Annotated in this window: 56 protein-coding genes (2 of these 56 cut by a window edge); 45 read left to right on the plus strand and 11 right to left on the minus strand. The window is 30.0% G+C overall.

What is annotated here, in order from left to right; all coding sequences use genetic code 11:
• The 27 genes from RT714_RS10225 to RT714_RS10355 all read left to right on the plus strand — a co-directional run.
• A protein-coding gene (locus tag RT714_RS10225; protein WP_313757469.1) for an HD domain-containing phosphohydrolase crosses the window boundary here: on the plus strand, positions 1-137 show its 3' end. Its footprint begins 1,417 nt before the window's first position; the window shows 137 of its 1,554 coding nt (coding positions 1,418-1,554); its start codon lies off the left edge, out of view; the stop codon is at positions 135-137.
• A gap of 112 nt (positions 138-249) precedes the next feature.
• Positions 250-1,071: a flagellin gene (locus RT714_RS10230; protein WP_313757470.1), complete on the plus strand. Its 822-nt coding sequence runs from the start codon at positions 250-252 to the stop codon at positions 1,069-1,071.
• A 162-nt stretch (positions 1,072-1,233) separates the two neighbouring features.
• A complete protein-coding gene (locus RT714_RS10235; protein WP_313757471.1) occupies positions 1,234-1,860 on the plus strand; it encodes a hypothetical protein in 627 nt (208 codons plus the stop codon).
• The gene (locus RT714_RS10240; RefSeq protein ID WP_313757472.1) at positions 1,847-3,718 is read left to right on the plus strand and encodes a 6-hydroxymethylpterin diphosphokinase MptE-like protein; all 1,872 of its coding nucleotides are present in this window, start codon (positions 1,847-1,849) and stop codon (positions 3,716-3,718) included. The genes RT714_RS10235 and RT714_RS10240 overlap by 14 nt, the downstream gene beginning before the upstream one ends.
• Before the next feature lies 1 nt (position 3,719).
• Positions 3,720-4,700 carry an NAD-dependent 4,6-dehydratase LegB gene (locus tag RT714_RS10245; protein ID WP_313757473.1) on the plus strand — a complete coding sequence of 327 codons (981 nt, stop codon included), beginning with the start codon at positions 3,720-3,722 and terminating at the stop codon, positions 4,698-4,700.
• 11 nt (positions 4,701-4,711) lie between these two features.
• Positions 4,712-5,875, plus strand: coding sequence for a LegC family aminotransferase (locus RT714_RS10250; protein ID WP_313757474.1), 1,164 nt, complete (start codon positions 4,712-4,714; stop codon positions 5,873-5,875).
• Positions 5,876-5,892: 17 nt separating this feature from the next.
• Positions 5,893-6,942 (plus strand): nucleotidyltransferase family protein, encoded by a 1,050-nt coding sequence (locus RT714_RS10255; protein WP_313757475.1) that lies wholly within the window; start codon positions 5,893-5,895, stop codon positions 6,940-6,942.
• A complete protein-coding gene (locus tag RT714_RS10260) occupies positions 6,942-7,580 on the plus strand; it encodes an acetyltransferase (RefSeq protein ID WP_313757476.1) in 639 nt (212 codons plus the stop codon). The genes RT714_RS10255 and RT714_RS10260 overlap by 1 nt, the downstream gene beginning before the upstream one ends.
• Positions 7,577-8,575, plus strand: coding sequence for an N-acetylneuraminate synthase (gene neuB / locus RT714_RS10265; protein ID WP_313757477.1), 999 nt, complete (start codon positions 7,577-7,579; stop codon positions 8,573-8,575). Before RT714_RS10260 ends, neuB begins: the two co-directional genes overlap by 4 nt.
• Positions 8,572-9,747: a UDP-N-acetylglucosamine 2-epimerase gene (gene neuC / locus RT714_RS10270; protein ID WP_313757478.1), complete on the plus strand. Its 1,176-nt coding sequence runs from the start codon at positions 8,572-8,574 to the stop codon at positions 9,745-9,747. Before neuB ends, neuC begins: the two co-directional genes overlap by 4 nt.
• Positions 9,744-10,628 (plus strand): formyltransferase family protein, encoded by an 885-nt coding sequence (locus RT714_RS10275; RefSeq protein WP_313757479.1) that lies wholly within the window; start codon positions 9,744-9,746, stop codon positions 10,626-10,628. Before neuC ends, RT714_RS10275 begins: the two co-directional genes overlap by 4 nt.
• The gene (locus tag RT714_RS10280; RefSeq protein WP_313757480.1) at positions 10,625-11,287 is read left to right on the plus strand and encodes a PIG-L family deacetylase; all 663 of its coding nucleotides are present in this window, start codon (positions 10,625-10,627) and stop codon (positions 11,285-11,287) included. Before RT714_RS10275 ends, RT714_RS10280 begins: the two co-directional genes overlap by 4 nt.
• Positions 11,288-11,307: 20 nt before the next feature.
• Positions 11,308-12,024: a class I SAM-dependent methyltransferase gene (locus tag RT714_RS10285; RefSeq protein ID WP_313757481.1), complete on the plus strand. Its 717-nt coding sequence runs from the start codon at positions 11,308-11,310 to the stop codon at positions 12,022-12,024.
• Positions 12,025-12,048: 24 nt separating this feature from the next.
• A complete protein-coding gene (locus RT714_RS10290; RefSeq protein WP_313757482.1) occupies positions 12,049-12,726 on the plus strand; it encodes a class I SAM-dependent methyltransferase in 678 nt (225 codons plus the stop codon).
• 30 nt (positions 12,727-12,756) lie between these two features.
• On the plus strand, positions 12,757-13,455 hold the full coding sequence (locus RT714_RS10295) for an acylneuraminate cytidylyltransferase family protein (RefSeq protein WP_313757483.1): 699 nt from the start codon (positions 12,757-12,759) through the stop codon (positions 13,453-13,455).
• A 28-nt stretch (positions 13,456-13,483) separates the two neighbouring features.
• Positions 13,484-14,602: an N-acetyl sugar amidotransferase gene (locus RT714_RS10300; RefSeq protein ID WP_313757484.1), complete on the plus strand. Its 1,119-nt coding sequence runs from the start codon at positions 13,484-13,486 to the stop codon at positions 14,600-14,602.
• A gap of 52 nt (positions 14,603-14,654) precedes the next feature.
• The gene (locus RT714_RS10305; protein WP_313757485.1) at positions 14,655-16,679 is read left to right on the plus strand and encodes a sulfatase-like hydrolase/transferase; all 2,025 of its coding nucleotides are present in this window, start codon (positions 14,655-14,657) and stop codon (positions 16,677-16,679) included.
• Positions 16,680-16,701: 22 nt separating this feature from the next.
• Positions 16,702-17,223: an adenylyl-sulfate kinase gene (gene cysC, locus RT714_RS10310; protein ID WP_072976167.1), complete on the plus strand. Its 522-nt coding sequence runs from the start codon at positions 16,702-16,704 to the stop codon at positions 17,221-17,223.
• Positions 17,224-17,248: 25 nt separating this feature from the next.
• Positions 17,249-18,847 (plus strand): class I SAM-dependent methyltransferase, encoded by a 1,599-nt coding sequence (locus tag RT714_RS10315; protein WP_313757486.1) that lies wholly within the window; start codon positions 17,249-17,251, stop codon positions 18,845-18,847.
• Positions 18,848-19,004: 157 nt separating this feature from the next.
• The gene (locus RT714_RS10320) at positions 19,005-19,202 is read left to right on the plus strand and encodes a YjfB family protein (protein ID WP_313757487.1); all 198 of its coding nucleotides are present in this window, start codon (positions 19,005-19,007) and stop codon (positions 19,200-19,202) included.
• An 89-nt stretch (positions 19,203-19,291) separates the two neighbouring features.
• Positions 19,292-19,582, plus strand: coding sequence for a hypothetical protein (locus tag RT714_RS10325; RefSeq protein ID WP_313757488.1), 291 nt, complete (start codon positions 19,292-19,294; stop codon positions 19,580-19,582).
• Between the two features lie 139 nt (positions 19,583-19,721).
• Positions 19,722-19,886 (plus strand): SAM hydroxide adenosyltransferase, encoded by a 165-nt coding sequence (locus tag RT714_RS10330; RefSeq protein WP_313757489.1) that lies wholly within the window; start codon positions 19,722-19,724, stop codon positions 19,884-19,886.
• Positions 19,887-20,192: 306 nt separating this feature from the next.
• On the plus strand, positions 20,193-20,492 hold the full coding sequence (locus RT714_RS10335) for a hypothetical protein (protein WP_313757490.1): 300 nt from the start codon (positions 20,193-20,195) through the stop codon (positions 20,490-20,492).
• Between the two features lie 221 nt (positions 20,493-20,713).
• Positions 20,714-21,418, plus strand: coding sequence for a CDP-alcohol phosphatidyltransferase family protein (locus RT714_RS10340; RefSeq protein WP_313757491.1), 705 nt, complete (start codon positions 20,714-20,716; stop codon positions 21,416-21,418).
• A gap of 11 nt (positions 21,419-21,429) precedes the next feature.
• Positions 21,430-22,335 (plus strand): phosphatidylserine decarboxylase, encoded by a 906-nt coding sequence (locus tag RT714_RS10345; RefSeq protein WP_313757492.1) that lies wholly within the window; start codon positions 21,430-21,432, stop codon positions 22,333-22,335.
• 208 nt (positions 22,336-22,543) lie between these two features.
• On the plus strand, positions 22,544-22,864 hold the full coding sequence (locus tag RT714_RS10350) for a hypothetical protein (protein WP_313757493.1): 321 nt from the start codon (positions 22,544-22,546) through the stop codon (positions 22,862-22,864).
• A gap of 70 nt (positions 22,865-22,934) precedes the next feature.
• A complete protein-coding gene (locus RT714_RS10355; protein ID WP_313757494.1) occupies positions 22,935-24,362 on the plus strand; it encodes an aminopeptidase in 1,428 nt (475 codons plus the stop codon).
• A gap of 64 nt (positions 24,363-24,426) precedes the next feature.
• Here the strand turns inward: RT714_RS10355 and RT714_RS10360 are convergent, their stop codons facing one another.
• On the minus strand, positions 24,427-24,966 hold the full coding sequence (locus tag RT714_RS10360; protein ID WP_313757495.1) for a hypothetical protein: 540 nt from the start codon (positions 24,964-24,966) through the stop codon (positions 24,427-24,429).
• Between the two features lie 182 nt (positions 24,967-25,148).
• Here RT714_RS10360 and RT714_RS10365 point away from each other — a divergent pair, with 182 nt between their 5' ends.
• Positions 25,149-25,529: a CBS domain-containing protein gene (locus RT714_RS10365; RefSeq protein WP_313757496.1), complete on the plus strand. Its 381-nt coding sequence runs from the start codon at positions 25,149-25,151 to the stop codon at positions 25,527-25,529.
• A 96-nt stretch (positions 25,530-25,625) separates the two neighbouring features.
• On the opposite strand, the gene RT714_RS10370 is transcribed toward RT714_RS10365, so the two are convergent.
• The 3 genes from RT714_RS10370 to RT714_RS10380 form a co-directional block, all read right to left on the minus strand.
• Positions 25,626-26,084 carry a chemotaxis protein CheX gene (locus RT714_RS10370; RefSeq protein WP_313757497.1) on the minus strand — a complete coding sequence of 153 codons (459 nt, stop codon included), beginning with the start codon at positions 26,082-26,084 and terminating at the stop codon, positions 25,626-25,628.
• Positions 26,075-26,941, minus strand: coding sequence for a response regulator (locus RT714_RS10375; RefSeq protein ID WP_313757498.1), 867 nt, complete (start codon positions 26,939-26,941; stop codon positions 26,075-26,077). Before RT714_RS10375 ends, RT714_RS10370 begins: the two co-directional genes overlap by 10 nt.
• 97 nt (positions 26,942-27,038) lie before the next feature.
• Positions 27,039-27,890, minus strand: a complete 852-nt coding sequence (locus tag RT714_RS10380; RefSeq protein ID WP_313757499.1) for a YihY/virulence factor BrkB family protein — start codon at positions 27,888-27,890, stop codon at positions 27,039-27,041.
• A gap of 245 nt (positions 27,891-28,135) precedes the next feature.
• Between RT714_RS10380 and RT714_RS10385 the strand changes: the two genes are divergently transcribed.
• The gene (locus tag RT714_RS10385) at positions 28,136-30,142 is read left to right on the plus strand and encodes a methyl-accepting chemotaxis protein (RefSeq protein ID WP_313757500.1); all 2,007 of its coding nucleotides are present in this window, start codon (positions 28,136-28,138) and stop codon (positions 30,140-30,142) included.
• A gap of 59 nt (positions 30,143-30,201) precedes the next feature.
• Here the strand turns inward: RT714_RS10385 and RT714_RS10390 are convergent, their stop codons facing one another.
• A complete protein-coding gene (locus tag RT714_RS10390) occupies positions 30,202-32,205 on the minus strand; it encodes a S9 family peptidase (RefSeq protein ID WP_313757501.1) in 2,004 nt (667 codons plus the stop codon).
• 110 nt (positions 32,206-32,315) lie between these two features.
• Between RT714_RS10390 and RT714_RS10395 the strand changes: the two genes are divergently transcribed.
• The 4 genes from RT714_RS10395 to RT714_RS10410 all read left to right on the plus strand — a co-directional run bounded on the left by RT714_RS10395 (position 32,316) and on the right by RT714_RS10410 (position 36,305).
• Positions 32,316-32,858 (plus strand): sigma-70 family RNA polymerase sigma factor, encoded by a 543-nt coding sequence (locus RT714_RS10395; protein ID WP_313757502.1) that lies wholly within the window; start codon positions 32,316-32,318, stop codon positions 32,856-32,858.
• Positions 32,851-33,171 carry a hypothetical protein gene (locus tag RT714_RS10400; RefSeq protein WP_313757503.1) on the plus strand — a complete coding sequence of 107 codons (321 nt, stop codon included), beginning with the start codon at positions 32,851-32,853 and terminating at the stop codon, positions 33,169-33,171. Before RT714_RS10395 ends, RT714_RS10400 begins: the two co-directional genes overlap by 8 nt.
• On the plus strand, positions 33,161-35,299 hold the full coding sequence (locus tag RT714_RS10405; protein ID WP_313757504.1) for a carboxypeptidase-like regulatory domain-containing protein: 2,139 nt from the start codon (positions 33,161-33,163) through the stop codon (positions 35,297-35,299). The genes RT714_RS10400 and RT714_RS10405 overlap by 11 nt, the downstream gene beginning before the upstream one ends.
• 154 nt (positions 35,300-35,453) lie before the next feature.
• The gene (locus tag RT714_RS10410; protein WP_313757505.1) at positions 35,454-36,305 is read left to right on the plus strand and encodes an HDOD domain-containing protein; all 852 of its coding nucleotides are present in this window, start codon (positions 35,454-35,456) and stop codon (positions 36,303-36,305) included.
• Positions 36,306-36,322: 17 nt separating this feature from the next.
• On the opposite strand, the gene RT714_RS10415 is transcribed toward RT714_RS10410, so the two are convergent.
• The 5 genes from RT714_RS10415 to RT714_RS10435 form a co-directional block, all read right to left on the minus strand.
• Positions 36,323-38,038 (minus strand): hypothetical protein, encoded by a 1,716-nt coding sequence (locus RT714_RS10415; protein WP_313757506.1) that lies wholly within the window; start codon positions 38,036-38,038, stop codon positions 36,323-36,325.
• Positions 38,039-38,247: 209 nt separating this feature from the next.
• Complete coding sequence (locus tag RT714_RS10420) at positions 38,248-39,276, minus strand: ABC transporter permease subunit (RefSeq protein ID WP_313757507.1); 1,029 nt, start codon at positions 39,274-39,276, stop codon at positions 38,248-38,250.
• A complete protein-coding gene (locus RT714_RS10425) occupies positions 39,276-40,322 on the minus strand; it encodes an ABC transporter permease subunit (protein ID WP_313757508.1) in 1,047 nt (348 codons plus the stop codon). Before RT714_RS10425 ends, RT714_RS10420 begins: the two co-directional genes overlap by 1 nt.
• Complete coding sequence (locus RT714_RS10430; protein WP_313757509.1) at positions 40,323-41,891, minus strand: sugar ABC transporter ATP-binding protein; 1,569 nt, start codon at positions 41,889-41,891, stop codon at positions 40,323-40,325.
• 78 nt (positions 41,892-41,969) lie between these two features.
• Positions 41,970-43,130, minus strand: a complete 1,161-nt coding sequence (locus RT714_RS10435) for a DUF3798 domain-containing protein (protein WP_313757510.1) — start codon at positions 43,128-43,130, stop codon at positions 41,970-41,972.
• A 401-nt stretch (positions 43,131-43,531) separates the two neighbouring features.
• Here RT714_RS10435 and RT714_RS10440 point away from each other — a divergent pair, with 401 nt between their 5' ends.
• From RT714_RS10440 to RT714_RS10455, 4 genes are all read left to right on the plus strand, one after another.
• Entirely contained in the window at positions 43,532-45,229 is a 1,698-nt protein-coding gene (locus tag RT714_RS10440; RefSeq protein ID WP_313757511.1) for a M3 family oligoendopeptidase, read from the plus strand.
• A 507-nt stretch (positions 45,230-45,736) separates the two neighbouring features.
• Positions 45,737-46,579 (plus strand): 3-methyl-2-oxobutanoate hydroxymethyltransferase, encoded by an 843-nt coding sequence (panB, locus tag RT714_RS10445; RefSeq protein WP_313757512.1) that lies wholly within the window; start codon positions 45,737-45,739, stop codon positions 46,577-46,579.
• Between the two features lie 17 nt (positions 46,580-46,596).
• Complete coding sequence (locus RT714_RS10450) at positions 46,597-47,523, plus strand: 2-dehydropantoate 2-reductase (RefSeq protein WP_313757513.1); 927 nt, start codon at positions 46,597-46,599, stop codon at positions 47,521-47,523.
• Between the two features lie 153 nt (positions 47,524-47,676).
• Entirely contained in the window at positions 47,677-48,639 is a 963-nt protein-coding gene (locus tag RT714_RS10455) for a bile acid:sodium symporter family protein (RefSeq protein ID WP_313757514.1), read from the plus strand.
• 172 nt (positions 48,640-48,811) lie between these two features.
• Here RT714_RS10455 and RT714_RS10460 read toward each other — a convergent pair whose 3' ends face one another.
• On the minus strand, positions 48,812-49,567 hold the full coding sequence (locus RT714_RS10460) for an IclR family transcriptional regulator C-terminal domain-containing protein (RefSeq protein ID WP_313757515.1): 756 nt from the start codon (positions 49,565-49,567) through the stop codon (positions 48,812-48,814).
• Between the two features lie 195 nt (positions 49,568-49,762).
• Between RT714_RS10460 and RT714_RS10465 the strand changes: the two genes are divergently transcribed.
• The 8 genes from RT714_RS10465 to RT714_RS10500 form a co-directional block, all read left to right on the plus strand.
• Positions 49,763-50,146 carry a flagellar protein FlaG gene (locus tag RT714_RS10465; protein ID WP_313757532.1) on the plus strand — a complete coding sequence of 128 codons (384 nt, stop codon included), beginning with the start codon at positions 49,763-49,765 and terminating at the stop codon, positions 50,144-50,146.
• 11 nt (positions 50,147-50,157) lie between these two features.
• A complete protein-coding gene (gene fliD, locus RT714_RS10470) occupies positions 50,158-51,771 on the plus strand; it encodes a flagellar filament capping protein FliD (protein WP_313757516.1) in 1,614 nt (537 codons plus the stop codon).
• A gap of 16 nt (positions 51,772-51,787) precedes the next feature.
• Positions 51,788-52,177: a flagellar export chaperone FliS gene (gene fliS / locus RT714_RS10475; protein ID WP_072976208.1), complete on the plus strand. Its 390-nt coding sequence runs from the start codon at positions 51,788-51,790 to the stop codon at positions 52,175-52,177.
• Positions 52,178-52,185: 8 nt separating this feature from the next.
• Positions 52,186-52,656, plus strand: a complete 471-nt coding sequence (locus RT714_RS10480) for a flagellar protein FlgN (RefSeq protein ID WP_313757517.1) — start codon at positions 52,186-52,188, stop codon at positions 52,654-52,656.
• Between the two features lie 278 nt (positions 52,657-52,934).
• Positions 52,935-53,468, plus strand: a complete 534-nt coding sequence (gene hpf, locus RT714_RS10485) for a ribosome hibernation-promoting factor, HPF/YfiA family (RefSeq protein ID WP_313757518.1) — start codon at positions 52,935-52,937, stop codon at positions 53,466-53,468.
• 129 nt (positions 53,469-53,597) lie between these two features.
• Positions 53,598-56,333 carry a preprotein translocase subunit SecA gene (secA, locus tag RT714_RS10490; protein WP_313757519.1) on the plus strand — a complete coding sequence of 912 codons (2,736 nt, stop codon included), beginning with the start codon at positions 53,598-53,600 and terminating at the stop codon, positions 56,331-56,333.
• Between the two features lie 95 nt (positions 56,334-56,428).
• A protein-coding gene (prfB, locus tag RT714_RS10495) for a peptide chain release factor 2 (protein ID WP_313757520.1) occupies positions 56,429-57,536 on the plus strand; the annotation gives its coding sequence in 2 pieces (ribosomal slippage) (positions 56,429-56,503 and positions 56,505-57,536; 1,107 coding nt in all).
• Between the two features lie 101 nt (positions 57,537-57,637).
• Positions 57,638-57,671: the start of a Tex family protein gene (locus RT714_RS10500; protein ID WP_313757521.1), read on the plus strand. Its footprint extends 2,066 nt past the window's final position; 34 of the gene's 2,100 nt are visible here — the first part of the coding sequence; its start codon is at positions 57,638-57,640; the stop codon falls past the right edge of the window.

The raw sequence follows: 57,671 nt of genomic DNA on the forward strand, positions 1-57,671 counted from the left end.
AATATTTCAAAGAAGAAAGGGGTAAACATTTTGATCCAAAGTTAGTGGACATACTATTTGATAATTTAGATGAGTTTTTGGAAATAAAAGAAAAATATTCTGATGAAAAAACAAAAATAATTTCCAAAAAACACTAAAGTAATATAAATACCATCCGATAATAATAATGAAAGTTAAAAAACCTTTTGGCCAAAGGTACTAAAATATTTTGGCAAGGATGCCAACAACAAAAATCAAGGAGGAATAAAAATGAGAATTAATAACAACATGATGGCAATAAATACTCACAGACAATTAGGCATATCAACTAATGCTGGTGCAAAATCAATGGAAAAGTTATCATCAGGATTTAGAATTAATAGGGCTGCTGATGATGCTGCAGGACTATCAATCTCAGAAAAGATGAGGGGACAAATCAGAGGTCTTAATATGGCTTCTAAAAACTCCCAAGATGGTATTTCATTAATTCAAACAGCAGAAGGAAACTTAAATGAAGTAAGTGCTATGCTTGTAAGAGTTAGAGAATTGGCAACACAAGCTGCTAATGGAACTTATGATGCAACGAATGACTTAGAAAGAATTCAAGAAGAAGTTACTGAGTTATCAAAGCAAATTAATGACATTAAAGATAACTCTAAGTTTAATGGAATAGCTCTATTAGATGGTACACAAAGTGGAATAACTCTACAAATTGGAGCTGCTAAAGGTCAAGAGCTTACATTAGATACTGCTAAATTTAGTTTAAGTGGCGTAGCTAAAGCTGTTTCAGGATATAAATTATCTACTCAATCAGGTGCACAACAAGTATTATCAGGTATTGAAGATCAAATTAATGCTGTAAGTAAGGCTAGATCCTACCTAGGAGCTAATCAAAATAGATTAGAGCATACAATCAAGAACCTTGATGTTTATGCTGAAAACTTACAAGCGGCAGAATCAAGAATCAGAGACGTAGACATGGCAAAAGAGATGATGGAACAAACAAGACAAAACATACTGCAACAAGCTTCAACTGCTATGTTAGCTCAAGCAAATCAAGCACCTCAAACTGTATTACAATTATTAAGGTAATTAAATTAGTTTCTATAGACAAGTTAGAACCAGAGGAAATTTCCTCTGGTTTTTTAATACGTATAAATCTTATTCTACATTACATACTAAAATATTATATTATATAAATATATATCATATTTTGTCGATAATATTATATATAGGAAAAATGGGGGGATTATGTTGAAAATTTATATTGAAGATCAAATATTAGAATATGAAAATAGCAAAGATGAAATTGATAAAATATTAAATGAAATAGATACTATAATTATTAAATCATCAAAGACATTAAGCTATATGGTCATAGATGACTATGAAATATATGAAAACTTTTATGATTATTTTTTGGATAATATTAGGGTAATAGAAAAGGTAGATGTAATTGCGTTAACTTATAAGGAATTGGTTGATGATATATTGATTTCTACTTTAACCTATCTTAAGAGAACTCCAGATACAATAGAAAAGCTAGCAGATAAATTCTATAAAAATCCAGATGGAGATGCGTGGAGTGATTTAAATAATCTACTTGGTGGAATCAGTTGGATAATAAATACCTTTTCTTCTATAGAGCAAGACGGGCAACTAAAGGATATAGTATTAAGCTATGAAGATTGGAATCTTTATGCAAAAGAGTTGTTTTCATTACAAGGAATACTACCAGATCTTGAAGGAGCATTATCTAGTGGTGATAATGTTACAATAGCTGATATATTATTTTATGAAATTATATCAATATTTAAAGAAATGGCAGGAAGATTGTCAAGTTTAGTAAGTATGGAGGCAAGTTTATATGATCTTAACTGATAATATAAATATATTAAAAGAATTAATTCCAGAGCTCTGGGATGGATTAAAGCAATATGAAGATGAAAAAAATAGGATCTTGTTTCAAATAAAAGAAACAAGGCGAGGGGATAAAACTCTATCTATAAACAAAGATAATAAAGAAAACTATCTTCATAGTAAGTATGACCCCATAAGAGAAGCCAATACAATATTAGAGTCTTATGAAGATATGGATGATGATTTTGGTATTATATTCTATGGGACGGGTTTAGGATATCATATAAAACTAGTTTTGGAGAAATATCGAAATATAAGGTATTATATATATGAGCCTATACCAGAATTAATGTATAACTTTCTTTCAAATATTAATCTTAGAGATTTATCTAAAAGTAAATTAATGGGGATTAGTATTGGGAGAGATAATAATATTGAGGGTCTAAGTAGATTTGTTGATTTAAATAAGGACAAGCTTAAAATAATAGAACTTCCTTCACATAAACAAAATTTTCCTGACGAATTTAATAAGTTTAATGAAATATTCTTAGAACTCATTAGGAGTAAGAGAACTCAATTGGTTACAAATTATTCATTTCAAAAAAGATGGATAATAAATAGTATGAAAAACTTTAATGAAGTCTTATCTACACCTAATATCCTGATAGAAAAAAAAGGTGAATTCAAAGGGAAAACAGCTATATTAGTAGCAGCGGGACCATCATTAAACGAAGAAATAGAAAACATTAGATATATAAAAGAAAATGGATTAGCCCATATATTTAGCGTAGGTTCGGCTATAAATACTCTTATATATCATAATATTTATCCAGATGCTGCATGTACCTATGACCCTGCATTTGAAAATCAAATGGTATTTGAAATAATAAAAGAAAAGTGTATAAAAGAAATACCTATGATATTTGGTTCATCTGTAGGATATGAAACTAGAGAAAACTATCCAGGAGACAAATATCATATGATAACTAGTCAAGACACAGTATCTAGTTATTATTTAAAAAATGAAGATGATAGAGTTATAAATATAGTACAAGATGCACCCTCTATAGCAGTAGTTACTATTCAGATATTATATGAGTTAGGATTTAGCCGTATATTATTAGTAGGGCAAAACTTAGGATATAGGGGCAAAGAGCAATATTCAAAGGGGATCTCCTATGGTAGTGATCTTACTGAAGAGGAACTAGAAAAAGGGATAAAAGTGAAAGATGTATATGGAAATGAAATATTAACAAATGAAGGATTTAACTTCATGAGACAGCAAATAGAACATTATATAAAACAACTTCCAAATATAAAAGTAATAAATACTACTAAAGGTGGAGCTCATGTAGAAGGAGCAGATTTTATAGAGCTTAAAGAGGTAATAGATAATTGTTTAAAAGAAAAAATAGTAGAAGATAATTGGTTAGATGGAAATAAAACTATATACGATAAAGAATACTTAGATTTTAAGTCCAAAAATATGGATAAGGCTTATAGCAGGGTTTCAAAAATAAATAAAGAATATAAAGACATATTAAATAAGATAGAGAGGGCAATAAACAATAGAAATTTTTCTCAAGCAGAAAAGTTATATATAAAGCTTGATAAAGAGTTAATAAAGATAGAAAACAATGATTACTATAAGACATTTATATTACCTATGAATAGAGTTCAGTATAAAATATTGGTAGATAGTATAGACATCCTAAATTATATAAGAGACCCTTATGAAAAAGGTAGAAAAATAGTAGAAAGCTTTAGAAACTTTATAGATATATGTACTGAAGATATGCAAATGATAGAGCCTATTTATAAGGAAATGAAAGAAGTTATATCAAATTATACTAAATCTTCTTTAGAGAAAGGAGAATAATATGAAAAAGGTTTTAGTTACAGGATCAGATGGCTTTATTGGTAGCCATTTAGTAGAAGATTTACTTAAACAAGGGCATAAAGTAAGAGCTTTTGTGTATTACAACTCTTTCAACTCATGGGGATGGCTTGACACATTACCTAAAAAAATTATAAATGAAATAGAAATATTCACAGGTGACATTAGAGATCCCAATGGAGTAAGAGAATCCATGAAGGGAATAGAAGAGGTATATCATCTAGCAGCTTTAATAGCTATACCCTTTAGTTATCATTCACCAGATTCCTATGTAGATACAAATATAAAGGGGACATTAAATGTATTACAAGCTGCAAGAGATTTAGGGACAAGTAGAATACTTGTAACATCGACATCAGAAGTATATGGTACAGCTCAATATGTACCCATAGATGAAAAACATCCTTATCAGGGGCAGTCACCATATTCTGCAACAAAGATTGGTGCAGATAGAATAGCAGAGTCTTTTTATAGAAGTTTTGATATGCCTATTACAATAGTGAGACCCTTCAATACATATGGTCCAAGGCAATCAGCTAGAGCAGTTATACCTACAATAATTACACAATTATTAGCAGGGAAAGAAGAGATTAAACTAGGCTCATTAACTCCAACAAGAGATTTTAATTATGTAAAAGATACTGTACAAGGATTTATTGAAATAGCAAAGTCTACTAATACAATAGGAGAAGAAATCAACATTGCAACACAGCAAGAAATATCTATTGGTGAACTTGCACAAGAATTAATTAATCAAATTAATCCTAATGTTAAGATAATATGTGAAGAAGAAAGATTAAGGCCAGAAAAGTCAGAAGTAAATAGATTACTTGGTTCTAACGAAAAGATAAAAAGAATAACAAATTGGAAACCAAATTATACTTTAGAGCAAGGATTATCTGAAACCATAGAATGGATAGAAAACAATTTGGATAAATATAAAATGGATATATATAATATTTAGGGGCGATAAAAATGAGTAGATTTATTCCATTATCAGTACCAAATTTAAAGGGAAAAGAATTAGAATATGTAACAAAGGCAGTAGAAACAGAGTGGGTGTCTACAGGTGGAGAATATATTAATGAATTTGAGAGAAATATTGCAGGATACCTCAAGGTTGAAAGAGCTGTTGCATGCCAATCTGGCACAGCTGGGATTCATTTAGCATTAAAGATTTTAGGAGTGGAAGGCGGTGATGAAGTAATAGTGCCTACTCTTACCTTTATTGCAGCAGTTAATCCAGTTAGATACCTAGGAGCAGAACCAATATTTATGGATTGTGATGATACTCTAAATATGGATTTGGATAAGCTTGAAGAGTTCTGTGGAAAAGAATGCAGTATGACAGATGATGGGCTAATTAACAAGAAAACAGGAAAAGCAATTAAAGCTTTAGTTATAGTCCATATATTTGGCAATATGGTAAATATGGAAAGACTTATAGATATAGCTGAAAAATACAAGCTGAAGGTAGTAGAAGATTCAACAGAAGCTTTAGGAACATATTCAACAGAAGGTAGATATAAAGGTAAGTTTGCAGGAACTATAGGTGATTTTGGAGTGTATTCCTTTAACGGAAATAAAATAATAACTACTGGTGGAGGAGGAATGTTAGTAGCTAAAGATAAAAATCTAATTGATAAAGCGAAATATCTCTCCACCCAGGCAAAAGATGATGAATTATACTATATTCACCATGAGGTTGGATTTAACTATAGAATGACAAATTTACAAGCTGCACTGGGAATTGCACAATTAGAGCAGTTAGAAGGTTTTATTAAAATTAAGATGGAAAATTATAATCTGTATAAACAAGAAATTGATAAAATGAAAGGAGCGTCAATTCTTGACTTTAATAAAAATACAAGATCAAATCATTGGTTTTATTCATTATTGATAGACAAAGAAAAATATGGACTTAGTAGAGATGAACTATTAAATAAGTTAAATGAAAGTAAAATCCAAACAAGACCAATATGGGGATTAATTCATGAGCAAAAACCATATAGAAACAATCAATCATACCGAATAGAAAAAGCCAATTACTATATAGATAGAATATTAAATATTCCTTGTAGCACAAGTCTTACAGAAGAAGATGTAAAATATGTTTGTGATATTTTGAGAGAATTATAAAGATAGGGGGAAGCCCTTTGAGCATACGGGATTTATTTATAAATAAGGATTTATCAATTAAAGAAGCTATTAAAAAGCTAGATGAAACAGCAAAAAAAATATTATTAGTAGTTGAAGATAATAAGCTAATAGGTGTACTTACTGATGGAGATATTAGAAGATGGATATTAAAAAGTGGAAATTTAAGTGATCCTGTTAGTCTAATTATGATAAAAGAACCAAAATGTATATTTGAAGATGAAATAAAAAACGCAAAGAAGATTCTTAAAAAACACAGCATAGAAGCTATACCCATTCTAAACAAGGAAAGGGAAGTAATAGATGTTATTTTTTGGAATGATAATTTTAATAAAAAATTTAAATTTAACAAACTAAGTAATCCAGTAGTAATAATGGCTGGTGGGAAAGGAACTAGATTAGATCCTTATACAAAGATATTACCAAAGCCTTTGATACCTATTGGAGATATTCCAATAGTAGAGAGGATTATAAATAGATTTAATGAATATGGATGCAATAAATTTTATATGACAGTTAATTATAAAAAGAATATGATAAAGGCATACTTTAATGAAATAGAAAATACATATTCAATAGAATATATAGATGAAGAGAAACCTTTAGGTACAGCAGGAAGTTTATACTTATTAAAAGATAAGATAAGGGATTCTTTCTTTCTTAGTAATTGTGATATTTTAATAGAGGGAAACTATTCAGATATGTTAAAATATCACAAAGAACATAGAGCAAAGATTACTTTAATTACTTCACTTAAGCATTATACAATCCCTTATGGAGTTATTCAAATAAATGGAAATAGTGATGTAAAAAAAATGATAGAAAAACCGGAATATGATTTCTTAGTGAATACTGGAATGTATATATTAGAACCAGAAGTAATTGATGATATTCCGAAAAATGAGCTTTTTCATATAACAGAATTAATAAATGATTATATCAATAAGGGTGAAAAGATAGGAGTATATCCTGTAAGTGAAGGGGCTTGGCTAGATATGGGACAGTTTAAAGAAATGGAAACTATGCTTGAAAGGTTAGGGATAGAGTGATGGAAGGTATTATCCTAATTGGTGGTGGTGGGCATTGTAAATCTGTTATCGACTCTATTATTAAATCCAAAGGATATAATATAGTGGGAATATTAGATTTACGTGATAAAGTTGGAGATAAAATATTTGGTGTAAAAGTAATCGGAACAGACGATAAATTAGAATATTATTATAAAAATGGAATTAGAAATGCTTTTTTAACTATGGGAAGTGTTGGAGATACAAGATTAAGAAGAAGGTTATGTTCTATTGCTTTGAATATTGGATATTCTTTTCCAAATATAATTGATAGTACTGCAATAGTATCAGATAAGATTGAAATTGGATATGGTAATTTTATTGGAAAAGGAACAATAATCAATTCAGGTACAAAAATAGAGAATAATTGTATAATTAATACAGGAGCAATAATTGAACATGATTGTCATCTAAAGGACTTTTGTCATATAGCACCAGGAGTTACTATAAGTGGTAATGTAGTTATAGGAGAGAATACGCATATAGGAACTAATTCAACTATAATTCAAAATATAGTAATTGGTAATAATTCAATAATTGGTGCTGGATCTGTAGTTGTAAAAGATATTAAAAGTAATATTAAGGCTTATGGAAATCCTTGTAAAGAGGTGAAAAGATGAAAAAGGTATTTATCATAGCTGAAGCAGGAGTTAATCACAATGGAAGTATTGAATTGGCTAAGGAGTTAATTGATAAAGCAAGTGAATCAGGAGCAGATGCTGTTAAGTTTCAAAGCTTTAAAGCTGAAAGATTAGTAACTAAAAGTGCCCAGAAAGCTGAATATCAAGAAGAGACAACAGGTAAAGAGGAAAATCAATTTGAAATGATAAAAAGATTGGAATTGGATTATGAAAAGCATGAAGAATTAATTGGTTACTGTAAATCCAAAGACATAATGTTCTTATCATCACCCTTTGATTTAGAGAGTATAGATTTGCTTAACAATCTAGGACTTGAGATATTTAAAATACCTTCAGGAGAAATAACTAATTTACCCTATTTACGAAAAATAGGTTTGTTAAAGAAGAAGGTAATACTTTCTACTGGAATGTCTACTCTTGGAGATATAGAGAAAGCTTTAGAAATACTAAGGAAAGGTGGAACTATGGATGTTACTGTATTGCACTGCAATACAGAATATCCTACACCAATGAAAGATGTTAATTTAAATGCAATGAATACAATAAAAGAGGCTTTTAAGGTGGAAGTAGGATATTCAGATCATACATTAGGCATAGAAGTACCAATAGCAGCAGTAGCATTAGGTGCTACAGTAATTGAAAAGCATTTTACTTTAGATAAGAATATGGAAGGACCAGATCATAGAGCAAGCTTAGAGCCAAATGAACTTAAAGAGTTGGTTAAGTGTATAAGAAATATTGAAATGGCTCTAGGAGATGGATTAAAGAAATTAACTGAATCTGAAGCAAAAAATATAACTATTGTTAGAAAAAGCATAGTAGCGGGAAGAAATATTAAAAAGGGTGAAGCCTTTACAATAGAAAATTTAGAAATTAAAAGACCAGGGAATGGGATATCTCCCATGAAATTGGATGAAGTTATAGGTAAATTAGCAATTAGAGATTATGAAGAAGATGAGTTGATAGAGATATGAAGAAAATATGCGTAGTTACAGGTACAAGGGCTGAATATGGACTCTTTAGACCGCTTATAAAGAGGATAAAAGAAGATGATGAATTGCAACTCCAATTAATTGTAACTGGAATGCATCTATCACCAGAATTTGGGCTTACCTATAAAGAAATAGAAGAAGATGGTTTTATCATTGATGAAAAGGTAGAAATGTTGCTTAGTTCTGATACACCAGTAGGTATATCCAAATCTATTGGGTTAGCTATGATTGGATTTACAGACGCCTTTGAAAGATTAAAGCCAGATATGGTAGTTGTGTTAGGAGATAGGTATGAAATATTTGCAGCAGCAAGTACTGCTATGATATCTCGCATACCAATAGCGCATATACATGGAGGAGAGACCACTGAAGGATTAATAGATGAAGCTATAAGGCATTCGATTACTAAGATGAGCTATTTACATTTTACAAGTACAGAAGAATATAGACAAAGAGTAATACAATTAGGAGAAGAACCAAATAGAATATTTAATGTGGGGGCAATTGGTATTGAAAGTATAAAAAAATTAAAGCTGTTAAAGAAAGATGCGTTGGAAAATAGCATTAATTTTAAGTTTGGACTTAAAAATGCCTTGGTTACCTTTCACCCAGTAACTCTTGAAGATGGTACTTCTAAGGAACAGTTTCAAGAGTTATTAAATGCTTTAGATAGATTTAGCGACTTAAAAATAATATTTACAAAGTCAAATTCAGATACAAATGGAAGAATTATAAATTCTATGATAGATGAGTATGTAGAAAAAAACAAACAAAAAGCAATAGCATTTACTTCGATGGGACAACTGAGATATTTATCAGCAATGAAATATGTAGATTTAGTTATCGGAAACTCTTCTAGTGGAATTATAGAAGCCCCCTCATTTAACGTTCCAACAATAAATATCGGAGATAGGCAAAAAGGACGAATACAAGGAGAAACAATAATAGATTGCACGACAGTGGAAAATGAGATATATAAAGCTATCAAGCTAGGATTATCAGATGATTTTAAAGAAACGATTAAAAGTGCAATAAATCCTTATGGAGAAGGTAATACAAGTTATCTAATAGTTCAAAGAATAAAACAATCATTTTTTTTAGATTTAATAAATATAAAAAAGAAATTTTTTGATTTGGAGGATATAAATAGATGAGAATACTACTTATAGGATCTGTAAAATCATCTGAAGTTTTGCTTCAAAAATTAATAGATATGAAAGAGAACATAGTAGGAGTAGTTACAAATATAACTCCTAACTTAAATTCTGATTATGTAGACTTATCTGAGTTATGTATCTACAATAATATTGAGCTTATGAAAGCAGATAATATTAATGATGTTAATTCTATTGAATTTATTAGAGATAAAAATCCTGATATAATATATTGTTTTGGTTTTTCACAACTACTGAGTAAAGAAATAATTAACATCCCCAAAAAAGGCGTTATTGGTTTTCATCCTACTAAGTTACCTTTAAATAGAGGAAGACATCCTTTGATTTGGACAATGGCTTTAGGATTAAAAGAAACTGCTTCAACATTTTTCTTTATTAATGAAGGAGCCGATGGTGGAGATATAATTAGCCAAGAGATAGTTCCTATATACTATGAAGACGATGTAATGGGTCTATATAATAGGATGTTAAAAATGGCACAAAAACAAGTTGAGAAACTTACCAATGAAATAAAAAAGGGAAATATAGTAAGGATAAAGCAAGACGACACAAAGGCTAACTGCTGGCGAAAGCGGTATAAAGAGGACGGGAAAATTGATTGGAGGATGTCTTCTTATAATATATATAATCTTGTTAGAGCTTTAACACGTCCTTATGTAGGGGCACATTTTGCTTATAAATCTAAAGATATAAAAGTATGGAAAGTAAAAGAACGAATTATTGAAGGAATAGATAATATAGAGCCAGGGAAAGTATTAGAAGTATTAAATGATGGAACTTTTACAGTAAAAACAGGGAGTAATTGTATACAAGTTTTAGATAGTGATGCTATTGAGATAGAGGTTGGTGATTATTTATGAATAGAGTATTAGTCGTATCACCTCATCCAGATGATGAAACATTAGGAGCAGGAGGTACACTGTTAAGGTATAAAGAAGAATGTAGTGATATTTATTGGATAAATTTTACGAACATGAAAGAAGAATATGGATATACAAAAGAACGGGTAAGATCCAGGAATGACGAAATAGACAAAGTTAAGAAACTATTTGGTTTTAAAAATATATATAATTTAGAATTAGAGCCATCAGGATTAGACAAATATAGTAGAATGGAGTTAATTCTACACGTTTCAGAAATAGTAAAGGAGATAGAGCCTAATATAATATTATTACCTAATAGAGAAGACATACACTCTGATCATAAAATAGTATTTGATACAATGTTTGCATGTACGAAATCTTTTAGATATCCTTCAATTAAAAAGGTATTGGTTATGGAGATAATTTCAGAAACGGATTTCTCTTATAATCCTACTGCTTTTAAACCTAATTATTTTATTGACATAACTAAGTATGTAGATAAAAAGATTGAAATAATGAAGGTTTATGAAAGTGAGTTAAAAGAACACCCTTTCCCCAGGAGTATAGAAAATCTTATAGCATTAGCAATAAACAGGGGGGCTATGGCAGGAAAACATTATGCAGAAGCTTTTATGCTTATAAAGGCAATAGAATAGCAATTAAAGGAGATAGAGAAATGGATTTAAAAACTATAAGAACTCATGATAAGTTTTATTTGAAAGAAAATAGAAAAAACAACCCCAAAGAGTATTTTAAATTTATACTAAACAATGCAAAGGAATACATTGATGCACTGGAAGAACCAAAAGTGATAGATATTGGATGTGCAGCAGGGGACTTTTTATATTTTTTCAATACTGTTTATCCTAATTCAAATAAGTATGGAATGGATATAATGGATGAATTACTAGCTAAGGCTAGAGAAGAAGTAAAAGAAGTTACTTTTTTTAAGGGAGACATTGAAAGTAATAAAAATGTAATTGATATAAAATTTGATATAGTATTTATGAATGGAGTACATAGTATTTTTGACGATATTAGGCCAGTGCTTAATAATATTGTAAACCTTTTAAAAGAAGGCGGGAGAGCATATGTGTTTGGAATATTTAATCCTGATCCAATAGATGTAATTATTAGATCTAGGAAATCTAATTGCAATGGTGACTGGGAAAAAGGCTGGAACTTATTTTCTATAAATACGGTTAGCAGTTATTTAAATGAACTTGGTTTAAATTATAATTTCAAAGAATTTAAAATTGGGATTGATATAGATAAAAATATTTTAGATCCACTTAGATCTTGGACAATAAATATGAGTAATGGAGAAAAGGGAATTATTAATGGTTTACAACTACTTCATCCTTTTTATTTACTAGAAATTATTAATGAGTAGTATATATTTAAATGGGGGATTAAAATGAAATATATGGATATATCTAAAAAAATATATGAAAAGAAGTATAAAGATGGTTATGGAATAAATTTTCCTGAAAGTCATGTAATAAGGATGTTTAATTATTTGGATAGGAAGTTTTCATTAAAAGGGAAAAATATAAACATACTAGACTTTGGATGTGGTACTGGTACCCATTCACTTTTATTTGAGAATCAAGGATGGAATGCATACGGAATAGACATATCTGAAGCAGCTATCCAAGTTTGCAAGAGTCATTTAAATAAACATAATTTTATAGTTATAGAACCTGGAGAATCCATAAGTAAGATATTTGAAAATAAATTTGATATTATTTTTGCGAATCAATCACTTTATTATTTAACAAATGAAGCACTTAATAGTTTACTAAAAGAAATGAATGAAATGTTAACAACAGAGGGATTAGTGGTTTTCACAATGATGGGTAGTAAAAATTATTATTATAATAATATAGATCATAATATATCATCCCAAGATGGGATATATAAAGTAGCACTAGGAGGGAGATTAGAAGGAGAAGCATATGTAAACTTTATTAATAGTAAAGATGAATTAGTTGAAAAGTTTAATATATTTGAAGAGGTATTAACAGGATATTATGACTTTTATATGAAAGAAGGTTCATCATTTCACTATTATTTTATAGGGAAAAAACGATAAGGTTTTAATAGTTGCTAAGGGGTGAATATTTTGTTTTTAGAAAAAAGATTTCTAGCCATAATCCCTGCTAGAAGTGGTTCTAAGGGATTAAAGGATAAAAATATTAAAGATTTAAATGGTAGGGCTATAATGTCATATACCATTGAGGCAGCAAAAAAAAGTGATGTTTTTGATGATGTGATAGTATCTACTGAGGCTAAAGCTTATGCAGATATAGCTATAAACTATGGAGCAGCAGTTCCTTTTTTAAGACCTGATTATCTTTCTACAGATGAAGCAACTACAAATGATGTAGTAGAATATACAATAAGGGAATTAGAAAAAGTAGGTAAAAAATATGATTATTTCATGATTTTACAGCCAACATCCCCATTAAGGCGAGCAGAAGATATATTAGGTGCTGTAGAGTTATTATTTAAAAAAAATGCAAATTCAGTAGTGAGTGTTTGTGAGTCAGAGCATTCACCATTATACATGAATACTTTAGATAAAACATTATCATTGAAAGAATTTTTACCGAAAGATGTAAAGACTAGGAGGCAAGAACTACCTAAGTATTATAGATTGAATGGTGCTATTTATTTATGTAAAGTCGATTATTTTCTTAAATATAAAGATTTCTACAAAGAAGATAGTTATGCATATATAATGGAGAAAACAAGATCCATTGATATTGATGATGAACATGATTTTAGAGTTGCAGAGTGTATGTTAAATAATGAATTATAGTGTATGACATAAGGAGAGTGTTAAATCAATGAAATATTGTAAGAAATGTGTAATGCCAGACACAAGACCAGGAATTTTATTTGACGATGAAGGAATATGTCAAGCTTGTAGAGCAGAGGAACAAAAAGATAGAATTGATTGGGAAGCTAGATATGAGGAGCTAAAGATTTTATGTGATAAATATCGTGGGATGAATGGTGATAGCTATGATTGCATGATAGCAGTTAGTGGTGGAAAGGATAGTCATTATCAAGTGTATGTAATGAAAGAGCTCATGGGAATGAATCCGTTATTAGTATCTGTTGAAGATAATTTCCCAATGACAGAAGCAGGAAAAAACAATATTAGAAATATTTCAGAAAGATTTGGATGTAATATAATATCATTAAAACCTAATATTAAATTGCAAAAATATTTAATGAGGAAAACATTTGAAAAATACGGTAAACCAACATGGTATATTGATAGATTAATATACACATACCCAATGCATATGGCGATTAAGTTTAATACACCATTGTTAGTATATGGAGAGAATATTAGTTATGAATATGGCGGAGTAGATAGAGAAGAAACTTATAGTGCTAGAAACCAATTAAATAATGGTGTAGCATCTGATATAGATTTTAATGAACTTATTGACGAAAATATTTCTGTTAAAGATTTAATTTTATGTAATTCACCAAGTATAGAGGATATAAACAATAAGTTAGATCCTATTTATATAAGTTATTTTTTAAGATTTAATAGTTATCAAAATTATATATTTGCTAAGAAAAATGGTTTTAAAGATTTAAATAATGAATGGAAAAGACAACATCACATTGAAGATTTTGATCAGGTGGAAAGTAGGGCTTATTTAGTACATCCATGGATGAAATATCCAAAGTTTGGACATGCTACTGCAACTGATTATGCGTCGAGGTTTATTAGATATGGGCTCATTAGCAGAGAAGAAGGAATAGAGTTAGTAAAAAAACATGATCATAATCTTGATTCAAAAGCAATAGAAGATTTTTGTGAGTTTTTAGGATATACAGTTAATGAATTTTGGACAATTGTAGATAAGTTTTATAATAGAGAACTATTTCAAAAGGATAAATACGGTGAATGGATATTAAAAAATCCAATTTGGAATGATGTTTAGTTTATTAAAATTATAAAAAGATTTCTAATATATAATACAAGAGGTGTAAATAATGAACCCAAATAATATATCAAGTATCAAGGATATATTTTCTAATAAAATAGAAAAAGCACAATACTTAAAAAAGATAATAAGAAACCTTGTTGAAAAAGGGGATTTTGTTAATGCAGAAGCAAAAATAGCTGAATATAAAGTACTTTTTCCTGAAGATATAGAAATTATATCTATTGAAACTGTAATGTTAATGATAAAAGGTGAAATGGATAGAGCAGAACAACATGTATTAGATGGATTAAATAAGGTACCTTTTAACTTTGACTTAAATTATAACTTAGGATTTATATGTCAAGAAAAGGGCAAATATCAAGAAGCAGCTAATGCTTTTATTATTGCAAAATCAGCAGCAACTACTAAAGAGGAAGAAACAATTATACAGGACGCAATAAATGGGATTAAAAAGATAGATGAAAGGGTTGATTTATCCAAAATTAATCAACCTAATTACAAGTTATTTCCATTAAAAACTAATGATGATACTTGGATTGGAAAGCCATTATTTGAAGATAAAAATGGGGAGGGGTATATTCCCTTGTATTATGATGAGGTAATAGAGAGTTATCCTATTCAATTATGGAACTTGTATAAGACAGAGACATTGAGAGGAAAAATATACGAAAGTGGAGAATTTATTTTAGGCAATCTAAACAAATCAGTTTTGCCATTAGCTATTTTAGAAAAAGATACTTCAATAACTATAATATTAGACGACAAGGAATATAAGTTCAATGATTTTACTCCTAATAGATTTTATTATATACCTATTAGAAGTGAAGGAACGGTTAAGATTAAAAGCAGTAATAAGTTTATAATAGGTGAAGCTTTAGATTTAAATCAATATAAGCAACATGATGTAAAATTGATATTGAATTTATTTATAGATGGCTTATCTCAGAAATTAATAGATAAATATTCACTAGAAAGGCTTATGCCAAATACTTATAATTTCTTTAAGCAAGGAACAATATTCAATAATTGCTACAGTAATGCGGAATGGACATTAGCTAGTGTACCTACTATATTTACAGGAAAATATCAAGCTAATCATAAAATTTTTCATCCGGAGTTATTGCACACTATAAGTGATAACTGTAAATCAATGGGAACTTATTTTAAAGAAGATAACTATTTAACATTCCAATCTTGTGGAAATTGGAGGAAGACACCCTCTTACGGATATATAAAAGGTTTTGATAGAATGATTTATCAATCAGCTACAATGGGGGCTAGAGCAGAGGAAATCATTTTTGCTTTTTTAGAGCAGATGCGAGCATTTAAAGAGAGAAATCATTTTATCTGGTTATCATTTTTTGAATTGCATAATATTGACGACAGCATAACTTCCAAAGTAAGTAATCAAATTATAAATAGCATTGACTCAAGAATAATTGAGAAAGATGAAAAAAAGTCAGTGGTAAAAGATTATGATGAAAAGAAAATAGAAAGATATGTTAATGAAATAAATAGAATAGACTATTATCTTAAAATAATTTATGACTTTATTGAAAACAAGTATACAAATGATGAAATCTTAGTATCGTTATTTTCAGATCATGGACAATCTTACATAGATGAAGGAAATCATATTTTAAGAGATGCTAGGACGAGAGTACCTTTTATGATTAGGGGAAGAAGTATTCCTTCCACTATATCTGACGAATTAATGGAAAATGTGGATATTCTACCTACTATTTTAGATAAAACTTCTATTGAATTTGATTTTAGTGAATTTGATGGAAGAGTTCCAATGGTTTTAGGTGGTAAAGGAAAACAATATGTTTATTCTGAATCTATATATCCAGGAAAAACATATAAGGCTATTATTAGGGATTTGGAGCATACCCTAGTATTTGAATCAGAAGGTAATGTAGAGCAGGATGGCAGATTTGTATTAGGAGATTTTCATATTATATTAGAGAATAACTTGACAAAAGAAAATGAAATAAATAAAAATACTGAAAAAGTGGCTAAATATTTTGACATAATAATTTCTCATATTTCAGCATTTTTGAAAATTTAGTAGATTAAGGAGATAAGGCACCATGAGAATAGGAAATACAATTTGGCTAGTTGGATTAAGTGCGTCTGGAAAGAGTACATTGGCAGAAAAAATAGTAAGGTATATGGTTGATAGTGGGAAAAAGGTACAGTTGATAGATGGAGATATTATGAGAGAAGAAATAGGTGGAATGTTTGGATACACTAGAGAAGAAAGAATAAAGGCAGCAAATATATATAGAGCAATGGCAAGGTTATTAAACAATAATGGTATAAATGTTGTGATTGCAGCCATATCTCCATATGAAGAAATTAGAAGGAAAAATAGAGAAAGAATTGAAAACTATATTGAGATAAATGTTAATTGTCCAATAGAAGAATGCATAAAAAGGGATCCTAAAGGACTTTATATGAAAGCTTTAACTGGGAGAGAAAAGCATGTTATTGGAATTGATGAAGAATATGAATTTCCAGAGAATAGTAACATAGAAGTAAATACAAAAGAAGAAAGCATTGATGAGTCCTATTTAAAGATAATAAATTATTTAAAACAGTCAAATATCTAATTATAATAAAGTGGAGGCAATGCTAATGAAAATCAAAGGGATTGTAGAGCAAATAACTAATGAATCCATTGCAGGGTGGGTAATTGTTAATGATGATAGGAAGGGGATAATAGAAGCTCCAAAGGTTGAATTAAAAGTAAATGGTGAAACCGTAGCAATAACTTTTGCTGTAAGAAAAATTGAACACGAGAGTATAATCAGTAATCATTGTGGCTTTAAATTCTTAATAAAGGATTTATTTGATTATTTAAACAAGAATGATGAGATTACAATCTCAGTTTATGATGATATTTTACCAATTTATAAATATGGATTGAGTTATAAATGTGATACTACTGGTAATTCTAGTATTGATAAATTATTAGAGAGATTAAATGAAGGTTATGTTTTCGATATAAATGGGGAGTTAAAACTATCTTTGAAAGAAAACGAAGAGTTAAGGAAAGAGATTATCAAGCTATATGATGAGCTAAGGGATATATTTAATAATGATTTATCATATGATCTGTATGCATGTTATGGAACTTTATTGGGGATTGTTAGAGAGAAAAACTTTATTTCTAATGATGGAAACTTTGATTGTGCATATTTATCTAAGGAAAATAATAAAGATAAAGTAGTTGAGGAATTTAAAATAATATCAAAGTTATTAATAAAGAAAGGATATCAGTTAAAAATTTTTAAGTCACATATTCAAGTAAGTAATACAAAATCAGATGCTAGTATTAATATTTATTGCTCTTGGTTTAACGATAACTTAGAATTTTTGCTTTCTTTCAACTATATAGGTAAAGAAATTATTAGTAAGAAAAATAAATTTGAAATAGAAACGAGAACTATACAAGGAAGTAATGTTTTAATACCTAAAAGCTATAAAGATGTTTTGAAACAAATATATGGAGAAAGATGGGAGATACCAGACTTTGGATTTGAGTGGAAAACACTAAATAAAAGCATTGGGTTTTTGGAAGATAGTGATATGAATGAAATATATTGGGAGCAATATTATTTAGATTCAAAGCTACAAAAACCTTCTTCATTCTGCTCTTTTATAAATGATTTTATTAAAGAAAAATATTTGATTTTAGATATTGGATGTGGATCGGCTAGAGACTCTTTTGAATTTGTGCAACAGGGACATGAAGTTATAGGATTGGATAGGTCAGAACAAGCAATTTTATTTGCAAATTCATTGATAAAAGAAGAGAGGTATAAAAATATAACCTTTCAAAAAGCTGATATATCAGATAAAATATTAATGTCGGAAATATTTAAAAAAGCAAAAGAGCAAGCTAAACAAAAACAAAAAAACATAATGTATTACTCAAGATTTTTCTTGCATTCAATAGATGAGAGTAATCAGAGAACATTTTTAGAGGCGATATCAAGCCATGTTGATAAGGGAGATATCTTTGTTGCTGAGTTTAGAACTAAGGAAGATGAAGAAAGGCAAAAAATATATTCTAATCATTATAGGAGATTTATAGATGAGGTAGATTTATTAAATCAGTTAAAAGAAGTATGTGATATGAATAAATTATTATTATTTCAGAAAGGAACAGGATTTGCGATTTACAAAGAAGAAGATCCTTTTTTAGCTAGAATTATTGTTGCAAAAAGTTAAATTTAATTAAGTAAAAGTAAGTCATTCGTAAGAGTAGCGAATTCCACCCGAATTTTGTCGAAAGTTGAATGTAAAAAATATAGTAAATTAATGAACACAATTAGAAAATTATAATCTTAATAGTTTTATTATAATACCACAAAGGAGGTTCAATATCATGGACATAGGAGCATTATCAATGAATCTTAGTCAAATGAATGTAGTCAAACAATCCAGTATTTCAGTCATGAAGCTGGCGATGAATACAGTAGAATTACAAGCTGTAGATTTAACTAAAATGCTAGAATTGAATACAAAAATAATGGAGCAGTCCATTAATCCTCATTTAGGAAAAACTATAGATATTAAATTATAATCTATCATAGAACATTAATATAAAAGACAATATTTTTGTCATAAATTATGAAGATTATGTTATAATATCTAAAAGAGGAGGCGATGCTGTTGGATGAGAAAGTATTTGATTTAATGGAAAAGATGTATATTGAATTTAGTAAAAGATTTGATAACATGGAAAAAGATATTAAAGATCTAAAAGGCGATGTGGGAAGCTTAAAGACAGATGTAGGAAGTCTAAAGACAGATGTAACAAAAATAAATACAAAAATCGAACATGATCTCATGCCTAAAATAACAGCATTATTTGATGGCTATAAGCAAAACGCCGATAAATTAGATAGAATTGAAAAAGAAGTATCTAAGCATGAGGAAATAATTTTGAGAAGGGTTAAGTAGAAATTTAGAAAGAGGACAGAAATGTCCTCTTTTTTTAACATATAGTAGTTATTGAGAAACTTTTATTTTAATCGCATACTATGAGTTTTAAACTGAGGTTGGGATATTTAATGGAGATAAATTAGTATATCAAGGCAATATGCCATTTGTTGAAAGTTTTGGAGATGTAGATGAAGGCAAACCTATGATTTATTATAATAGCTTACTAAATGTTTCCACTGCTATAAATATGGGTAATTTTGCAGCACAATATAAAGTAAGTTCAGGTGCAGACTGGACTATTAAGCTAACAAAAATAAAATAACAACTAACCCCTTTCTTTTTTACCAAAAAAGGAAGGGGTTTATATTTATGTATGGAATATAAATATATTTAAAACAATTTTTTGAAGTATGACATATTGATTTTGACTGAAAAATAATTTCAAAGTTCAAATATTGTGGTAAAATAAAAGATATAATTGATTTAAATTCATTTAATTATAAAGAACTTCAAGATAATAAACTATATATTAGATATAAAAAGCAGGAAAAGGATAAATAATAAATATAGGAATATAAGTAAGAAAAGAAGATAATTAAAAATAAAGAAGGAATTGGAGAGTGATTCTATGTTTAAACCTTATGACTATGCTTTTCAAATAGAAGTAACAGTAAGGGCTATATTTAACTGTAAAAAATACGAGCTTGGTGGTATAGCAGATGCTAATTTTATAGAAAAAAATCCCTTTATTGCCATAGCTATTGTACTAGGTAACTTTTATAATAAGGTAGATGGAAGTTTTAAGGAAAGGATAGATGAATTTCTTAATAAATATTATTTGGAAATGGGAAAAAGTATATTGGAAATAGGAGAAGAAAAAATCAAAAATATAATGAAAGATTTTAATAGTATAATAGCAACAATTTAAAGATATCTTAGTTAGTAAGAGACTAAAGATATTTAAACATAGATAAATTAAAGAAAGAAAAATATTCGACAAATTTGCCTATCTAATAACTCACTATCATCATTTCAATAAATACTTGAAAAAGTTAGGACAAGATGGTATCATAATAAGATATTGTTTAATAATTGATTTTTAAAATTATAATAAGATAATTACCTTGTTTATTTTGAGGTGGTTATCTTATGGATTATGAAAGAAGAGATGAAATGATAGGGTTTTATGATTATACGGTTATATTAACATATATAGGTTTGATGAGTTCTGTTTTTGGAATGACCCAGGTTATTGATGGCAGATTTAGAACTGCTATATTATGTCTTGCCATATCAGGACTATGCGATATGTTTGATGGGAAAGTTGCTAGAACTAAAAAAGATCGAACCTCTGATCAGAAATTATTTGGAATTCAAATTGATTCATTAAGTGATGTTGTGTGTTTTGGCGTTTTTCCAGGGATGATAAGCTATGTGCTTGGTGTCCGAGGCGTTTTAGGTGGAATTATCATCGCTTATTATTGTGTTGCTGCCGTTATTAGATTGGGTTTTTTTAATGTTCTTGAAACCAATCGACAACAGCAGGAAGAAGGAGCTAATAAGTTTTATTTTGGTCTTCCTGTTACATCAATTTCAATAATATTGCCTATGGTATTTCTTCTTGACTTTTTAATGCCTCAAGGAACAATCAAATATGTTTTAATGGCGACTCTTTGCATAGTTGGAACTTTGTTTATTACAAATTTTAAACTTAAAAAGCCAACGAACAAACAACTTGCTTTAATAGTTATAATAGTTGCCTGTGCCGTAATTGATATACTTCTTTTTTCGGAATATCATATAAAAAATAGATTTATTAAGGAAGAGCCCCTAATAGAGCAAATATTAAAGTAGAGGTAGAACTGATGAAATGCGTAGATCGCAATGGTATAATAATAAAACAAAATAAATCCCAAGATAAAATATTAAAATTTTTGTATGGCAGCAAAATGGGAAGAATAATTTTAGTACAGCTTATTAAACCAAAATTTTCAATAGCGATGGGAAAGGTACTTAATCATCCAATTTCCAAAGTATTGATTAAACCATTTATCAAAAAAAACAAGATTAATATGTCAGATTATGAGGTGGAGAAATATTCCTCATACAATGATTTTTTTATCAGAAAAATAAAGGCAGATATGAGAAAGATTGATCAAAGGTCGGAGCATTTGATATCACCCTGTGATGGTAAACTCAGCGTATATAATATTGATAAAAATAGTTGTTTTGTTATCAAAAATACTTCTTACACAATTGAAAGCTTATTAAGAAATAAGAAACTTGCTGACAGATATGAAGGTGGTTTGCTTCTATTGTTTCGGTTAACAGTAGATGATTATCATAGATTTTGCTATATAGATGATGGAATCAAGAGTGAAAATCATCATATTGCAGGTATATTTCATACAGTAAATCCTATTGCTAATGAAATATTTCCCATTTATAAAGAAAATACTCGAGAATTTTCTATTTTAAAGAGTAACAATTTTGGTGATTTACTTATTATGGAAGTAGGAGCATTGCTTGTTGGAAAAATTGTTAATTACCATGAACGATCTAAAGTTAATCGTGGTCAAGAGAAAGGCAGATTTGAATTTGGAGGTTCAACAATTGTTGTTTGTGTGGAGCAAGGAAGAATTATCATGGATGAAGATATTTTAGAGAACTCTAAAAATGAAATGGAAACTGTAGTAAAAATGGGAGAAAAGATAGGGAAAAAAGCTTGTTTTTGTTCTTCAAAGGATAAAGTTGATACCTTACATATATAAATAGGGGTAATCTTGCAGCACAGTATAAAGTAATTTCAGGTGCAGATTAGACTATTAAATTAACAAAAAAGAAATAAAACAAGAGGAGAGAAATGTCCTCTTGTTTTATTTCTTTTTAATAAAAGTATATTTTAGTCTAATAAAAGTAATTCAATAAGTCAGTATCCTTGTTTTTCATTATATGGTATAATTTATCTGAGGTGTTTTTATGGCATATGAAATATGTAAGAGATGTAGTAAAATGTTTAAGAAAAATGGGAAATCTTATTGTGAAGATTGTCTTGAAAAAACTGAAAAAGAGCATGACTTAATAATAGATTATGTTAGGAGACATCCTGATGCTACTATTTTAGATATTATAACAGAAACAGGAGTGACGTTAAAAAGTATCAATTGTCTAGTAGAAGAAGGTTATGTTTCTTATGTAGAAAATAAACTGAAGAAAATAGATAATGAAAAGCTTTCCGAAGCTGTTGATAAAATAGTAGGTACAAAGAGTAAATTCCATATAAGTAGAGATATAGAATAAAGTTAAGGAATAGAGATGCCCAATATTAAGGTTAAAATTATTTTAAAATATAAATAATGGGAGGATTAAAATGACTAATAAATCAGAAGGAAAAAAGTTACAGGAAAGACTAACTCACAAATGGAGAAATGTATGGGATACCCTAGATAAAATTGAAAAAGAAAAGGCTTTTGCTATAAATGAAGAATATAAAACCTTTTTGGATAAAAGTAAGACTGAAAGAGAAGGGGCAATGGAAATCATAAGAGTAGCAAGAGAAAAGGGATATATATCAATTGATGAAATAAGAGAAAAAGGTATCAAACCAACTCCAGGAATGAAGATCTATGCAAATAATAAAGATAAAGCTGTTGCATTATTTGTGTTAGGAAAAGAAAAGCTTGAAAAAGGCATGAATATAATTGGTTCTCATTTAGATGCTCCAAGAATAGATTTAAAGCAATTCCCACTTTATGAAGAATCGGATTTTGCACTACTTAAAACTCACTACTATGGTGGAATTAAAAAATATCAATGGGTAACATTACCACTAGCTTTACATGGAGTTGTAGTAAAATCAGATGGAGAAAAAATTAATATTGTTATAGGGGAAGATGAAAATGATCCAGTATTTTTTATAACTGATTTACTTCCACATTTAGCAAAAGATCAAATGACAAAGAAAATGGATGAAGGAATTACGGGAGAAGGATTAAATGTTTTAATAGGGAGTATTCCATATAAAGATGGAGAATTAAGCGAAAGAGTTAAATTAAATGTATTAAATATACTAAATGAAAAATATGGAATAATAGAAGAGGATTTTACTACTGCAGAATTTGAAATAGTTCCTGCAGGTAAATCAAGAGATGTAGGTATAGATAGATCAATGGTTGGAGGATATGGACAAGACGATAGAGTCTGTGTATTTACTTCCCTAAAAGCAATATTAGATATAGAAGCTCCAAATAAAACAGCAGTCTCTTTATTTGTAGATAAGGAAGAAATAGGAAGTGTAGGAAATACAAGTATGGAATCAATGTTCTTTGAAAATATGGTTTCAGAATTAATAGATCTTACAGAAGAAAAGTATTCCGAGCTTATGGTAAAAAGAGCATTGGCAAGTTCTTGTGTGCTTTCAGCTGATACATTGGCTGGATTTGATCCTAACTATCCTGAAGTTTTAGATAAAAAGAATTCACCTTTCATAGGTAATGGAATAACATTAGTAAAATATACTGGTGTTAGGGGAAAAGGTGGAAGTAATGATGCTAACTCTGAATATCTAGGTAAAATTAGAAAGATATTCAATGATAATAATATAGTATGGCAAATGGGAGAGTTAGGTAAGGTTGACCAAGGCGGCGGAGGAACTATTGCCTATATCCTTGCAAAATATGGAATGGAAGTAGTAGATTGTGGAGTACCTCTACTAAGTGTACACGCTCCCTATGAAATCGCAAGCAAAGCAGATGTATATATGACATATAAAGGATATAATGTATTTTATAAAAATTGAAATAAAGGGACAGGTTTTCCGTTGAAATTATGAAACGGAAAACCTGTCCCTTTATTATATACTATTACTCTTCATTTACCCAAGCGTCAAATTTCTCCATAGTTAATTTATAGGTTTCCTTTGATATTTCAGGTAGTTCTCCTAAAACTTTCTCTGCTTCCTTAAAGCCTTGTTCTATGGCAGATCTAAGGGTTTCTGCTTTTGATTTATCTCCACCTGATAATGCTATTGCAAAATCTACTAATCTTTGGCTTACTGCTTCTGCACCAAGAGGGCCATTAGGTCCAATTAACTCTTGTGCTTCTAATCTTGCAGTCTCGTCTACTTCTACAATATCATCTTCACCTAGTAGGTCAATGGTCTTTCCTTGACGTCTGAGCATTTCTTGTACTAATCGGATTAATTGAGCATGAGCCTCTTGGCTATCTCTTTTTAATTTAGTAATTGTATTTTTATCATAAACATGAGATGTCTTATTTTCTGTCTTTTCATAAATTGCTGCTGGAGTTTCTTTTACTTCAGATTTTACCTGGATTTTTTTCACAGGCTTTACTTTTTCAGATTGAACTATAGGTTTAGTTGGTTGTGTATTTTCAATTTTCATCATCATCACCTCTATTATATTTATCGGCATATTCTGGGAAAAATTAATTATCCAATGATTTTTATATTGGATAAAAGGATTGCAGGTATAGATATTATCCCTTATAAAGTAGTACATGGAGGAAGAATAATAAAATAAATGGGTAAATATTAAATAATAAACTTTGAAAGGAGAATAAGATTATGAAAGTTAGAGAAATAATGAAATCACCAGTAATATCAGTTAAACCTAGTGATACTGTTAGTAGGGTATTAGAAATCATGAAAAATGAAAATGTAAATGGCGCGCCTATTGTTGATGAAGGAAATCATCTAATGGGAATAATAGTTAAGGCAGATATTTATCGTTTTTTAATGGAACCAGGACATTATGAAAGTTGCCCTGTAGAATGGGTAATGATTAAAAAAGTTATAAAAGCCGATGTAGAAGAAGATATATTAGAAGTAGCTAAGCGATTGAGAAACCATGATATTATAGCTTTACCGGTCTTAGATAATGATGTTGTTGTAGGAATTGTCTCAATAGAGGATTTTATTGATCATTATATCAAGGATAGTAAATAAGAAAGGATGCAAATGAATTAATAAATGAGCTACAGAAGATATTGAGAGGGTGGTTTAAAAGATATCAAGTGAAAGGGGGATTTATCCCCCTTAATCTTAATTGATTGATATAATTACTTCTATTGGTATATTATCTACTAAAATCTCTACGCATAAAACTTTAGGCGTGTTGAAGGCTGTTCTAATATTTTCTCCATACATAAGAGTTGGAGTTGAAATATTCATATTAATATTCATATTAGAAAATTCAATGCTGGCGTTGGCTGTAAGCATATTAGACAGTTCAGATAATGCACTTTGTGCCATTTCATTAAATTCATCTATTTCCATACCCATCATCATCTTAGAAGCAATTTGATTTGCACTATTTGTATCCAATGAATAAAGAATATTTCCTTTTAAATCTCCTACAATTCCTACGATTGTTAGTACGCCACTAGTAATTAAATCTTTTTCTTTGATGCTTACTTTTCCTCTTTCAACTTTTTCAAATCCTATTTGAGGCATTACGTTTTTAAATGATGATAGAAAAGGGTTTACGTATTTTACATCCATTGTACATCACCACCATTGCTAAAACCTACATTTAACAATATGATTCCAAAATCAGTAGAAATTTTCAATAAGGAGGTTTTAAATTTTGCAGAAGATATATTTAAATTATCACCATAAAAAACAGAAGGGGGAGAAACTCGTAGACTCAATAATTTATCTTGCCTATTCAATATAGAGCAGGCATTACCAGATACAATGTTTGTAAATTCTCCTATAGTAGCTATAACCTCTTTTGAATTAGAAATATTTCTCTTTAGAGCCTTGGTAGATAAAGCAGTGGCTGTTTCAATAGACATATCTAATATCATTCTACCAGAGTACTTGCCAATGATGCCAATGACTATGGATACCCCTTTTGATTGTAGCAGATCGTTGGAAAGGAATTCTTCCTCAAAAGCAGGAATTGTTTTGGTCATTTTGGTTAAAGCATCTGCAAAGGTTTCTTTAAATACAGGTAAGTATGAATTTTGAAAAAGTTTAAAATCATTTTCATCATTTATAACTCTTTTAATAGCTAGAATAAGTTTGTCTTCATCAATTGGTTTTTGAACATAGGCATTAATCTTATGTTCTTTTGCTTTGTTTAATATTTCATCATCCATCATAGCACTTATCATTATAACTTTAATATTATTATCAATTTTATATACTTCATTTGTGCATTCAAATCCATCAGTACCAGGCATAGTTACATCCATGGTGACTATATCTGGTCTTGTTTCCGATATTACTGAAATTACTTCTTCCAGGGAACCAGCTTGTCCAACTACTTCAAATCCATTTTTTTCAAGAATATCTCTAATAAGTACAACTGAAAAAGAAGAATCATCAACTATAACTACTCTTTTTTTATTCAAAAGAATCACCCCTAGAGTTTTTTCGTTTTTGTACACAGCAATTTATTAAACTATATATGAATATATACCCAAAGAAATAGATTTAACAGTTTTTTTATTAACTATCTAAAAATTTTAATGTGGCATTTATTTCTCCGCCCATAATTATAATTATGCTACTTATATAAAGCCATATTAGTAGGACTATTATACCTCCTAGACTGCCATAGGTTTTTCCATAGTTGCCAAAATTATTTACATAATAGGAAAATATAGTTGATGTAATTATCCATCCTAGAGATGTAAATATGGCACCAGGCAATGAATGTTTAAGACTAATTTTATTACTATTTTTAATAGAAGGGACAAATCTATATAATAAAGTAAATATAAAAATCATAGAACATAGAGATATAATAACCCTAAAATATTTCCAAAAGGAGATAAATGTTTTGGTAATACCAAGGAAATCAAATAGTCTATTGCCTAAAACTTCACCAAAAACTAAAGTAAGAAGCACCATAACAAGTAAAGCTAATAATGCTATGGTAAATAATATGGCTATCCCTCTTAATTCAAGATAAGACCTAGTTTCTTCTACATCATAGGCCTTATTCAGAACTCGAATAAGTGCCATGATGCCTTTTGATGCAGCCCAGATACCAGTTATAGCACTTAAAGAAAGTAAAGTTTCATTACTGGTGACTATTGTTTCAATTAGCAAAGTAGAAATTAATCTTTGGGTGTCTAAAGGCAATAATACTATTATGCTATGTAATACATCCTCCCTAGCAATAGGTGTATAGCTTAATATATTTAGGAAAAAAATAAGAAATGGAAAAGCAGATAATACCAAAAAATATGATAACTGTGCGCCTATTGCAGTTACACTGTCATCTTTCATTCGAAATAAAAGCTCCTTTAAAAATCTTGCATATCTATTATCATATCTATCTAGCCAATTTAACAAGATAGGCACCTCCTGATTATATGTATTACTATTTTACCATATAAATACATATTTAAACAACAATTGGCGAAAGCAAGAATAAATAGGAGAGAATATATTATTGGAGATTATTGTATAAAGTAAAGTAGAAATTTGTCGATATTATTACAGTGAGGTTTTATACAGATTCATCTTGATTTAATAACATGAAAAGACAACCATTAAATCAAAATTTTAGTTTAAATTACAGAATAGGAGGCAATAGGATGAAATCAATAAAATCAAGATTAGTACTTATATTTACATCAATTATATTTATACTAACAGTAGTGCTAGGTTTTATATCAATCAAAACAATGGGCAATAATTTAGTAGAAAATGCTCATTATAGTTTAAGAAGTATAGCAGAGGTAAATGCAAAGTACATACAAGTAAAGATGGATGAAGAAATTGAATATATTCAAGGACTTGCACAGAATCCAATAATATTCGATGAAGAAATCCCCTTAGAGAGGAGAATTTCATTTTGGGAAAAGGAAGCGGAGAGAACAGGTTATATTAGTTTTGTCTTTGCAGATAGAGATGGAAATAGTAGTGAATTGAATAGTAAAGGCACAAAATCCAGTATTAGTGACAGAGATTATTTTACAAGAGCAATGAAAGGTGAGAGTGTCGTATCAGACGTAATTATGAGTAAGGATACGGGTCAGCCCGTTATTGTATTTGCATCGCCAATTTATTTAGAAGGTGAACAAACTGGTGTATTGGTTGGAGTAATGGATGCTCTTGGATTAAGTAAAGCCACAGATGAAATTAAATATTTGGAAACAGGGGGTGGCTATATAATTAATGGAGAAGGAACAGTTGTAGCAGATGAAGATATAGACTTGGTTATTGAACAATTTAACTTTATAGAACACGGTGATGAAAATAAGGAATTAGCAGAACTTACAGAAAATAAGATGCTAATGAGGGAAATAGGTAGCGGAGAATATAAAACTTTTACGGGAGTGGAAAAGATAGTAGGTTTTGCACCTATTGAAGGCACTCCATGGATAATGGTAATAGGTATTAAAGCTGATGAGATATTAAGTGAAGTAAATACTATGAAAAAACAGTTAGCTTTGCTATCATTAATTGGAATATTTATAGGTGCTATTATTACTTACTTTGTTAGCGGGACTATTTCAAAGCCCATTAGTGACGTTACAATAACTTTAGAAAGATTATCGAAATATGATTTTTCATTTGATGAAAACAATAATGTAAATAAATATTCAATGCGAAAAGATGAGATTGGAACTGCTACCGAGGCATTGAATATAATGCAGCAGAATATAGTAGAGCTTTTATCCAATATTACTCAAGCATCGCAGACAGTATCAGCAACAGCTGAGGAACTAACTGCAACAGCTCAAGAAACAGGAACTGCTTCGGAGGAAGTGGCAAGAACTATTGAAGAAATTGCAAGAGGAGCAGGAGAGCAAGCCCAAGAAACAGAAACTTCTGCATCTAATGTAGAAGTATTAGGAAGATTATTGGAACAAAATGAGAAGTATACTGTAGAATTAAATGCAGCAGCAGAAGAAATCAATAAAGAAAAAGATGAAGGTTTTTTTATACTAAAAGAGTTAATAGAAAAAACCAAAAGAACCAATGAGACAACTGAAGATATTTATAATATTATATTAGGAAATAATGAAAGTGCAGAAAAGATAGAAAGTGCTAGCACAATGATTCAAAGTATAGCGGAACAGACTAATTTATTGGCACTTAATGCAGCAATTGAAGCTGCTAGGGCAGGGGAGCATGGTAGAGGATTTGCAGTTGTAGCAGAAGAAATTAGAAAACTTGCAGAACAGTCTAATAATTTTACAAACGAAATTAAAGAGGTTATTCAAGAACTAAAGATAAGATCCCAGAATGCGGTAGATAGTATAGAAGAAGCAAAAAAGATAACAGAATCCCAATCAACAAGTGTTAAACAGACAGAAGAAAAATTCCGAATGATAGCATCTTCTATAGAAATTTCTGGAGATGTAATTGATAAGATTACACAATCAGTAGAAACTATGCAGGAAAACAAAGATACTTTAGTAGATTTAATGCAAAATCTATCATCTATTGCTGAGGAAAATGCAGCAGGAACAGAGGAAGCTTCAGCATCTATGGAGGAGCAAGCGGCAGCTATTGAAGAAGTCTCAAACGCTAGCCAAGGATTAGCACGTATCGCAGAAGAGCTTCAGGCTCTTATTAGTAAGTTTAGGATATAGGGAATAAATAATAATAACTTCAGTTTTTGGTGCCAGGCACCAAAAACTGAAGTTATTTTTTAATGTTGGATAGGGGATTTTAAATATTTATTAAACCAATTGGTTATTTCTTCTAATCTTCTAATTCTGTGTTTTGGTTTTCCTGAGCGACTAAGTTCATGATTTTCTCCCCTAAACATAATTAGTCTAGAGTCTACACCATGATATTTTAAAGATGTAAACATTTGAATACCTTCAGGTAGCCAACAACGATAATCTTCCTCAGAATGAATAAATAAAGTAGGTGTAACTACTTTATCCGCATATTTAATGGGAGAATGGAACCAAAGTTTTTCTACATCAGACCAAGGTGTAGCGGCTTGTTGGTCATCTACAAAATAATATCCAATATCTGTAGTTCCAAACTTAGAAATCCAGTTAGAGATAGACCTTTGAGATGCAGCAGCCTTAAATCTTTTGGTGTGACCTATTATCCAGTTAGTCATAAAACCACCATAAGAACCGCCAGTAACGCCAATTCTTTCTCTATCTATAAAAGGATACTTTTCAAGGACTACGTCTGTGAATTTCATCAAATCATCATAGTCTATAGTACCATATTTACCTCTTATATCTGCAAATTCATTTCCATTTCCGTCAGAACCTCTTGGATTACAGAAAAATACTACATAGCCTTCATTGGACCAGTATTGCATTTCATGATAAAATACTTCACCATAGACGGTTTTTGGACCGCCATGGATATCTAATATTCCCGGATATTTTTTGTTTTCTTCAAAATCTACAGGCTTCATTATCCATCCATCAATAGTCACTCCATCCGCTTCAAATCTTAGATGTTCAGGAGCAGACAATTTTTTTTCATTTATTACCCATTCATTAAATTTAGTTAACTGGACTTCTTTATTTTCTTCTAAACTATATAATTCTTGAAGTCTAAGTCCCCTAAGACCTATAAATTTTATATTTCCATTTAATACATCAAATCCATCTATGGAGCCATTATTTGTAGTTAGTTTTTCTATGTCTCCATTTTTATTTATTCTATTGATGTAAGAGTTATTTAATTCAGTAGTTATAAAGTATAGATGCTCTCCATCTACTATTATAGATTTAGAACTGCCATATCTACAGTCAGAGCCAACAGAATTCCAAATACTATAATCAAAACTATTATTAGATATTTTATTGGCATTGGTACCATCTAAATTCATTAGATAGAAATGTGGATTTTCATTAACTCCATAGGATTTCATATTATGTCCTGTAAAGATTATTTTATCTTCAAGAAAATCAGCAGAAAAGTAACTAAAAATATCTTCATGGGTTAATTTTTCTAGTTTGTTTTCTTTAATATTATATAAATGTAAATCAGATTTTAATTGCATTTTATCCATATATGAACTGGCAACTATAAGGACTTTAGATTTATCTTTATTGAGTCTGACACTTTCTACTTCTGTAAATTCATCTGTAATAGGGTTAAGGATTTTGCTCTTTAAATTATAGATATAAAGTCTATTTCTTTTTTTATTTGTAAATCCTATGCCATTTGACCAAAAAGGTATTTCGTCTAAAACTTCATAGTCTTTATTTTCTTCCATATTTTTTATAGCTTTTTCCTTTTCTTCACCAGATAAATTTTTAATATTTGGAAGATTAGGGTCAAAGGTTGCAGTTATTAAAAGATTATCTTCATCTAGGATTTCAAGAGAATTTATTTTGAGTGGGATTTCAAAGGCCTTATTAGCCTCTCCCCCATTTATATTGATTTCATAATAAGTTGTAAATTCATCTTTTCTTTCTTTATCTTTTTTATTTCTTATGGCAGGGAAAAGAATTGTATTATTATTTTTCCATATAAAAGAGCTTTCTTCATCTAAGGATGTCAATTTAAACTCTGATTTCTTTTCTTCATTATAGATATAGATATTAGATAGATATTTATTTTCTGCTACATCCATTCTATGTAGTATAAAGCCTAGATTTTTACCATTTGGTGAAAATCTGATACCTGATAAAAACTTGTATTTTGTAAAGTCATCTAATTTTAAATTTTCCACTTACATCCCCCCATTAATTCTTTAATGTATTCAACATATATTATATACTATTTATATATACACGCAACCTTTTTACAATACTGTAGTCTAAATAGTAAAGGAGGGTTAAGGTGGCTAGAGATGAAGAAAAAGAACTTATAAGAAAACTAAAAAAAGGGAATGAAGAAGCATATATAGAACTTCTGGATAACTACGGAAATAGGCTATTAAAAACTTGCTGCCTAATCCTCAAGGATGAAAAGGATGCTGAGGATATAGTACAAGATACTTTCCTAAAAGTATTTAAACATATAAATTCTTTTATGGAGAATAGTTCTATATATACTTGGCTCTATAGAATAGCATTGAATTTATGCAAGGATAAGCTGAAATCTAGAAAAGATTTTATTATATATGAAGATACAATGGAAGGCAATGAGAGAGTAGAGAAGAAGGTATTTGATTCTATTGATAGAGAAATTTTAAAGAGGGAATTATTTAGCCTAAATCATATATATAAGGAAATTCTAATATTATTTTATTTTGAAGAACTATCAATCAAAGAAATAGCTGAAATTTTAGAAGAAAAGGAAGGAACTATAAAAAGCAGATTAAGTAGGGGAAGGATATTGCTAAGGAATGCCATTGAGAGAGGAGGAGAATTTAATGGATAAAGACAGATTAGGTAGTGAACTGAAGATAATAATGGAAGATGAAACAAGAGATATGGAATTTACTCAAGGACTAAAGGATAGAATATTAATTCATAGAAAGAAAACCCTAAGAGATAAAATAAGGGGTTTTTTAAATAAAGAAATAGAATTGCCTCTTGTACCAATGGTGGCAGGTTTTGCAATATTATTTATTGTGGTAGGAGTCCCAAAGAATTTGATGATAAGAAATGAAAATATAAGGATAGTAGATATTGGTTCATCTCAGATGATAATTAGAGATGAGAGGAGGGTGAATCCAAGACATGAAAATTAAGGTAAAAGTAAAGACATTGATTTTATCATCTTTAGTAGTAGTGTTTTGTATCTTTGGAATAGTTCCTTTTGCTAATATAGAGTTGGCTAACTACTTTAGTAGTTCCAAGCCGGAAATTGCAGAAAAACTATATGATTATTATTTGAGGTATCCCATTGCCCTTAGAAAAGATGAGGCATTATATAAGGGTGCTCAAAGTACGATGAATGGATTCAGTAGATATAATATAATGATGGGTATGCATCTGGGAGAAAAAACTTTAGACTATACTACTATAAATAATACTATAGATAAATATAAAAAGATAATAAGGTATTATCCAAAGAGTGATTATTATACCTTAGCATATAAAGGTATATTAGATTCTTATATTTATCTAGGAGATAGTGATAATTTAAAAAAATGGATAGACTGGGGAAGGTTTGAAGACTATAAGAAAACAAAAGATATATCTATTCTTTATGAAGGATATAATTATTTTGTCAATAGAGAGTATAATAAGGCAGAAGAGCTGATAAGTACCTTTGTTTTGGGAAATGCTGACATAGATTATATATATTATTTTCTAAAGGGACATATAGAATTTGTTAAGGAAGATTTTAATAAGTCCTTGGAATATTATAATAAGGCAAGTGAAATTGGTTGGCAACATAGAACTAGTTTCTTTGGTAGTACTGTGCCAGATGGAAGGGAAAACTGGTTAGAGAATCTGGATTTTAATAAGGGAGAAAATAAGATAAAGGGAAGGGTAACTGCCGATGGTGTAGGTATTCCCTTTGTGGAAATATATTTGCAATATCCAAATCAAGGATATGCTTCCCGAGGAATAGATTTTATAGCCATAACGGATAAAGATGGATACTATGAAACCATCGGAATAAAAGAAGGAAGATATGATTTAGGAATAGGAATAGGAACTGCCATATTCTTTAATAAGGCATATTTGACAAAAAATGTATATAATCTTGAAGTATCAGATAATATAGAATTTGACTTTGAATTTAAAACTCCTATGAAGATAATTAGTCCAAAGCCAGAGGAATTAGTAGAAGGTAATAAATTTGAGGTAAAATGGGAGGAGGTAAATGAGGCGGATTATTATATGGTTCGAGCAGTTGTAATTGATAATGACTTTAGTATGACTGTATCCATAACAGATGAAAATAGAAAAGATAAGATAAAAGGAAATAAGGCAGTATTTAATATAGAAATGCTGAAGAATTCTCCTACAGGATACTCCATGGATGATAATGAAATTGTAAACCCTGAGGCTATAATGGGTTATATACATGAGGAAACAAGGATTCCTATTATAGTCAGTGCTTATGATAAAGATGGAAATATGTTAAGCAGCAGTGTTCCCATGACGAGCCGCTATGAAAATGTTCCAAGTATTAAGATAGAAGGAAAATTAACAGCAGGAGAAAAGCTAATAGTGAAGAAAGAATACGAAAAGGCTGTAGGATATTATGAAAATCTACTTTTAGAAGACAAAGACAATATAGAAGCACTATTATATTTATCCAAATTTAATATGTTTGGTTGGGGAAAGGGTACAAAAAATATTTCTAATGCCATTGATTATGGAGAGAGAATTTACAATATAACAGGTGATGTGGATTTGATGCTACTGATACTAAGGCAGATGGGTTCAAAGGATTATAGGGAAAATAAGGAGGTTGCAGCTGAACTGCTTGATATGATTCCTGAAAATTATAGAACTGATGACTATTATTTAGAAAGAGGAGCATATTATAGGGCAATAGGGGAATATGAAAAAGCTAGAGAGGATTTTATCCTTATAGATTATGATTATGTAAATCGAGATATTATTTATATAGACCTTTACCTTAAAAAATATGAAAGAATCCTGGAAAGGATTAAAGATGAAAATATTAAGTTTACATTTATGAGTAAAGAAAAACTCATAGAAGGTATAGAAATATTAAATAAATTAGATAAAGACCACAAGGAACATCTAATATTTAAAGAATACTTAGATAGGCTTTTAAGAGGAGAGAAAGATTATAATGATAGAAAAGAAGATTTTGATAAAGTTTATAATAGCATAAAAAATCCTGGTATTAAAATTATTTTAAATGAGATAAAGGTAGATAATCGTTGGTAACTAGGACAGTTGTGTTTTAGTTGGGATTACCACAGGAGAATTGTGCACTTGTCGCATCCTGTCGCAAGACTTTTTGAGCCTTTATAACTATGTCGTATTTGAGTAATTTCGGGTATAATTATATAAAAAGGTAATTATGATTGGAGAGATTAATATGTCGAAACTTACTTTAGATTATATAGTCAATAAAGTGGAAGATATAAAAGTTTTACCAGAAATTATAAATAAGATAATAGCATTAACTGATGATCCAGATTCTACAGTACATGATATAGAGAAGGTAATATTACAAGATCAGGTTTTAACTACTAAAATTCTTCGACTTGCTAACTCTGCGTATTATGGTTATGCAAGGAAAATTTCTACTGTATCTCAGGCTACTGTTTTATTAGGATTTCAGGCAATAAAAGGCATAGCCCTTGCTTCTACAGTAAGGACATATCTAACAAAGGAGTTAAAGGGATATTCCTTAGAAGAAAATGAACTATGGTCTCAATCTCAAACTTGTGCTATAATATCAAGATTTATTGCTAAAACCATAAAATATCCTAATCCAGAAGAGGCTTATATTGCTGGACTTCTTAGGGATATTGGGAAGACAATTTTAAACCAACATATGGAGAGGGAATATATGGAGGTATTATCAAAGATGGAAGAAAATAATATATCCTTCTTAGAAGCGGAAAAGGAAGTATTGGGTTTTGGACATGCTGAGGTGGGAGAAAAAGTGGCAGAAAAATGGCTTCTTCCTAAGAAACTAGTAGAGGCAATTGGTTATCATCATAGTCCAGAATTGGCAACTATAAATCCACTTTTAGTTTCCATAGTTCATGTTGCAGATGCTATTACTATGATGATGGGAGTAGGACTTGGACTTGACGGTCTATCTTATGGATTATCTCCTATGGCATTGGATAATTTAGAATTAGATGAATTGGAGTTTCAAAATATTATATCTCAAGTAGCAGATTTAATAAAAGATGAGGATAGTTTTTTAACAGCATAAAATAAAAGCAGATAAATTTATCTGCTTTTTCTAAATGATTCTAAATTTATTATACTACATTCATGTTTTTCGTTATTTCTTGATTCCATAAATTCTAGAATGATTTTTCCTAATGAGGTTACTTTTATCTCATAATTTGGATATAGATTACATTTGATGATTCCTAGATACTGTAAATATATATATAATACAAAGAAAAATTTAAGATTATTGGAGAATTTAGGCAATATACCAGTGATTTCATAATTTATATTTTCATTTAAAGATGAAAGCAGCTTCAATAAATCTTTTTTTGACTTATCCAATATCTTTGAGTTTTCTATACTGCAGATCTCCGACATAAATTCATTGCTCCAAATATACTTGAAGAACAGAGTATATTTGTCTTCATCTCTTAATCTTAAATAGTTGTTACCTTTATTAGTGACAGATAGACTATTACCACTAATTGAAAGTAACCCTAGATTAAGGGAGAGTCTGTAAAACATATGAATAATAGGAAAATCTTTTTGATTAGGTGACACTTTAGCTACATAATTAGAGAGTTCCAATATTTGGTTTATTTCTAAAAGGTTTTTTCTTTTTATATATTTATTTTTTTCTGTTAAATCCAATGGTCTATCCAGTACATAAAGTATGAATTTATCATAATCCATTATAAGGGATATGGCGTCCTCATTTAGAAAGTTTGCTATAGTATTAGATAATTCCCTATCTATTACAAAGGGAGATTTGACTAATTTCAATTGATTTATGAAATCAAATCTAGCCTTGCTTATATCTAAAAGTTCTTTATATATTTCTTTATATTCTGAGTCTCTATTACTTAGAAATCCTAAGTAATTTTTAAAGGTGGTTATATAAGAGTTTAAGTCATCTTGAGATATTATAAATCCATCTTCTATGGCATTTTTGAAAAAAGCATGGAAATCTATTTTATCAAGGTCATATAAAGTTAAATCTTCATCTGCAAGATAGTATTCAAAGAAATCCATTAGGTTTGATATATATTTTTTTACAGCTATTTTAGGTAGTTTCAATTTAAGATATGCTTCAAATTCATCTAATTCATCATAAAATATTGAAAAAATATCTTCATCCATTTCAATTGCTTCAAGAACACAATTAGTATAAATTTTATATAGATTTATACTATATTTTTTTAAATATTCCTTAATAGTAAGAGATGGTAATTTTAATCTCAAATGGTTAAAATCAAAGAATACTTCTTCTAAAAACATAGGCTTAACAGATGAGGGCAGATGACTAATATCTCCTATAAAAGTATGATGACCTAATAAGTTTCCAATTCTAGCAAAAGCAAAGTCCCCAACGGACATATTAGAAGCTAGCTCAGGTTCTAATAGTTTATAAATTTTATTTTGAAGTAAATCTTGAACTTCAATGAATTCTTTATGAGTATTAATCACTTCAAATAGTGATACATTAGATTTATTTCTTTGTATTAGAATTTCTCTTTCTTGAGGCGTTAATGTATCTGATTTTTCTTCAAGAAATTTTTCAATAAAAGTTTTTCCATTTCTTCCAATGAAATCTATACTTATCCATACATTAAAGGCTATTGTATATTTCTGTTCTCCAAAATCGGGATAAAAAAATTCTAATGTGTCTAATATGCTCTCATATTGTATTTCCTCTGATATATATTTTAACAACTTTTTAGTTGCAGTTTTGTCAATTTTTTGTATTTGCTTATAAGTAAAACTCTGCATAATTCCTCCTAAGATATATTACAAATAATTCTTTACCAAAGTATATTATATACTATTATAGAATTAAATGCACAAGAAAAAAATAATCGTGTAGGAATTATTAATTGTTAGTTCTAAATTAAGACCATTAGAATGTGAATATAAATATAAAAATCCTCCTTTTAAAAGAGGATTTTTATAGCTAATTAACAATTAATAATTTAATTTTTTTAAATATCTGATAACTGAGTCTTAGCCTTATTTTGTTCCCAAGCATGAAGTAGAAGAGCAAGACCTATAACTCCGTAAGCGATAAATACTCTAAAGTATTCACCTATTTGAGCATTACCCATTAGATTTTGACCAGCCAATGGTGATATGATAAATAACAAGTGGAATAGGAATGTTCCGATTAAAGCTTCTTTCCAAGAAGCTTTATTTACAGATGCTCCTCCTATTAAGAGAGAGGCTACTGCAAAAAGTCCTACTTGTTCATGGTTGCTAAACGTATTTAATGTACCCATGTTTTGTAGATATACTATTTGTCCCCAAGCGGCTAATACTGTGGAAATTATTATGGCAATGATTCTAGTTTTATCTACATTGATACCTGAAACACTGGCTATATGCATGTTTTGCCCTACTGCTCTCATCTCTTGACCTAATTTTGTTTTTAGGAAGAAATATAGTGCTACAAATAATAATGCAGTCATAATTAGTGTAACTATAGGGTAAGATGTTATGTCTTTAAAGATTAAATTATCTAAGGATTTTCTTACAATATTTAAGTCAATTGTATTTCTAAGACCAACACCTGTAGACATTAACATATTTGGATTACTAAAGGGTATAACTTTACCAGCTAATACTATAAATATCAATTGATATATTCCATTGGCAAAGAATCCTAATATCATGGAAGTTATCATTTCTTTTCCCTTGGCCTTGTTTAAAACTTTTCCAACTAAATAACCTAGGAATATAGCTACAGGAGTGGAAACTAATATTGCAATTAAAAGTCCTCCAATTCCTCCTATACCATAGTTAATTATAAATATAAGCCCTATTTGTCCAGCCATAGCCCCTAGAACTATACCAAAGTTTAGTCCCATTCCAGTTATAACAGGGATTATAAGAGACATTACTAATATTAGGTTTCTCGATAGTCTAAAGATCATTTCATTAAAAAGAAAGTTAAGTGGCAAACCGGATAAGAAGAAGCCAACTACGCATATTGCTAAAAATACTATTGGAACCATCATGCTGCGTCACCTGCCTTTCTAGTTAGTGCATATAAGATAATACCATTACTAATGATTATTCTTATTATTTCAGCCATACTTCCTTCTGATAAAATATTGATTACAGGAAGAGCAACAACAAGTAATCCTTGGAATAAAAAAGTACCAATTACTACGTGGATTATTTTTGCCTTTTGCAAAGTTGCACCACCTATTAATATTGAAGCAGCAGCAGGAAGTGCTACGTAAAGAGGTGAATTATATAATTGTAAAAAACCAAAGGATTGACTATAAACTATAATGCCAATAGCGGCAAGAACAGTAGATAGGACTATACCTAAGAGTCTTTGTCTATCAACATTTACACCATTGGAGGTTGCAAAGGCTTCGGAACTTCCAGCTACTTTCATAGCAGTACCTCTTTTGGATTTAGAGAATATCCAAACTATGCCAGCTAATAAGGCAAAGAATAGTATCAATCCAATTGGAATAATTTTTAACCATTCTGGCAGCCATTCTGGATTTAAAGATTTATCCAGTAAACCAGCCATTGAAGATTCTAAGGAAAGTGTAACACGAAGTCCTGATCCTCCCATTGCCCAAGTTAATTCTGGATTTCTAAAGGGAGCTACAAGCCAAAATATACACATAAAGGATACTATTGAGTAACCAACATAGTTACCTACAGTCATTTCCTGTCCTTTTACTTTATTGAGCATTAGACCATAAAGATAGCCTGCTACAACTGCTAAAGGAATTGCAATAGCTAAAGCTACAAAAAAACTAGTCCATCCAGTGAGTCCAAGCTCAATACTAATTAAAGCACCAATAAGTCCAAATATTACTCCGAGAGGTAAGTTGAAATTAATTCCTATACCAGATTGGATAGAAGGAACCATAGCTAATACCAAAATGGCATTCATACCAAATCTTGTAAATATATCTTTCCATATTCCTGATAGTGGAATATCCAGCATAGCAGCTGCAATTAATAAGACTATTAAAAAGGCCGAAATTATCAATCTAGGAAATCCTATTTTTTTATATATCTTCTTAAAATCCATTTAACCCACCACCTTATCTATATCTTCTCCAGCCATGGCCAAACCAAAAGCTTCGTCTGATGCATCAGGTGGAAGTATAGCATGAACTTTTCCTTCTGCAATGATGGCAATTCTATCTGAAACTTGTCTTAATTCAGCTAATTCACTAGAGGTAATTATTATAGTCATATTAAGTTCTTTATTTAATTTAACTAAAGTATCCAAAACCAATTTTTTAGCACCTATATCAATACCACGGGTAGGTTCTGATACCATTAGTATATCTGGATTTAGAGTTAGAGCACGGGCGATGCATACCTTTTGTTGATTTCCACCAGATAAGAATCTAGTATATTGACTGGGGCCTGTACATCTAATATCTAATTCTTCTATCATTTTGTCTGCATGAGATCTAATCTTTTTACTATCAACTATTTTCAAAGGGCCAACCTTATTGAGAAATTTATCTTGAATTTCAAGACTGGTAAATGCAATATTGAAATCAATAGGTTCATCTAATAAGAGTCCTACACCTTTTCTATCCTCTGATAGGAAAGCAATGGAGTTATTCAGCATTTCTCTTGGATCATTTAATGGCATTTCTTTACCATCTTTTAATATACTGCCCTTTGTAGGATAAAGACCCATTATTCCATTAGAGATACCAATTTTTCCATGACCAGCTAAACCCCCAAGACCTAAGATTTCACCTTTCCTTATTTGAAGATTAACACCTTTTACTTTTTCACCTGGCATATTAACATGCAAATCCTTTAATTCTAGATATGGTTCGGTATCGGAATTTATATCTTTTTTTTCTGAAATAGTGGCAGTAATTTCTCTTCCTACCATAAGTTTTGCCATTTCAATAATATTGGTTTCAGAAGTCTTTACAGACTTAACTAAAGAACCATCTCTTAGGACGGTTATAGAATCTGTGACTTGCTTTATTTCATCTAGTCTATGGGTAATAAATAGAATTGCTATTCCCATATTTGATAGATTTTTTATAACATCTAAAAATTGAGCTGCCTCAGATTCAGTAAGTACAGCAGTTGGCTCATCTAATATTAAAAGTTTTAGATTTGATTTATCTATTTCTCTAGCAATTTCAATAAATTGCATATAGCCAACAGGTAGCCCTGCTACTGGGAGATATTCATCTACTGTCATATTTAATTTGTTTAAAGCATTTTTAGCATCCTCTTTCATTTTAGGAGTATCTAATTTTTCCATTTTAGAACCTAAAATTTTAGATAGTAAAGTATGCTTAGTGTTTTCACGGTTTAACTTTATATTCTCTGTAATGGTGAATCCCGGAATAAGCATAAACTCTTGATGAACCATACCAATACCCATTTCCATAGCTTCTGTTGGAGTCTTGGGACTATATACTTTGCCATCGAAGAGCATTTCTCCTTCAAATCCTCCAGTAGAGTGAATAACTGGCATACCGAATAATATATTCATTAAAGTTGATTTACCAGCTCCATTTTCACCTACTAGTCCATGAATTTCTCCTTCTTCAATTGTCAAAGACACATCTTTTAGTACTTGATTACCGGAATAGTTTTTTCCTATATTTTTCATTTGGAGCAAAGCCACTTTATTACCTCCTTTATCTAAAGAGAAGGGAGTCGTCATAACGACTCCTCATCTTTAATTTATTTAAAATACTTGTGATCCTAGTACAAATAGTAAGAAGTTCGGAGTATTTTCAAGTTCTGAGAATTTAACCTCGTCATTCTTGTCATCAGTTACTTCTTTCATATAGTTAACTATAGAATCTTTATCAAATTTATCTATTTTACCTTCACAGTATGCTTTAGCATATTCTACACCAGCTTCAATCATAGCTACGTTTGCAGGTCTATTCCAAGTACCAAATCTACCAGTACCGCCTTTTTCAGCTATTTTAGATGATATTTGTTCTGAAAGATAATCTAAATCTCCAGCCTTATCAGCAGGAATTTCAATACCTAAAGCACCTGGATAAGCATGATATGGAGATGGACAACATTGTTCAGGATAAATAGCACCAGTTTCAAGAGCTTGTTTGATTAAAGGCTCTTGCATAGCACAGTTTGTGCTAAAGAAAGCAGTATCTTTGCCATATTTTTCCACTTGTCTAGGAACATCTTCTAATATAAACTGTTGTGCACCAGGTACGCCAGCATCTGAAAGTGGGTCTGGAGCATCAACTTCAACAAATTCAAGACCTAATTCACCACAAGTTTTTTTGAATATATCTCTTCTAGCAGATAATAACTCATAGGACATATGTCTTGGGAATGAATAGTGTATAAATGTTTTAGCTCCCATTTCTTTAGCTGTATGGACTACAGATTCACCACGTTGAAGTTGGTCTAATTCTAAGGCTATATCTGCACGAGAAGCTATTGCTTCTGGGTCTTCATGAGGTGCACCTAGAATAAATAACATATCAGGTCTAGTTTCTCTAACCTTGTCTATAGCTGCTGCAGCACCAGGAACTGCTTGAACAAAGATTATAGCTTTAACATCTTTATCTGCAGCTAATGAAGCAACTTGAGCAATAGTTGTTTCTTGTTCCTGAGCAAATTTATCAGGATAAGTAATGTGTTTAATCATATCACCATATTTAGCTACCATTCTTTCACCGGCACGAAACTCTTCTTCTCCTTGAGATACAGTACCAGTTACAATACCGATTTTGTAATCAGTTTTCTCAACTACATCTCCTCCATCAGTTTTAGGTTCATCAACCACATCTGATGTAGTCTTGGCTCCACAGCCAGCAGATGTAATAACTAGCATGGTAACCAAGAATAATACTAATATTTTTTTCATTTTTACTCCCCCTTCATTTTTATATATTTAACTCCCTTTCCGGGAGAAAAATAACTGAATACATAGATAATTATAAATAAATAAAAAGAATCAATTATTAAGAAAATTCCAAATCAAAAAATTTTTATAAAAAAAGCCCAATCCAAAAGTGAATCTAGCTTAAATTATGGAAGTACGAACTATCATGTTGATACTTTAATGTGGCAATCTGTTTAAATAAGTATAGTTTATTTTTATTAAATTGTCAATAAAAATATGACTATTTGTAGGAAGCTTACGGGTTATAAACTTATATAATGGGTTGTTTTGCAAATAATAAAGAAATAAAAAATATTCAGGCTATTTTTTATTTGAAAGATTTGGTATTATAAGATTAAAAACAATGGGAATGGGGGCTTATTATGTTAAAATTCAAGGATTACAAATATGATAGACCAGATTTATCTAAAGTTACTGATGAATTTGATGAATGCTTACAAAAATTTAGTGAGTCAAAATCCTTTGATGAGCAAAATGAAGTGATAAAAGAAATAAATAGAATAAGGAACCATCTAAATACCATGTCTACTTTAGTAAGTATTAGACATTCAATTGATACAGAAGATGAATTCTATGTCAAAGAAAATGATTTCATTGATGAAAATTCTCCGAGGATTGAAAATTTAGTGTCTAAATTCTATAAGGAACTTGTTAATTCTAAATTTAGGGAAGAATTAGAAGATACTTGGGGGAAACAGTTATTTACTCTTGCAGAATTACAATTGCAAACTTTTTCAGAAGAAATAATTGAAGATTTAATTAAGGAAAACAAACTTGTAACAGAATATGATAAATTAGTTGCTTCAGCTAAATTAGATTTTGAAGGTGAAATAAGAAATTTAAGTCAAATGAAACCTTTTACAGAATCTAAAGATAGGGATATGAGAAAAAGAGCATCAGAAACTGTCAGTGGATTTTTTAGGGACAATGAAAAAGAATTCGATAGAATTTATGATGAGTTAGTAAAAGTAAGAGATAATATGGCTAAAACTCTAGGATTTTCTAATTATGTAGAAATGGGATATAAAAGACTTGGAAGGTCAGATTATGATGCTAATATGGTTGCTAATTATAGAAAGCAAGTATATGAAAGTCTAGTTCCATTTGTTGCAGAGTTAAAGGATAGACAAAGGAAAAGACTTGGACTTAAAGATATGAAATATTATGATGAGCCCTTAGAATATTTAACAGGTAATGCAACACCAAAGGGAGATGCGGATTGGATACTTGAAAATGGGAAGAAAATGTACAGAGAATTATCTTCTGAGACCGATGAATTCTTTTCTTTTATGGTAGAAAGAGAATTACTGGACTTAGTCAGCAAAAAAGGAAAAATGGCTGGAGGATATTGTACTATTATACCTGAGTATAAATCACCATTTATATTCTCTAATTTCAATGGCACATCTGGAGACATTGATGTATTAACTCATGAAGCTGGTCATGCTTTTCAATCCTATTTAAGTATGGGATTTGAATTGCCGGAATATGGATTCCCTACTTATGAAGCTTGTGAAATTCATTCAATGAGTATGGAATTTATTACTTGGCCATGGATGGAGCTTTTCTTCCAAGATGAGGTAGACAAATATAAGTTTAGTCATTTAGCAGGTGCCATAAGCTTTATACCTTATGGAGTAACAGTTGATGAATTCCAACATTATATATATGAAAATCCAAATGCTGCACCAGAGGAAAGAAAAGCTAAATGGAGAGATATAGAAAAGAAATATCTTCCATTTAGAGATTATGAAGATAATGAGTTTCTAGAAGATGGTGGATATTGGTTTAGACAAGGACATATTTTTAGCACTCCATTCTACTATATAGATTATACCTTAGCTCAAGTATGTGCATTCCAATTTTGGAATAAAACTAGAGAGAATAAAGAAAAGGCTTGGGAAGATTATCTTCGTCTTTGCAGAGCTGGAGGAAGTTTGCCTTTCCTAGAATTAGTTAAACTAGCTAATCTAGATAATCCTTTTGTAGACGGTACAATAAAAAAGGTAGTAGAGCCTATTAAAAAATGGTTAGATAATGTAGACGATAGTAAATTTTAAAAATCAATTATTTCAATAACTTCCTTTTCTGGTGCCAGGCACCAGAAAAGGAAGTTATTTTTTATTAGATTTATTTATTAAAGAAAGTTTATCAAGTTAGAATTAGTTATATTTCTAAATCTTTATTTGTTTATTCTTAATATATAGAAATATTCAAATTATTTTAATTATTTTCACATATGAGATTGACTTAAACAAAAATTGTTGATAAAATAAAGTTGTACCGTATTATAATACATAATACCGTATTACGGTACAAAATATTAAAAATTATAACATAATAATGTATCATATAAAAAATCATATTCATAACAAGAGTTAACATTATAAACTGCAAATAACTAGCCTTTAAATATTCTTTCATAGTCAATGGTTTAATTCCACAAAATTTAAATATCACAGAATGATCAATTAATATATGAGTATTGAAATAAATAGGTATCAAAATAATATTACGATTATCAGTAGTATTATTTAAAATATAAAAATAAGAATAGGGGTGGCAATATGTCAGTGGAAAAAAAGAAGATGACGGTATCAGATTTTAAAAAGTATAAAGAGGAGGGGAGGATGTTTACTTATGTAACAGCATATGACTATACAACAGCTACTATTGTAAATGAAAGTAATTGTGAGGTCATACTTGTTGGAGATTCATTGGGAATGATAATGTTAGGATATGATGGGACAACTTCCGTTACAATGGAAGATATGATACATCATATAAAACCAGTGGTGAAGGGTGCTCCTGACACATTTATAGTTGGAGATATGCCATTTGGTTCCTATAATATCAGCAAAGAACAAGCCATTGAAAATGCAAACAGATTATATAAGGAAACAGGGTGTGATTGTATAAAATTAGAAGGTGGAGCAGATATGGCAGATACAGTAGCTGCTATAGTAAAAGCAGGTATACCCGTAATGGGACATATAGGGCTTACACCACAAACGGCAGGAATGTTGGGAGGATTTAAGGTTCAAGGAGGAAGTCCAGAAGCAGCAAAACAACTTATAGATGATGCGAAGTTACTGGAGAAATCAGGTGCATTTTCAATAGTGGTAGAATGTGTACCAAAAGGAGTGGCAAAAGCATTAAGAGAAGCTGTAAGTATACCAATACTAGGAATAGGAGCTGGACCATATGTTGATTGCCAAGTATTAGTAACTCAAGATTTATTAGGTATGTATGGAAATCTTAAACCAAAGTTTGTAAAAGAGTTTGTTAATATAAGAAAAGAAATGGTAGATGGATTAAATAAATTTCATCAAGAGAGTATTGATGGAGTGTTTCCTTCAAAAGAATATTGTTTTAATGTAAATGTAGAAGGATTTGGAATAGAAGATTAAAATTTAAATATGGAGAGATGATTAAGATGAGAATAGCCATAATAGGATCAGGAGCCATGGGGAGTTTGTACGGAGGGATTTTAGCAGAGGCTGGAAACGAAGTTTATTTTATTGATGTCTTTGAAGAACATATAAATAAGATAAATAATTATGGTTTATGTATAGTAGAAAATGGAGCAGAAAGATATATTAAAAATATTAAAGCTACAATAAATGTTAAAGAGATTGGAAAGGTTGATCTTGCTATAGTATTTGTAAAATCTACTATTACAGATATAGCTATGAAACAAAACAAAGATGTACTTGATAAAAATACCATTGTATTGACATTACAAAATGGACTAGGGAATATAGAGAAAATCAACTCTGTTGTTGATATAAGTCAAATAGTTGCAGGTACTAGTTCAAATGGTGCTAGTATGATAGAACCTGGTAAAATTAATCATGCAGGTAATGGAGGAACAACAATAGGGGAGATAGATGGTTCCATGACTGAGAGAATAAAAGAATTAGGTAAGATATTAAATATACCTAAACTAGGCCCAGTAAAGATATCAGATAATGTAATGGGAACGATATGGGACAAGTTGCTTGTAAATGCTGGGATCAATCCTTTAACAGCAATAACAGGTTTAAAGAACGGACAACTATTAGAAAATGAAGAAAGTATATTGTTGCTAGATAAGTTGGTTAATGAAGGCGTAGAAGTGGCAAAGGGTTTAGGAATTAAATTAGGATTTGAAGATTCAGAGTATTGTAAAAAGGTATGTAAGGCAACAGCTGAAAATATATCTTCTATGCTGGCAGATGTAATTAATAAAAGGAATACAGAGATTATGAATATCAATGGTGCTATTGTAAGAGAAGGAAGAAAGTTGAATATTCAAACACCTGCAAATGAAATGATGACGCATTTAGTTTTGTTGAAGGAAAAATATTATTGATTTCTTAATACATGTAATATATATCTTAGAGAATATGAGGATGAATATATCTAAAGATTGTTAATAGCTTACTATAGATTTATTAATAATCCAGTTCAAGTTCGAAGATAAATTTATATGATTTTGTTATGAATATTTGGGGAGGGGATACTCATGAAAAATATGATAAAATTGATTTCCAAAAATCATGGTATTGTGCTTATCGTTTTTACTATATTTGCGTTTATTACACCAGAATTATTTATGTGGGTAAATACGAAAATTTTTGGACAGTCAGTGATTAATATTTTATTAGGTGTTATAATGTTTGGTATGGGTATTACGCTAATTTTAGATGATTTTAAGCTGGTATTTAAAAAACCAATTGATATAATTAAGGCAGGTTTTTTTCAGTTCACCATTATGCCTTTATTAGCATTTTTATTATCAAAAATATTTGGTTTGGATGATGCACTTATGTTGGGAGTCGTATTGGTGGGAACATGTCCTGGTGGTACAGCATCAAATGTTATTACTTATCTTGCAGGAGGAGATGTAGCATTGTCTGTTGCTATGACAACATTTTCTACATTACTTGCTCCAATTTTAACTCCATTAATAACATATGTATTAATTAATCGAAAGGTAGATTTTGATCCTAAGAGTATGTTTATTAGTATTATACAAATTGTTATTATTCCCATTTGTTTAGGATTAATAATAAAATATTTACTAGAAGGAAAGTCAAATACTGTTGAAGAGTATATGCCAGCATTGTCTTCTATTGCAATTTCAAGTGTTGTAGCTGGCATTATTGCAAAGAATGTAGATGTCATATTAAGTTCTCTAGGAATAATTGTCGTAGTTGTTGTTATTCATAATTTATTAGGGTTGATGATTGGGTTTTTAGCAGGTAAATTAACTGGTATGGGTCATAAGAAAAGTATTACTCTTGCAATAGAAGTGGGACTGCAAAACTCTGGATTAGCTTCATCACTTGCAGCAACACATTTTCCATCAATGCCTTTGGCAACTATTCCTGGTGCTTTATTTAGTGCTTGGCAAAATATTGCAGGTTCGATTTTTGCATGGTACATGAAAAATCAGGAGCTAAAAGAAAATAAAGCTAAAGTATAGTACTTAAGTAATATAAGTATGGTTACAATTATAAAGAGCAAATTTATTTTTTAGATTTGCTCTTTATAATTTAAGCTATTATAATAGTTTGCAATAATATACATTAGGTAAATTCTAGTTTAGAAAAACTTCTATTGATTTTATTATTATTAGTTATAAAAAGATAAAGGTATTAATATAAGTCATTTTGTATATTCATAGCATAGTTTTTTAACATAGAAACATAATAATCAGTTTTATTATATTCAAATCGAATGGCGGGAATAGAAATACTTATACTTGCAATTGCATTTCCTATTGAATTTAAAATAGGTACTCCTATGCAAATAAGCCCTTCAACATATTCTTCATTATCCAGGGAATATCCTTGTTTTTTAACTTGTGTTAAGTTTTCAAGTAGTTCTTCATCAGATGAAATTGTTTTTTCTGTATATTTAATGTAATTATCTCCGAATGAAATCAAAGTATCATTAAATGCAACAATGGCTTTTCCTAAAGCACTGCAATAAAGGGGAACCTTAATTCCCAGTTCAAGTTCTACTCTAAGAGGTGATTTTGATACCATTTTATCTAGATAAACAACACTATTATCATCTAATATACCTAAATTAATTGTTTCATTTACTTCATTATATAATTTTATTATATGAGGTTTTGCTACATCTTTTATTGCCATATTGTTAACTACGCTACTTCCTAGTTCATATAGTTTTATCGAAGGAAAATATTCAAATGTTGACATGTCCTGATCAATATATTTTAAATATTTTAATGTATTTACTATACGCTGGGTAGTGCTTTTACTATAACCTGTTAGATCACTTAACATACTTATACTAAGCTTCTTATGCTCAGTTAATACTTCTAGTAAATTAAAAACTTTTATAGCAGATTTAATAATGTTTTTATCATCTAAATTATTATTCAAGATTTTACCTCCACTTTGAAATAATAGTTATTTTATCAAATAAGCTCACAAATAACAAGCAAATATATCTTAAAACAACTTACCTCTTTGGCGTCTGACACCAAAAAAGGAAGTTGTTTTTTATTAGATTTATTAAAGGATATAAAATATTAGTCGATATAATGTTTAGAAGATTATAGTTGGGGGGTATTATTGATGCAAGTTAGTGCTATGACAAATGTTTCATCAAATGCAAGGATTGATCAAACACAGGCTAATGTAACAACACCAGGGAGTACAGAAATTAAAATACCAAGACAAAAATTGAAAAATGAAGAATATAGGCATGAACGACAGGTAGAAGATAAAAGACTCTCAGAAGAAGATATTATAGGAATAATTGAGAAGGCAAATAAGGATTTTGTTGCATATGACAGAAGATTTGAGTTTTCAATACATGAAACAACTAAACAGATAATGGTCAAAGTCATAGATGTAACAACTGATGAAGTAATTAGGGAACTTCCCCCAGAGAAAGTATTAGATATGGTTGCAGCAATTTGGGAAGTTGCTGGGATTATAGTAGATAAAAAAATATAGGTGGTGATTATATGAGTAATATGAGAATACCAGGATTAGCATCAGGTATGGATACAGATGCTATGGTTCAAAGTATGATGAAGGTAGAAAGACTAAAGGTTGATAGGTACGAACAATCTAAGCAAATAGCCCTTTGGAGGCAAGAAGCATATATTAATACAAACAAAATGTTTGCTAACTTTATATTGAATACTCAAAAAGATATGGGATTGAAAAAGGCTAGTAGTACAGGTTCACTTTCAAATGTTTCCTATTCTAGACTTGATTATGTGAGGAAAGCAACATCATCAAATGAAACTGCTGCAACAGTATCTGCTACAAGTGAGGCAGTAAATGGGAGTTATGAGATTAAGGTAGATGATTTGGCTACATCAGCTACTTATGCGAGTGCTAAGGTAAAAGATACGAAAATTAATAGTAATAGTTTGAAATTTAATATTAAATTAGGTGAAGTATCAGAGACTATTGAAGTTTCAGGGGCTGATGGAACAACTATTAATATGAATGATGTTGTTAAAGCAATAAATAAGGATTCTAAAGAAGTTACAGCTTTCTATGATGAAAACAATGGTAGACTATTTATTCAATCTAAAGATACTGGTGATAAAGGGGAAATCACATTAGAAGCCATTGGTGGAGAAGGCTCATCCAGTGATAATCTTATTAAAACACTGAAGGGAAATGGACTTGATAATAAAGAAATATCTAATCAAGGTCAAGATGCAAAAATCATATTCAATGGAGTAGAACTATCTTATTCCTCCAATAACATCAACCTAAATGGTCTAAACATCCAGCTTAAAGCCAAAGGTGTCACTAACATCAATGTAAATACAAATGTTGATGGTATAATGGAGAAAATAGAAAAGTTTGTTAATGATTATAACGAATTAATAGACAAAGCATCTAAGTCAGTAAATGAAAAAAGATATACCAAATATCATCCTCTATCTCAAGAAGAGAAAAAGGCTATGCATCAAGATGATGCTAAACTATGGGAAGAAAAAGCTAAGTCTGGAATGTTAAATAGGGATGAAACTATCCAAAGAACACTTCAAAATATTAGAACTGATTTATATAAAAATGTAGAAGGTTTAGATGGAAGTTTCAAACATATAACTGAAATCGGTATAACTACTGAAAAGTATTCCAAAGGGGCTACTGGTGGGAAACTTCAAATAGATAAGGATAAACTTAGGGCAGCAATAGAAAAAGATCCAGAAGGAGTAATGAAATTACTATTTAATGAGCCAGATGTAAAGAAAGATGGTATGAGTGAAGCTGAGTATAAGAAAGCTGTTTCAAATAAAAGTGGTGTATTTACTAGAATATATGATAATCTAACTGATGGAATGAAATCCATTATAGATAAATCAGGACCAGGTGAAGATGCAGATTTATTTAGATCTGTACAGTTTAATATTTTAATTGATTTTAGGACTAAAAAATCCAGTATATCTGATTTGGATAAAGAAATATTAGATGCAAATAAGAAAATAGATGATTTAAACGTAATGTTATATAGAAAAGAAAATGCATATTATGCAAAATTTGCAAATATGGAAAAGATGTTAAGCCAAATGAATAGTCAAAGTAATTGGTTGTCACAACAATTTATGAGGTAAATGAGGAGAGAATGAAATGACATATGAAGCTTTAAATAAATATAAACAGAATAGTGTATCTACAGCTACTCCAGAAGAACTTACGCTTATGTTATATGATGGCGCTATTAAGTTTATGAATATTGGTAAATATAGTATAGAAAATAAGGATTTAGAAAAGGCACATTCTTCCCTAATAAGAGCTCAGGATATTATTTTAGAATTAAATTATTCCTTAGATATGAACTATGACATATCTAAGGAGCTCAGAGAGCTATATAGTTTTATCTTATCTAAATTGGTAGATGCAAATATAAATAAAGATACTAAAGCCATAGATGAAGCTCTTGTGATAGTAAATGACATGAGAGATACTTGGAAAGAAGTTATGAAACAAATAAAACAAAAAGTTTATCAGGCTAAGTAGGTGTTTCTATGACTTATGATAATGTTAAAAAGATGATAGATATGTCTCTTGAAAAAAAAGAAATCCTAGTTGAGATTTTACGATTAACTAAGGCTCAAGGAGATAATATCGAAAATGATGATATGGATAATTTAAGTAAATTGCTGGCAGAAAAAGAAAAATTAATGGAAAAGGTAGATATATTAGATAAGGACTTTTTATATTTATATAATATTATAAAATCAGAAGAAAATATAGAAAGTTTAGAAAAGATTAATATAGAGAAATATGCTAATATAAAATCTTTAAAAGAAATTGTTATAGAGATAAATACAATATTAAATGAAATATCATCTATAGATAGAAATAATACAATAAAGATGAAATCAAATGTAGACAAGATTAAATCAGATTTAAAGCAGGTAAAAGAAGCTAAAAGAGCCTATAAAGGATACAATTATGAGGCTGTGGGAAGTATCTTAATAGATGAAAAAAAATAGAAAGGGAAACCTTTCTATTTTTTATAAGATTATCCACCACTTGTCCATATTTTATCCACAAGTAAAAATGAATAAAATTAGATTATTAACAGTTTTACACAGACTTATACACATTATCCACAGAACGCTCAAGGTTAATTGTGGATTGTTAATTATAAATTCTAGTTCAGATTTAAAAAATATTTAATATAATGTTATTATATTAAGTTTTAGGGTAATATATATAACAAATAGTATAAGCTATTAGATATAATGCTTATATGAAAGGAGCTGGGTTTATGAAATTAAATTTTACTGGAAAAAATATGGAAATAACAGATGCATTACGAGATGTAACAGAGAAGAAACTAGGAAAATTGGACAAATATTTCCAAAAAGATATTGAAGGTAATGTAACCTTCAGTTCAGAGAAAAATAGGAAGATAATTGAGGTAACCATAAACCTACCTGGTACAATTATTAGAGCTGAGGAATCAACAGATGATATGTATGTATCAATTGACAAGACAGTTGATGTACTAGAAAGACAAATTAGGAAATATAAAACAAAATTACAAAAAAGATATAAAAATAATGAAACCATTAGATTTGAAAATGTGGTACCATTACCAGTGGAGGATGATTTTGAGAAACCAAGATTGGTAAAAAGAAAAAAATTTGGATTAAAACCAATGTCATCAGAAGAAGCAATATTGCAGATGGAATTACTTAGACATAATTTTTATGTATTTTTAGATTCAGATAATGATGAAGTAAGCATTGTTTATAAGAGAAAAGATGGAAATTATGGATTGATAGAACCCGAAATTTAACATATAGTTATTAAAATGGCAGGATTATATCCTGCCATTTCCATGTCAATCTTATGGTTGAAAGGAGTGTAAATAAATGATAAAATAATATGATAGCTATGATATTGAAGTTTGAAAGGTGGTTAATCAATGGCAAGCTTATTTGAGAAGATGTTTGGCACATATAGTGATAGAGAGTTAAAAAAAGTTACACATTTAGTTGATAAAATAGAGTCCTTAGATGGGGAAATGCAAAAATTAACAGATGAACAGTTAAAAGGAAAGACATTTGAATTTAAGAATAGATTAAACAAGGGAGAAACCCTTGATGATATTTTACCTGAGGCGTTTGCAGTGGTGAGAGAAGCATCCTATAGGGTACTTGGCATGAAACATTTTAGGGTTCAGTTACTTGGTGGAATAATACTTCATCAAGGAAGAATAGCAGAAATGCGAACAGGAGAAGGTAAAACTTTGGTAGCTACTTTACCGGCGTATTTAAATGCTTTAACAGGTAAAGGGGTTCATATAGTTACAGTAAATGATTATTTAGCTAAGAGGGACAAGGAATGGATGGGTAAAATTCATGAGTTCTTAGGTCTTACAGTTGGATGTATTATTCATGATATAAGTAATGCAGATAGAAAAGCAGCTTACAACTGTGATATTACTTATGGTACTAATAATGAATTTGGATTTGATTACCTTAGAGATAATATGGTTATTTATAAAGAAGATATGGTTCAAAGACCACTTTATTTTTCCATAGTTGATGAGGTAGATAGTATATTAGTCGATGAGGCTAGAACTCCTCTTATTATTTCAGGGGTAGGTGATAAATCTACTAAGCTTTATGAAATGGCTGATAATTTTGTAAGAACATTAACTAGTAGAATAATGGATCCTAGCGAAGAAAGAGTTGATCCATTTAATAATGAATTTAAAGAAGAAACTGTTGATTATGTAATAGATGAGAAAGCAAGATCCTGCTCTATTACTGAAAAGGGTACTGCAAAGGCAGAAGCTTTTTTTGGTATTGAAAATTTATCTGATATAGAAAATATGGAAATAGCTCATCATATTAATCAAGCATTGAAGGCTAGATCCATAATGAAAAGAGATATTGATTATGTGGTAAAAGATGGAGAAGTAATTATTGTAGATGAATTTACTGGAAGACTTATGCATGGTAGAAGATATAGCGATGGTCTTCATCAGGCAATAGAAGCTAAGGAAAAATTAAATGTAAGATCTGAATCAAAAACCTTAGCAACCATTACATTCCAAAACTACTTTAGAATGTACGGCAAACTGTCAGGTATGACTGGTACTGCCAAAACAGAAGAATCAGAGTTTAGGGAAATATATAATATGGATGTAGTTGAGATACCAACAAATAAGCCAGTAATAAGACAGGATTTAGCAGATGTTATTTATAGAAATGAAGAAGCTAAGTTTAGAGCAGTAGTTAAAGAAATAGAGGAAAAGCATAGAACAGGTCAACCTATATTAGTAGGTACAATTACCATTGAAAGATCAGAAATACTTTCTAAAATGCTGAAAAAGGAAGGAGTTCCTCATGAAGTATTAAATGCAAAGCACCATGATAGAGAGGCGGAAATAGTAGCTCAGGCTGGTAGATTTGGAGCTGTTACTATAGCTACGAATATGGCTGGCAGGGGTACAGATATTGCATTGGGAGGTAATCCTGAATTTCTTGCAAAGCAGGAGATGAAGAAAAAGGGTTATACTGATGAGATATTAGCGTTGGTTGATAGTTTTTATGAAACTGACAATAAAGAGGTCTTAGAAGCAAGAAAAGTTTATAAGGAACTATATGATAAATATAGGGTAGAAACTGATGAGGAGAATAAAAAGGTATTGGAAGCTGGTGGACTTCATATAATTGGTACAGAAAGACATGAATCAAGACGTATTGATAATCAGCTTAGAGGTCGTGCTGGTAGACAGGGAGATCCTGGTTCTTCTAGGTTTTATATATCTTTGGAAGATGATTTGATGAGATTGTTTGGTGGAGAAAGAATAATTAATTTAATTGACAATCTAAAGATGCCGGAAGATGAACCTTTAGAGCACTCCATGCTTACAAGAGCCATAGAAAATGCTCAAAAGAAGGTTGAGGGAAATAATTTTGGCATTAGAAAACATGTATTAAAATATGATGATGTAATGAATAAGCAAAGGGAAGTTATTTATGGAGAACGTAGAAAGGTATTAGAAGGAGAAGATTTAAGAAGTCATATTCAAGAGATGGTTAAGTCTTTAGTGACAGATAATGTTGAAATATACACTCAGAGTAAATATCCAGAGGAATGGGATTTAGAAAGCATAGAGAATTATTTAATGAGTCTTTTAAATATTGAAAAAAGATTCTTATCATTTGATAATATAGAAAGTCTTACAAAGGAAACCCTAATAGATAAGATATTAAAAAAGGCAGAAGAAAAATACAGATCTAAGGAAATAGATTTTGGAGAAGAAAGATTTAGAGAAGTGGAGAGAGTAGTTTTACTTCAAGTAGTAGATAGTAAATGGATGGATCATATAGATGCTATGGACCAATTGAGACAAGGAATTGGACTAAGAGCTTATGGACAAGAAGACCCAGTTCGTGCATATCAAAATGAAGGATTTGATATGTTTAATGAAATGACTCATAGTATTTGGGAAGATACTGTAAGATTTTTATATCAAGTTATAAATCCGGAAAAGATTCAAAGGAAAAAGGTGGCAGAACCTATATCTACAAATGCTGATGAAGTAAGTAAAACTATTGTAAATAAAGAGAAAAAAATAGGAAGAAATGACCCTTGTCCATGTGGCAGTGGAAAGAAATATAAGAAATGCTGCGGGCAGAATGAGTAGTGGATAACTAATAGTGAATAGTTAAAAGACGAGAGATCCTAAATATCTACTAAAAACTTTTCATTATTAATTAACTAGAAAAACGGGGTGATATATTGCAAGATATTTACTTAGATAAAGAGAAACTTCATGAAATAAGAGATACTGTTAAAGAATTGGGTGTTTCACTTTGACATTCAAGGACTTAGGGATAAATCTCTTGATTTAGAGCAGCAATCCTATGAAGAGGATTTCTGGAAGGATATAGATAAGGCTCAAAAAACTATGCAGGAAATCAAGGCTTTGAAAAATCAGGTAAAAGAATATGATGATTTGATCAAAGATATAGAAGAACTTGAAGTTTTAATGGATTTGGTTCTTGAAGAAGAAGCCTACGATATGTATAATGATGTAGAAGAGGGACTTATGAAATTATCAAAAAGATCAGATGAGTTTAAATTAAGTACCTTGCTATCTGGTGAGTTTGATAAAAATAATGCTATTCTTTCCATACATTCTGGAGCAGGAGGATTGGAAGCTCAGGATTGGGCCGAAATGCTTTTAAGATTATATAGAAGATGGGCAGAAGGAAAAGGATTTCAAGTAGAAACACTAGATATTCTAGCTGATACAGAAGGCGGTATAAAATCCGTTACCTTGCTTATAAAGGGTTACAATGCCTACGGATATCTGAAATCTGAGAAGGGTGTTCATAGATTGGTTAGAATATCTCCATTTGATTCTGCAGGTAAAAGACATACTTCCTTTGCAAGTATTGATGTATATCCGGAGATAAATGATGAAGTAAATATTGAAATCAACCCTTCAGATTTGAAAATAGACACCTATAGATCTGGTGGTGCTGGAGGTCAGCATGTAAATACTACGGATTCAGCAGTGAGAATTACACATATTCCTACAGGAATAGTGGTGCAATGTCAAAACGAAAGATCTCAGATTACCAATAAGCAAACAGCTATGAATATGTTAAAAGCTAAGCTGGTTCAATTAAAAGAAGAAGAACAAAAAGAAAAGATAGAAGATTTACAGGGAAGTTATAGTCAAATAGCTTGGGGGGCACAAATAAGATCCTATGTATTCCATCCCTATAGTATGGTAAAAGATCACAGAACCAACGCAGAAGTTGGAGACGTATATGGAGTAATGGATGGAGATATTGATATTTTCATAAATGAATATTTAAAACAAAAAGCCCTTTCATAAAAAGGGCTAAATTTTTTTAAAAAAAGGGATTTTTGATTTTTTGTAGAATAATATATTAAGAAAGTTCAAGACTGCGATAATAAATTGAAGGGAAGATGTATATGGATATTTTGAAAGTACTTATTGATGAGTTTA

Source organism: Tissierella sp. (genome assembly GCF_032104385.1).
Taxonomy (GTDB): Bacteria; Bacillota; Clostridia; order Tissierellales; family Tissierellaceae; genus Tissierella.

Coding starts and splice junctions, on each gene's coding strand:
- RT714_RS10230 (WP_313757470.1), top strand. CDS start 250: ATGAGAATTAATAACAACATGATGGCAATAAATACTCACAGACAATTA.
- RT714_RS10240 (WP_313757472.1), top strand. CDS start 1,847: ATGATCTTAACTGATAATATAAATATATTAAAAGAATTAATTCCAGAG.
- RT714_RS10245 (WP_313757473.1), top strand. CDS start 3,720: ATGAAAAAGGTTTTAGTTACAGGATCAGATGGCTTTATTGGTAGCCAT.
- RT714_RS10250 (WP_313757474.1), top strand. CDS start 4,712: ATGAGTAGATTTATTCCATTATCAGTACCAAATTTAAAGGGAAAAGAA.
- RT714_RS10260 (WP_313757476.1), top strand. CDS start 6,942: ATGGAAGGTATTATCCTAATTGGTGGTGGTGGGCATTGTAAATCTGTT.
- neuB (WP_313757477.1), top strand. CDS start 7,577: ATGAAAAAGGTATTTATCATAGCTGAAGCAGGAGTTAATCACAATGGA.
- neuC (WP_313757478.1), top strand. CDS start 8,572: ATGAAGAAAATATGCGTAGTTACAGGTACAAGGGCTGAATATGGACTC.
- RT714_RS10275 (WP_313757479.1), top strand. CDS start 9,744: ATGAGAATACTACTTATAGGATCTGTAAAATCATCTGAAGTTTTGCTT.
- RT714_RS10280 (WP_313757480.1), top strand. CDS start 10,625: ATGAATAGAGTATTAGTCGTATCACCTCATCCAGATGATGAAACATTA.
- RT714_RS10285 (WP_313757481.1), top strand. CDS start 11,308: ATGGATTTAAAAACTATAAGAACTCATGATAAGTTTTATTTGAAAGAA.
- RT714_RS10290 (WP_313757482.1), top strand. CDS start 12,049: ATGAAATATATGGATATATCTAAAAAAATATATGAAAAGAAGTATAAA.
- RT714_RS10300 (WP_313757484.1), top strand. CDS start 13,484: ATGAAATATTGTAAGAAATGTGTAATGCCAGACACAAGACCAGGAATT.
- RT714_RS10305 (WP_313757485.1), top strand. CDS start 14,655: ATGAACCCAAATAATATATCAAGTATCAAGGATATATTTTCTAATAAA.
- cysC (WP_072976167.1), top strand. CDS start 16,702: ATGAGAATAGGAAATACAATTTGGCTAGTTGGATTAAGTGCGTCTGGA.
- RT714_RS10315 (WP_313757486.1), top strand. CDS start 17,249: ATGAAAATCAAAGGGATTGTAGAGCAAATAACTAATGAATCCATTGCA.
- RT714_RS10320 (WP_313757487.1), top strand. CDS start 19,005: ATGGACATAGGAGCATTATCAATGAATCTTAGTCAAATGAATGTAGTC.
- RT714_RS10330 (WP_313757489.1), top strand. CDS start 19,722: ATGCCATTTGTTGAAAGTTTTGGAGATGTAGATGAAGGCAAACCTATG.
- RT714_RS10335 (WP_313757490.1), top strand. CDS start 20,193: ATGTTTAAACCTTATGACTATGCTTTTCAAATAGAAGTAACAGTAAGG.
- RT714_RS10340 (WP_313757491.1), top strand. CDS start 20,714: ATGGATTATGAAAGAAGAGATGAAATGATAGGGTTTTATGATTATACG.
- RT714_RS10345 (WP_313757492.1), top strand. CDS start 21,430: ATGAAATGCGTAGATCGCAATGGTATAATAATAAAACAAAATAAATCC.
- RT714_RS10350 (WP_313757493.1), top strand. CDS start 22,544: ATGGCATATGAAATATGTAAGAGATGTAGTAAAATGTTTAAGAAAAAT.
- RT714_RS10355 (WP_313757494.1), top strand. CDS start 22,935: ATGACTAATAAATCAGAAGGAAAAAAGTTACAGGAAAGACTAACTCAC.
- RT714_RS10360 (WP_313757495.1), bottom strand. CDS start 24,966: ATGAAAATTGAAAATACACAACCAACTAAACCTATAGTTCAATCTGAA.
- RT714_RS10365 (WP_313757496.1), top strand. CDS start 25,149: ATGAAAGTTAGAGAAATAATGAAATCACCAGTAATATCAGTTAAACCT.
- RT714_RS10370 (WP_313757497.1), bottom strand. CDS start 26,084: ATGGATGTAAAATACGTAAACCCTTTTCTATCATCATTTAAAAACGTA.
- RT714_RS10385 (WP_313757500.1), top strand. CDS start 28,136: ATGAAATCAATAAAATCAAGATTAGTACTTATATTTACATCAATTATA.
- RT714_RS10400 (WP_313757503.1), top strand. CDS start 32,851: ATGGATAAAGACAGATTAGGTAGTGAACTGAAGATAATAATGGAAGAT.
- RT714_RS10405 (WP_313757504.1), top strand. CDS start 33,161: ATGAAAATTAAGGTAAAAGTAAAGACATTGATTTTATCATCTTTAGTA.
- RT714_RS10410 (WP_313757505.1), top strand. CDS start 35,454: ATGTCGAAACTTACTTTAGATTATATAGTCAATAAAGTGGAAGATATA.
- RT714_RS10415 (WP_313757506.1), bottom strand. CDS start 38,038: ATGCAGAGTTTTACTTATAAGCAAATACAAAAAATTGACAAAACTGCA.
- RT714_RS10420 (WP_313757507.1), bottom strand. CDS start 39,276: ATGGTTCCAATAGTATTTTTAGCAATATGCGTAGTTGGCTTCTTCTTA.
- RT714_RS10425 (WP_313757508.1), bottom strand. CDS start 40,322: ATGGATTTTAAGAAGATATATAAAAAAATAGGATTTCCTAGATTGATA.
- RT714_RS10430 (WP_313757509.1), bottom strand. CDS start 41,891: ATGAAAAATATAGGAAAAAACTATTCCGGTAATCAAGTACTAAAAGAT.
- RT714_RS10435 (WP_313757510.1), bottom strand. CDS start 43,130: ATGAAAAAAATATTAGTATTATTCTTGGTTACCATGCTAGTTATTACA.
- RT714_RS10440 (WP_313757511.1), top strand. CDS start 43,532: ATGTTAAAATTCAAGGATTACAAATATGATAGACCAGATTTATCTAAA.
- panB (WP_313757512.1), top strand. CDS start 45,737: ATGTCAGTGGAAAAAAAGAAGATGACGGTATCAGATTTTAAAAAGTAT.
- RT714_RS10450 (WP_313757513.1), top strand. CDS start 46,597: ATGATTAAGATGAGAATAGCCATAATAGGATCAGGAGCCATGGGGAGT.
- RT714_RS10455 (WP_313757514.1), top strand. CDS start 47,677: ATGAAAAATATGATAAAATTGATTTCCAAAAATCATGGTATTGTGCTT.
- RT714_RS10465 (WP_313757532.1), top strand. CDS start 49,763: ATGCAAGTTAGTGCTATGACAAATGTTTCATCAAATGCAAGGATTGAT.
- fliD (WP_313757516.1), top strand. CDS start 50,158: ATGAGTAATATGAGAATACCAGGATTAGCATCAGGTATGGATACAGAT.
- fliS (WP_072976208.1), top strand. CDS start 51,788: ATGACATATGAAGCTTTAAATAAATATAAACAGAATAGTGTATCTACA.
- RT714_RS10480 (WP_313757517.1), top strand. CDS start 52,186: ATGACTTATGATAATGTTAAAAAGATGATAGATATGTCTCTTGAAAAA.
- hpf (WP_313757518.1), top strand. CDS start 52,935: ATGAAATTAAATTTTACTGGAAAAAATATGGAAATAACAGATGCATTA.
- secA (WP_313757519.1), top strand. CDS start 53,598: ATGGCAAGCTTATTTGAGAAGATGTTTGGCACATATAGTGATAGAGAG.